Annotated in this window: 49 protein-coding genes (2 of these 49 only partly in view); 30 read left to right on the top strand and 19 right to left on the bottom strand. The window is 72.1% G+C overall.

Annotated features, from left to right (window positions below):
* Positions 1-96 carry the end of a M20 family metallopeptidase gene (locus HQN59_RS01990; protein WP_176065536.1) on the top strand. The gene continues 1380 nt to the left of window position 1, outside the view, so 96 of the gene's 1476 nt are visible here — the last part of the coding sequence; its start codon lies beyond the left edge, outside the window; its stop codon occupies positions 94-96.
* 114 nt (positions 97-210) lie between these two features.
* The gene (locus HQN59_RS01985; RefSeq protein ID WP_176065534.1) at positions 211-684 is read left to right on the top strand and encodes a hypothetical protein; all 474 of its coding nucleotides are present in this window, start codon (positions 211-213) and stop codon (positions 682-684) included.
* Positions 685-766: 82 nt separating this feature from the next.
* On the opposite strand, the gene HQN59_RS01980 is transcribed toward HQN59_RS01985, so the two are convergent.
* A complete protein-coding gene (locus HQN59_RS01980) occupies positions 767-2281 on the bottom strand; it encodes a tripartite tricarboxylate transporter permease (protein WP_176065533.1) in 1515 nt (504 codons plus the stop codon).
* 28 nt (positions 2282-2309) lie between these two features.
* The gene (locus HQN59_RS01975) at positions 2310-2771 is read right to left on the bottom strand and encodes a tripartite tricarboxylate transporter TctB family protein (RefSeq protein ID WP_176065531.1); all 462 of its coding nucleotides are present in this window, start codon (positions 2769-2771) and stop codon (positions 2310-2312) included.
* Positions 2772-2880: 109 nt separating this feature from the next.
* Here HQN59_RS01975 and HQN59_RS01970 point away from each other — a divergent pair, with 109 nt between their 5' ends.
* Together HQN59_RS01970 and HQN59_RS01965 are read left to right on the top strand one after the other, a co-directional pair.
* Entirely contained in the window at positions 2881-3570 is a 690-nt protein-coding gene (locus HQN59_RS01970; RefSeq protein ID WP_176065529.1) for a response regulator, read from the top strand.
* The gene (locus tag HQN59_RS01965) at positions 3567-4958 is read left to right on the top strand and encodes a sensor histidine kinase (protein ID WP_176065527.1); all 1392 of its coding nucleotides are present in this window, start codon (positions 3567-3569) and stop codon (positions 4956-4958) included. The genes HQN59_RS01970 and HQN59_RS01965 overlap by 4 nt, the downstream gene beginning before the upstream one ends.
* A 166-nt stretch (positions 4959-5124) precedes the next feature.
* On the opposite strand, the gene HQN59_RS25910 is transcribed toward HQN59_RS01965, so the two are convergent.
* Positions 5125-7038, bottom strand: a complete 1914-nt coding sequence (locus tag HQN59_RS25910; RefSeq protein WP_246294628.1) for an NAD(P)/FAD-dependent oxidoreductase — start codon at positions 7036-7038, stop codon at positions 5125-5127.
* Positions 7039-7081: 43 nt separating this feature from the next.
* Positions 7082-8137: an aminoglycoside phosphotransferase family protein gene (locus tag HQN59_RS01950; RefSeq protein WP_425342680.1), complete on the bottom strand. Its 1056-nt coding sequence runs from the start codon at positions 8135-8137 to the stop codon at positions 7082-7084.
* Between the two features lie 310 nt (positions 8138-8447).
* Between HQN59_RS01950 and HQN59_RS01945 the strand changes: the two genes are divergently transcribed.
* The 3 genes from HQN59_RS01945 to rsmA are packed head-to-tail and all read left to right on the top strand — an operon-like array spanning position 8448 to position 13040.
* Positions 8448-10859: an LPS-assembly protein LptD gene (locus HQN59_RS01945; protein ID WP_176065524.1), complete on the top strand. Its 2412-nt coding sequence runs from the start codon at positions 8448-8450 to the stop codon at positions 10857-10859.
* Positions 10852-12180 carry a peptidylprolyl isomerase gene (locus tag HQN59_RS01940; RefSeq protein WP_176065522.1) on the top strand — a complete coding sequence of 443 codons (1329 nt, stop codon included), beginning with the start codon at positions 10852-10854 and terminating at the stop codon, positions 12178-12180. The genes HQN59_RS01945 and HQN59_RS01940 overlap by 8 nt, the downstream gene beginning before the upstream one ends.
* A 14-nt stretch (positions 12181-12194) precedes the next feature.
* Positions 12195-13040 carry a 16S rRNA (adenine(1518)-N(6)/adenine(1519)-N(6))-dimethyltransferase RsmA gene (rsmA, locus tag HQN59_RS01935; RefSeq protein WP_176065520.1) on the top strand — a complete coding sequence of 282 codons (846 nt, stop codon included), beginning with the start codon at positions 12195-12197 and terminating at the stop codon, positions 13038-13040.
* A gap of 87 nt (positions 13041-13127) precedes the next feature.
* Here rsmA and HQN59_RS01930 read toward each other — a convergent pair whose 3' ends face one another.
* The 4 genes from HQN59_RS01930 to HQN59_RS01915 all read right to left on the bottom strand — a co-directional run bounded on the left by HQN59_RS01930 (position 13128) and on the right by HQN59_RS01915 (position 14498).
* A complete protein-coding gene (locus HQN59_RS01930) occupies positions 13128-13316 on the bottom strand; it encodes a hypothetical protein (protein ID WP_176065518.1) in 189 nt (62 codons plus the stop codon).
* Positions 13295-13690 carry a barstar family protein gene (locus tag HQN59_RS01925; RefSeq protein ID WP_176065516.1) on the bottom strand — a complete coding sequence of 132 codons (396 nt, stop codon included), beginning with the start codon at positions 13688-13690 and terminating at the stop codon, positions 13295-13297. Before HQN59_RS01925 ends, HQN59_RS01930 begins: the two co-directional genes overlap by 22 nt.
* Before the next feature lie 42 nt (positions 13691-13732).
* The gene (locus HQN59_RS01920) at positions 13733-14068 is read right to left on the bottom strand and encodes a guanyl-specific ribonuclease (RefSeq protein WP_176066249.1); all 336 of its coding nucleotides are present in this window, start codon (positions 14066-14068) and stop codon (positions 13733-13735) included.
* A gap of 232 nt (positions 14069-14300) precedes the next feature.
* Entirely contained in the window at positions 14301-14498 is a 198-nt protein-coding gene (locus HQN59_RS01915; protein WP_176065514.1) for a hypothetical protein, read from the bottom strand.
* Positions 14499-14918: 420 nt separating this feature from the next.
* On the opposite strand from HQN59_RS01915, the gene HQN59_RS01910 reads away from it, so the two are divergent.
* From HQN59_RS01910 to HQN59_RS01895, 4 genes are all read left to right on the top strand, one after another.
* Positions 14919-15866 (top strand): hypothetical protein, encoded by a 948-nt coding sequence (locus HQN59_RS01910; RefSeq protein ID WP_176065512.1) that lies wholly within the window; start codon positions 14919-14921, stop codon positions 15864-15866.
* A gap of 166 nt (positions 15867-16032) precedes the next feature.
* The gene (locus HQN59_RS01905) at positions 16033-16410 is read left to right on the top strand and encodes a COG4315 family predicted lipoprotein (protein WP_176065511.1); all 378 of its coding nucleotides are present in this window, start codon (positions 16033-16035) and stop codon (positions 16408-16410) included.
* A 19-nt stretch (positions 16411-16429) separates the two neighbouring features.
* Complete coding sequence (locus HQN59_RS01900; RefSeq protein WP_176065508.1) at positions 16430-16945, top strand: RNA polymerase sigma factor; 516 nt, start codon at positions 16430-16432, stop codon at positions 16943-16945.
* Entirely contained in the window at positions 16942-17751 is an 810-nt protein-coding gene (locus HQN59_RS01895) for an anti-sigma factor family protein (RefSeq protein WP_176065507.1), read from the top strand. The genes HQN59_RS01900 and HQN59_RS01895 overlap by 4 nt, the downstream gene beginning before the upstream one ends.
* Before the next feature lie 91 nt (positions 17752-17842).
* Here HQN59_RS01895 and HQN59_RS01890 read toward each other — a convergent pair whose 3' ends face one another.
* On the bottom strand, positions 17843-18295 hold the full coding sequence (locus HQN59_RS01890; RefSeq protein WP_176065505.1) for a hypothetical protein: 453 nt from the start codon (positions 18293-18295) through the stop codon (positions 17843-17845).
* Positions 18296-18475: 180 nt separating this feature from the next.
* Here HQN59_RS01890 and HQN59_RS01885 point away from each other — a divergent pair, with 180 nt between their 5' ends.
* From HQN59_RS01885 to HQN59_RS01865, 5 genes are all read left to right on the top strand, one after another.
* Positions 18476-19072: a hemerythrin domain-containing protein gene (locus HQN59_RS01885; protein ID WP_176065503.1), complete on the top strand. Its 597-nt coding sequence runs from the start codon at positions 18476-18478 to the stop codon at positions 19070-19072.
* Positions 19073-19092: 20 nt separating this feature from the next.
* The gene (locus HQN59_RS25760; RefSeq protein ID WP_217703801.1) at positions 19093-19539 is read left to right on the top strand and encodes a DUF3072 domain-containing protein; all 447 of its coding nucleotides are present in this window, start codon (positions 19093-19095) and stop codon (positions 19537-19539) included.
* A gap of 60 nt (positions 19540-19599) precedes the next feature.
* On the top strand, positions 19600-20103 hold the full coding sequence (gene lysM / locus HQN59_RS01875) for a peptidoglycan-binding protein LysM (protein ID WP_176065501.1): 504 nt from the start codon (positions 19600-19602) through the stop codon (positions 20101-20103).
* Between the two features lie 217 nt (positions 20104-20320).
* Positions 20321-21496: a polysialyltransferase family glycosyltransferase gene (locus HQN59_RS01870; protein ID WP_176065499.1), complete on the top strand. Its 1176-nt coding sequence runs from the start codon at positions 20321-20323 to the stop codon at positions 21494-21496.
* Positions 21493-22329, top strand: coding sequence for a glycosyltransferase (locus HQN59_RS01865; RefSeq protein ID WP_176065498.1), 837 nt, complete (start codon positions 21493-21495; stop codon positions 22327-22329). The genes HQN59_RS01870 and HQN59_RS01865 overlap by 4 nt, the downstream gene beginning before the upstream one ends.
* Positions 22330-22460: 131 nt before the next feature.
* Here HQN59_RS01865 and HQN59_RS01860 read toward each other — a convergent pair whose 3' ends face one another.
* Positions 22461-22925: a hypothetical protein gene (locus HQN59_RS01860; protein WP_176065496.1), complete on the bottom strand. Its 465-nt coding sequence runs from the start codon at positions 22923-22925 to the stop codon at positions 22461-22463.
* A 216-nt stretch (positions 22926-23141) separates the two neighbouring features.
* Between HQN59_RS01860 and HQN59_RS01855 the strand changes: the two genes are divergently transcribed.
* The 8 genes from HQN59_RS01855 to HQN59_RS01820 all read left to right on the top strand — a co-directional run bounded on the left by HQN59_RS01855 (position 23142) and on the right by HQN59_RS01820 (position 37322).
* Entirely contained in the window at positions 23142-24776 is a 1635-nt protein-coding gene (locus HQN59_RS01855) for an efflux RND transporter periplasmic adaptor subunit (RefSeq protein WP_176065494.1), read from the top strand.
* Positions 24777-24828: 52 nt separating this feature from the next.
* On the top strand, positions 24829-28206 hold the full coding sequence (locus tag HQN59_RS01850; RefSeq protein WP_176065492.1) for an efflux RND transporter permease subunit: 3378 nt from the start codon (positions 24829-24831) through the stop codon (positions 28204-28206).
* A 346-nt stretch (positions 28207-28552) separates the two neighbouring features.
* Complete coding sequence (locus HQN59_RS01845; protein ID WP_176065490.1) at positions 28553-31912, top strand: efflux RND transporter permease subunit; 3360 nt, start codon at positions 28553-28555, stop codon at positions 31910-31912.
* 17 nt (positions 31913-31929) lie between these two features.
* Complete coding sequence (locus tag HQN59_RS01840; protein WP_176065488.1) at positions 31930-33381, top strand: efflux transporter outer membrane subunit; 1452 nt, start codon at positions 31930-31932, stop codon at positions 33379-33381.
* Between the two features lie 95 nt (positions 33382-33476).
* Positions 33477-35159 carry a long-chain-fatty-acid--CoA ligase gene (locus HQN59_RS01835; RefSeq protein ID WP_176065486.1) on the top strand — a complete coding sequence of 561 codons (1683 nt, stop codon included), beginning with the start codon at positions 33477-33479 and terminating at the stop codon, positions 35157-35159.
* A gap of 25 nt (positions 35160-35184) precedes the next feature.
* Positions 35185-35766 (top strand): hypothetical protein, encoded by a 582-nt coding sequence (locus tag HQN59_RS01830; RefSeq protein WP_176065485.1) that lies wholly within the window; start codon positions 35185-35187, stop codon positions 35764-35766.
* Positions 35767-35779: 13 nt separating this feature from the next.
* Positions 35780-36289 carry a hypothetical protein gene (locus HQN59_RS01825; RefSeq protein ID WP_176065483.1) on the top strand — a complete coding sequence of 170 codons (510 nt, stop codon included), beginning with the start codon at positions 35780-35782 and terminating at the stop codon, positions 36287-36289.
* 43 nt (positions 36290-36332) lie between these two features.
* Positions 36333-37322, top strand: a complete 990-nt coding sequence (locus HQN59_RS01820) for a Bug family tripartite tricarboxylate transporter substrate binding protein (RefSeq protein WP_176065481.1) — start codon at positions 36333-36335, stop codon at positions 37320-37322.
* 25 nt (positions 37323-37347) lie between these two features.
* On the opposite strand, the gene bktB is transcribed toward HQN59_RS01820, so the two are convergent.
* The 4 genes from bktB to HQN59_RS01800 all read right to left on the bottom strand — a co-directional run bounded on the left by bktB (position 37348) and on the right by HQN59_RS01800 (position 41554).
* A complete protein-coding gene (gene bktB, locus HQN59_RS01815) occupies positions 37348-38532 on the bottom strand; it encodes a beta-ketothiolase BktB (protein ID WP_176065479.1) in 1185 nt (394 codons plus the stop codon).
* Between the two features lie 13 nt (positions 38533-38545).
* Positions 38546-39970, bottom strand: coding sequence for an NAD(P)(+) transhydrogenase (Re/Si-specific) subunit beta (locus HQN59_RS01810; RefSeq protein ID WP_176065477.1), 1425 nt, complete (start codon positions 39968-39970; stop codon positions 38546-38548).
* Positions 39971-40049: 79 nt separating this feature from the next.
* On the bottom strand, positions 40050-40373 hold the full coding sequence (locus HQN59_RS01805) for an NAD(P) transhydrogenase subunit alpha part 2 (RefSeq protein WP_176065475.1): 324 nt from the start codon (positions 40371-40373) through the stop codon (positions 40050-40052).
* A 50-nt stretch (positions 40374-40423) separates the two neighbouring features.
* The gene (locus tag HQN59_RS01800; protein WP_176065473.1) at positions 40424-41554 is read right to left on the bottom strand and encodes a Re/Si-specific NAD(P)(+) transhydrogenase subunit alpha; all 1131 of its coding nucleotides are present in this window, start codon (positions 41552-41554) and stop codon (positions 40424-40426) included.
* A gap of 149 nt (positions 41555-41703) precedes the next feature.
* Between HQN59_RS01800 and HQN59_RS01795 the strand changes: the two genes are divergently transcribed.
* Positions 41704-42192 carry an NUDIX domain-containing protein gene (locus HQN59_RS01795; RefSeq protein ID WP_176065471.1) on the top strand — a complete coding sequence of 163 codons (489 nt, stop codon included), beginning with the start codon at positions 41704-41706 and terminating at the stop codon, positions 42190-42192.
* An 84-nt stretch (positions 42193-42276) separates the two neighbouring features.
* Here HQN59_RS01795 and HQN59_RS01790 read toward each other — a convergent pair whose 3' ends face one another.
* Positions 42277-43725, bottom strand: a complete 1449-nt coding sequence (locus tag HQN59_RS01790) for an MFS transporter (RefSeq protein ID WP_176065469.1) — start codon at positions 43723-43725, stop codon at positions 42277-42279.
* Between the two features lie 152 nt (positions 43726-43877).
* Between HQN59_RS01790 and mnmA the strand changes: the two genes are divergently transcribed.
* The 4 genes from mnmA to HQN59_RS01770 all read left to right on the top strand — a co-directional run bounded on the left by mnmA (position 43878) and on the right by HQN59_RS01770 (position 47985).
* Positions 43878-45071 (top strand): tRNA 2-thiouridine(34) synthase MnmA, encoded by a 1194-nt coding sequence (mnmA, locus tag HQN59_RS01785; protein WP_176065467.1) that lies wholly within the window; start codon positions 43878-43880, stop codon positions 45069-45071.
* 93 nt (positions 45072-45164) lie between these two features.
* Positions 45165-45809, top strand: a complete 645-nt coding sequence (locus HQN59_RS01780) for an FMN-binding negative transcriptional regulator (RefSeq protein WP_176065465.1) — start codon at positions 45165-45167, stop codon at positions 45807-45809.
* Positions 45806-46690, top strand: coding sequence for a c-type cytochrome (locus tag HQN59_RS01775; RefSeq protein ID WP_176065463.1), 885 nt, complete (start codon positions 45806-45808; stop codon positions 46688-46690). Before HQN59_RS01780 ends, HQN59_RS01775 begins: the two co-directional genes overlap by 4 nt.
* A gap of 11 nt (positions 46691-46701) precedes the next feature.
* The gene (locus HQN59_RS01770) at positions 46702-47985 is read left to right on the top strand and encodes a cytochrome c (RefSeq protein ID WP_425342677.1); all 1284 of its coding nucleotides are present in this window, start codon (positions 46702-46704) and stop codon (positions 47983-47985) included.
* A 101-nt stretch (positions 47986-48086) separates the two neighbouring features.
* Here the strand turns inward: HQN59_RS01770 and ssb are convergent, their stop codons facing one another.
* Positions 48087-48572 (bottom strand): single-stranded DNA-binding protein, encoded by a 486-nt coding sequence (gene ssb / locus HQN59_RS01765; protein WP_176065461.1) that lies wholly within the window; start codon positions 48570-48572, stop codon positions 48087-48089.
* Positions 48573-48728: 156 nt separating this feature from the next.
* Here ssb and recQ point away from each other — a divergent pair, with 156 nt between their 5' ends.
* Positions 48729-50660, top strand: a complete 1932-nt coding sequence (gene recQ / locus HQN59_RS01760; RefSeq protein ID WP_176066245.1) for a DNA helicase RecQ — start codon at positions 48729-48731, stop codon at positions 50658-50660.
* Here the strand turns inward: recQ and HQN59_RS01755 are convergent.
* The 3 genes in view from HQN59_RS01755 to grrM are tightly spaced (at most 3 nt apart) and all read right to left on the bottom strand, a layout consistent with a single transcriptional unit that may run on beyond the window.
* Positions 50551-54408: an nSTAND1 domain-containing NTPase gene (locus tag HQN59_RS01755; RefSeq protein ID WP_176065459.1), complete on the bottom strand. Its 3858-nt coding sequence runs from the start codon at positions 54406-54408 to the stop codon at positions 50551-50553. The genes recQ and HQN59_RS01755 overlap by 110 nt on opposite strands.
* Before the next feature lie 3 nt (positions 54409-54411).
* On the bottom strand, positions 54412-56019 hold the full coding sequence (locus tag HQN59_RS01750; RefSeq protein ID WP_176065457.1) for a toll/interleukin-1 receptor domain-containing protein: 1608 nt from the start codon (positions 56017-56019) through the stop codon (positions 54412-54414).
* Positions 56016-56318, bottom strand: the 3' end of a protein-coding gene (gene grrM, locus HQN59_RS01745; RefSeq protein ID WP_176065455.1) for a cyclophane-forming radical SAM/SPASM peptide maturase GrrM/OscB. Its footprint extends 945 nt past the window's final position; the window shows 303 of its 1248 coding nt (coding positions 946-1248); the start codon falls outside the window, past its right edge; it ends in the stop codon at positions 56016-56018. Before grrM ends, HQN59_RS01750 begins: the two co-directional genes overlap by 4 nt.

Here is a 56318-nt window from a genome sequence, read left to right as displayed (position 1 = left end):
AAGAGCAACGCGCACGGCCCGAACGAGTTCCTGCACGTGCCGTATGGCAAGAAGCTCACCGCGGCGGTCGCACAGGTAATGGCGGCGTGCCCCTGACGCGCCGCGACGCCACCGTCCGCCGCGCCTGACTTGGCTTCGGGCAAGTCGATTGCCGGACCAGGTTCGACCTCGCGCGCTCCCTGCGCGGGGCCGCACCTGTATCTCGACACGATGAACAGCCCGAGACTTCTCTCTTCGATCCTCATCGGCGCGGTCGCGAGCGCACGCTCGATGACGCCGATGGCGACCATCGCCGCGGCGCGCGTCATCGGCCGTCGCACCCCAGGTCGGCTCTTCCTGCTCGATCGCCCGCTGTTCAGGTTCGGCGCGCTCGCGATGGGCGTGGGCGAGCTGCTCGGCGACAAGATGAAGACCGCTCCCGACCGGACGGTGTTCCTCGGCCTGCTCGCGCGGGTGATGAGCAGCGGCATCGCCGGTGCGGCGCTGGCGCCGCACGGCCGCGAGCGGTCCGGCGCAGCGGCGGCGGTCGTGACCGCGGTGCCGCTCGCGTATCTCACGCTCGCGGGTCGCAAGCGCGCGATGGCGCGCATCGGTCAGACCCGGAGCGGGCTCATCGAGGACGCGCTGATCGTCGCCGCCGCCGCGGCCATCGTTGCGCTGAGCGTGCGCGCATCGCGCGAGTAGCCGGCCGCCCGGCCGTCAGGCGGCAAGCACGCGCGCCGGCTGGCGGCGACGCGCCGCGAGGCGCAGCGCAGCGGAGCAGCGGTCAGTCGGCGTCCTGGAACGCGACCTCGCGCTTCTTCTTGATCGACGGCAGCATCACGATCACGACCATGGCCAGCGCCGCGAGCAGCAGGCCGGCGGAGAGACCGCGCGTCACGAAGGTGGTCCAGTCGCCGCGCGACAGCAGCAGCGCACGGCGCAGGTTCTCTTCCATCATCGGGCCGAGGATGAAGCCGAGCAGCAGCGGCGCCGGCTCGCAGCTCAGCTTGAAGAAGATGTAGCCGAGCACCGCGCAACCGGCAGTCATGAACACGTCGAAGCTGTTGTTGTTGAGCGTGTAGGTGCCGATGCAGCAGAACAGCGTGATGGCCGGGAACAGGAACTTGTAGGGCACCATCAGCAGCTTGATCCAGATGCCGATCAGCGGCAGGTTCAGGATCACCAGCATCGCGTTGCCGATCCACATCGACGCGATCAGGCCCCAGAACAGCTCGGGATTGCCGGTCATCACCTGCGGACCCGGCTGGATGCCCTTGATCGTCATCGCGCCGACCATCAGCGCCATCACGGCGTTGGGCGGAATGCCGAGCGTGAGCATCGGGATGAACGAGGTCTGCGCGCCGGCGTTGTTGGCCGATTCGGGGCCGGCGACGCCCTGGATCGCGCCCTTGCCGAACTCCTTGCGCGGGTTGCGCGTGAGCTTCTTCTCCATCGTGTACGACGCGAAGGAGGCGAGCAGCGCACCGCCTCCCGGCAGCACGCCGAGGATCGAGCCGAGCGCGGTGCCGCGCAGCACCGAGGGCCAGGCCTCGCGGAAGTCCTGCATCGTCGGCCAGAGGCCCTTGACCTCCTTGGTGAACACCTCGCGGTTCTCGGCCGGCTGGCCGAGGTTGGCGATGATCTCGCCGAAGCCGAAGATGCCCATCGCGATCGCGACGAAGTTGATGCCGTCGGTGAGCTCCGGAATGCCGAAGCTGTAGCGTGCCGTACCCGAGATCACGTCGGTGTTGATCTGCGCGAGCAGCAAGCCGAAGATGATCATCGCAATCGCCTTCAGCAGCGAGCCCGACGCGAGCACCACCGCGCCGATGAGGCCGAGCACCATCAGCGAGAAGTATTCGGCCGGCCCGAACTTGAATGCGAGCTCGGTGAGCGGCGGCGCGAACGCCGCGATGATCACGGTGCCCACGCAACCGGCGAAGAACGAGCCGAGTCCGGCCGCGGCGAGGGCGGCGCCGGCACGGCCCTGGCGTGCCATCTGGTAGCCGTCGATCGCGGTCACGACCGACGACGATTCGCCCGGCACGTTGATCAGGATCGCGGTGGTCGAGCCGCCGTATTGCGCCCCGTAGTAGATGCCGGCCAGCATGATGAGCGCCGGCGTGGCGTCGAGGCCGTAGATCGACGGCAGCAGCATCGCGATGGTCGCGACCGGGCCGATGCCGGGAAGCACGCCGATCAGCGTGCCGATGAGGCAGCCGAAGAAGGCGTAGAGCAGGTTCTGCACCGTGAAGGCGACGCCGAACCCGAGGGCGAGATTGCTGATCATGTCCTGCATGGCGAGTCTCTTGTCGTGTTCTGCGCCGTCACTGCATGAAGTTCGGCAGCGTCGGGATGATCAGCTTGAGGCCGAGCACGAAGATCGCCCACGCGCCGATGGTCAGGACGATCGCGTTGGTGATCACGCCGCGCCACCTGAACTCGTCGCTCGCGAAGCTGACGATCACGACCAGCAGCGGAAAAGTGATGAAGAGGCCCAGGCGATCGAGCGCGACGCCGAAGAAGACGATCGAACCGATGATGACGAGCAGCGGCCGCCATGCGACCGCGCCGATGCGTTCGCCGTCCTCGCTGTCGACCACCAGCGACTGAAGCACCAGCACCAGCCCCATCAGCGCGAGGATGAGGCCCAGACCGAGCGGAAAATAGCCGGCACCGGGGCGTGCCGACGTTCCCATCGAGTAGTTGAGCGCGCCGATCGCGAAGCCGCCGCCGACCGCGGTGAACATCAGCCCCGACCACAGGTCGCGTTGACTCTTGATTCTCATGAAGCTCCCGGATGAATAGAGTGACGAAGCAGCGGGCGTGTTTATCGCCGTCGCCGCCTGACCTCCACCTGACCACGCCGCCCTGGCGAGCCCCGGAAAAACCCGACCCATGCGCATCCTGGTCGTCGAGGACGACGTCGTTCTGCAAGGCGTGATGCAGCGCAGCCTCGCCGAGGCCGGGCACCGCGTCGACGCCGTGTCCCGCGCCGAGGAGGCGAACCACCTGTGGCGCGTGCAGCCCTACGACACGGTGCTGCTCGACCTCAACCTGCCCGACGGCAACGGCGTCGACGTGCTGCGCGAGGCGCGGGCGCGCGGCGACCGCACGCCGGTGCTGGTGCTGACCTCGCGCAATCGCACCGACGAGCGGATCGCCGGGCTCGACGCGGGCGCCGACGACTACCTCGGAAAGCCCTTCGACCTGGGCGAGGTCGAGGCGCGCCTGCGCGCGCTGGTGCGGCGGCGCCACGACACCGGCGATCGTTGCGAGGTCGGCGCGCTGGTGCTCGACCGCCGCGCAGGGCGCTTCTTTCGCGTCAGTGGCGAGACTCGCGAGCCTTTCGAGCTGCCGGCGCGCGAGCAGGCGGTGCTCACCGAGCTGATGACGCCGCCCGGCCGCGTCGTCAACAAGCGGATGCTGTCGGACAAGCTCTCCGATTTCGAGGACGCGCTCGGCGACAACGCCCTCGAGGCGTTCATCTCGCGGCTGCGCAAGAAGCTCGCCGGCACCGGTGCGTCGATCCGTACCCTTCGCGGTCTCGGCTACCTGATCGAGGCCAGCAGCGAGGACGCCGCATGACCGTGCGGCCGCTGCGCACGCTGCGCGCGCGCCTGCGCGAGCGCGTGCTGGTGCCACTCGCGCTGGTCACGCTGGCCAGCGGGGCCGCGGTGCTGACCGTCGCGTGGGAATCGACCAGCCAGGCGCTCGACCGCTCGCTGCTCGACGACGCGTACGCCATCGCCGCGCACGTGAGCGCGGACGACGGCGAACTGCACCTCGACCTCACCGAGCGCGAGCTCGGCACGGCGCTGTTCGACCACCGCGAGCGCCTCTTCTTCAGCGTGTTCGATCACCGCGGCCGGCTGATCGCCGGCAACGCCCACCTCGCGCGCACCGAACCCGCGACCGGCAGCTGGGCCTTCGCGCACCAGGAGCTCGACGGCGAGCCGCTGCGCACCGTCACGCTGCGGCGCGGCGCCGGGCTCGAGGTGTTCACGGTCACGATCGCGCAGACCACGTTCGAGCGCCGCCAGTGGCTGGGGCGCCTCGCGGCATCGGCGCTGCTGCCGCAACTGGTCCTGCTGCCCATCCTCGGCTGGTGGTTCGGCCGCATCATCACCGAGGAGGTGACGCCGCTCGACCGCCTGCAGCGTGCGGTCGACCAGCGCGACTCCAACGACCTCTCGCCGGTCGACGACGCGGCGCCGTCGCGCGAGGTCACGAGCCTCGCACGCGCGCTGAACCGGCTGATGGGCCGCGTGGCCGACGGCGTGGCGGCGCAGCGCGAGTTCGCCGGCAACGTCGCCCACGAATTGCGAACGCCGCTCGCCGGCATCCGCGCCCTTGCCGCGTACGGCCTTTCGCATCACGACCCGGAGGTCTGGCGCCGCCAGCTCGAGGCGATCGCGAGCAGCGAGGCGCGGGCGAGCCGCCTCGTCGAGCAGCTGCTCGCGCTGGCCTATGCCGACGAGGTGCAGGCGGCGGTGGCGCTCGAGCCGCTCGCGATCGACGAGCTGGTGCGCGACGCGCTGCTGCGCTACCTGCCGCTCGCCGACCGCGAGGGCGTCGAGCTCGGCGCGTCGGGTCTCGATCAGCCGGTGCGCGCGCTCGGCAGCCTCGCCCTCGTCGAAGGGGCGCTCGGCAACCTGATCCACAACGCACTGCGCCACGGACGCCCCGACGACGGGCGGCCTGCGACGCTGACGGTCGAGGTCGCGCGCGACGCCGACGGCGTGCGCATCGCGGTCGCCGACAACGGCCGCGGCATCGAGCCCGGCGAGCGCGCGCGCCTGCTGCAGCGCTGGTCGCGCACCGCCGAAGGCGGCGGCAGCGGCCTCGGCCTCGCGATCGCCGCGCGCTACGCCGAGCTGATGGGCGGCCGCCTCACGCTCGACGCCGCACCGGGCGGCGGGCTGGTGGCCGAGCTGCGGTTGCAGGCGGTCGCGGAGGCGGTCACGGCGGCATGATCCCCGCGCGGGCACGGCAACGGTCGCGGCCCGTCGCGCCGCCAAAGGTCCGACCATTGCGGAGCAGCGCGACAGCAGGCGGTGGCGCTCGTACGCGCCCCGCGCAACCCGCTGACGGGCGGATGCCGGACCGCCCGCACGCTCGCTCGGCGCTGAAGGGCGCGAATCAGGCGCCGAGCGTGGTCGCGAGGATCGCCCGGGCGACCGCCTCGGCGGTCTCGATGCCGTCGACCGCCGCCGACATGATCCCGCCGGCGTAGCCGGCGCCCTCGCCGGCCGGGTAGAGGCCGATCACGTTGAGGCTCTGCCGCGTCGTCGCGTCGCGCGTGATGCGGATCGGCGACGAGGTCCGCGTCTCGACGCCGGTGAGCACCGCGTCGGCGAGCGCGAAGCCCTTGATCGGGCGCTCGAAGGCGGGCAAGGCTTCGCGGATCGCGTCGATCGCGTAGCGCGGCAGCGCGGTGTCGAGCGAGGTCGGCCGCACCCCCGGCTGGTACGAGGGCTCGACGCTGCCGAGCGCGGTCGAGGCACGCCGCGCGAGGAAGTCGCCGACGCGCTGACCCGGCGCCACGTAGCCGCCGCCACCGAGCTCGAACGCGCGCGACTCCCAGAAGCGCTGGAACGCGATGCCGGCGAGCGGGCTCGCGGCGGTCGACGGGTCGGCACCCGGAACTACGCAATCGGCCGGCGACAGCGCGACGACGATGCCGGCGTTGGCATTGCGCTCGTTGCGCGAGTACTGGCTCATGCCGTTGGTGACCACGCGGTCGGGCTCCGACGTGGCCGCGACCACCGTGCCGCCCGGGCACATGCAGAAGCTGTACACCGAGCGCCCGTTCTTCGCGTGGTGCACGAGCTTGTAGTCGGCCGCGCCGAGCAGCGGATGGCCGGCGCTCGGCCCGAAGCGCGCACGGTCGATCAGCGACTGCGGGTGCTCGATCCGAAAGCCGATCGAGAACGGCTTGGCGTCGATGTGGACGCCGCGCGCGTGCAGCATCTCGAAGGTGTCGCGCGCGCTGTGACCGGGCGCGAGGACGACGTGGTCGGCGGCGAGCGTGAGGCGCACGCGCCCGGCGGCGGCGGCGGGTGCGGTGAGCGCTGACGCCGAAACGGTCGGTCCATTCGTCGGCCCCGCGTCCGCCCGGTCCTCCGGCGCCGGTACAACGTCCGTGTCATTGCCGGCAAGTCGATCGTTCGGTCCATTCGGAAGGGCGGCAGGCTGCGCCGGCGCCTCGACGACCACGCCGCGCATCCGGCCGCCCTCGATCAGCACGTCGACCACGCGCTGGCCGAAGCGGATCTCGCCGCCGAGGCGCACGATCTCGGCGCGCATCTTCTCCACCACGCCCACGAGGCGGAAGGTGCCGATGTGGGGCTTGCCGACATAGAGGATCTCGTCGGGCGCGCCGGCCTTGACGAACTCGTCGAGCACCTTGCGCATCAGGTGACGCGGATCGCTGATCTGGCTCCACAGCTTGCCGTCGGAGAACGTCCCCGCGCCGCCTTCGCCGAACTGCACGTTCGACTCCGGCGTGAGCACGCCCTTGCGCCAGAGCCGCCAGGTGTCCTTGGTGCGCTCGCGCACGGCCTTGCCACGTTCGAGAACGATGGGCTTGAGCCCCATCTGCGCGAGCAGCAGCGCGGCGAAGATGCCGCACGGCCCGAACCCGACGACCAGCGGACGCGGCGTGGCGCCGGTGCCGAAGTCGGCGGGCACGTGCCCGACGAAGCGGTAGCGCATGTCCGGCGCGGGCCGCACGTGCGGGTCGCCGGCGAGGCGCGCGAGCAGCGTGACGTCGGCGGCGCTGGCCATCACGGCGCGCGGGTCGGCCGGCGCGGCGGCCGATCCCGCGTCGCCGCCGGCGCCGCGGCCCGGCTCGCCCGCAGCCAGGCCGTCGACCGCCACGTCGATCGTGTAGATGAACACCGGCGCCCGCTTGTTGCGCACGTCGTAGCTGCGCTTGACGACGTCGACCCGCACCAGGGCGGCGGTCTCCACGCCGAGCCTCGCGGCGATCGCGGCAGGCAGCGCGTCGGCCGGGTGGTCGAGCGGGAGCCGGAGATCGGTCAGGCGCAGCATGGGGCAAGGCTCACGGCGTCCGACCGGCGGCCGTAACGCTGCGTCAATAGAAGACGTCGAGACGCGCCGCGCCCATCAGCGGCTCGAGCAGGCGCGACAGCGGCCGCAGCGCGTTGTAGCGCGCCGAGACCTTGTGGGCGTACGCGAAGAAGCGCGGCAGGTCCTCGCTGTAGTGCGGCTTGGCGTCGCGGTACTTGAGGCGGCTGAAGATGCCGAGCACCTTGAGGTGCCGCTGCAGCCCCATCCACTCGAGCTGACGCCAGAACTCGCCGAAATCGGCGTCGACCGGGAGCCCGGCCTTGCGCGCCGCCTCCCAGTAGCGGATGCCCCAGTCGAGCTCGCGCTCCTCGTCCCAGCTGAGAAAGGCGTCGCGCAGCAGCGAGGCGACGTCGTAGCTGATCGCGCCGACGGCGGCGTCCTGGAAGTCGAGGATCCCGGGGGCGGGCTCGGTGACCATCAGGTTGCGCGGCATGTAGTCGCGGTGCACGGCGACGCGCGGCTGGCCGAGCGCGTTGCGCACCAGCAGGTCGCACGCGGCGTCCCAGTCGCGCTGCTCGTCGGCGTTCCACGTCACGCCGCAATGGCGCGCCACGCACCACTCGGGGAAGAGGCCGAGTTCGCGGCGCAGCATCGCGTCGTCGTAGTCGGGCAAGCCTGTCGTGGCGACGCCGCGCTGCCACTGCACCAGCGCGCCGATCGCGCTGCGCATCAGGCGGTCGGCGGTCGCCGGATCGCCGTCGCGCTCGGCCTCCTGCAGCGCATGCAGGTAGAGGTGCGATCCCATGTCCGGCAGCAGCAGGAAGCCGTGCGCGACGTCGCTCGCGAGGATGCGCGGAGCGTTGAGGCCGGCCTGCTCGATCAGCCCGGCGACGTGGATGAACGGCCGCACGTCCTCCTGCGGCGGCGGCGCGTCCATCACGATCAGGCTGCCGCCGCCCTCGACGTCGGCGCGCAAGTAGCGCCGGAAGCTGGCGTCGCTCGACGCCGCACGCAAGGTGGCCGGATCGATGCGGTGCGCGTCGGCGAGCGGCGCGAACCAGGCCTCGAATGCGGCGCGGCGGGCCGGATCGGCCCAGGCGACGGGCGGAGCGGGACGCAGGTCGCCGACGCGCGGCTCGGCGGAGTCGGCAGGTTGCACGGGCAGCGTGGGGGAAGACGGGAGGGAGGGCTCGGCAGGAGGCCCCGCGAAGGAGGCCTCATGGATAATCGATTCTACAAAGCCGCGCCCCGGCGCCCGGGACGCGACCCGCCCGCCGCAACCGCTCGCAAGCGGCCCGCGGCCGACAAGGCGCCGCCGGCGAACGAACGAAGACCCTGCCGCAACCGCCTCGCCCTCGTCCGTCGCCTTGCCCCTGCTCCCGCCCACGCCCCCTTCGACGTCACCTCCGCGCCGGCCGCGTGCGGCGCGGATGCGGCCTGCGCTGACCACGCTGGCCGCCGCGCTCGGCGCCGCAGGCGCTCTGGCGCAGACGGCACCTGACGCCGCCGGTACGGCGCCGGCGGCTGCCGCGCCCGGCCTTGCCGCGTCCGGTCCCGCCGCCGCGGCCTCGGCGGCGTCGGCCCCCGCCGTTGCGGCGAGCGGCATCGAGCTGCGCACCGCCCCCTCGCTGCAGGCGCCGCCGCGCGGCGCGGCGGGGCGCCAGCTCCCGATCATCGTGCGGGCGCGCGAGCTCTCGGGGCGGCCCGACATCGACGCGGTCGCCGAGGGCGACGTCGAGTTCCGCCGCGGCACCACGGTGATCCACGCCGACCGCCTGACCTATGACCGCAAGGACGACCTCGCGCGGGCGACCGGCAACGTGCGCATCAGCCAGGACGGCAACCTGTTCCAGGGACCCGAGCTGCAGCTGCACGTCGAGCGCTTCGAGGGCTTCTTCCAGTCGCCGACCTACCGATTCGGGGCGACCGGCGCCGGCGGCACCGCCGGGCGCATCGACTTCCTCGAGCAGACCCGGGCCGTTGCGACCGACGCGACCTATACCAGCTGCCCGGCCGACGGCTCGGGCGACCCGCCGTGGCTGCTGTCGGCCGAGCGCATCGCGATCGACACCGACAAGAACGAGGGCGTCGCGCGCAACGCGGTGCTGCGCTTCTACGGCGTTCCGATCCTCGGCGCGCCGGTGCTGAGCTTCCCGCTGAACGACGAGCGCAAGTCCGGCTGGCTGCCGCCCAACCTCGGCATCGACAGCCGCAGCGGCGTGCAGGCATCGATCCCGTACTACTGGAACATCGCGCCCAACCGCGACGCGACGTTCACGCCGTCGCTGAGCAGCAAGCGCGGCTTCGGCCTCGACACCGAATTCCGCTACCTGGAGCCGAGCCACGCCGGCGAGACCGCGCTCAAGCTGATGCCGTACGACCGGCTGACCGGCGACTCGCGCTACGCGCTGCGCACGCGTCACGAGAGCCTGTTCGCTGGCGACACCCTGCTCCAGCTGCGGGTGCGCCGCGTGTCCGACGACGACTACTGGAAGGACTTCCCGGACGAGATCGACAGCCTGACCCGGCGCCTGCTGGGCTCGAGCCTCTCGCTCAGCAAGCCGTTCGGCGACTGGTCGACCTACGCGCGGGTGCAGCGCTGGCAGGTGCTGCAGACCGAAGACCCGACGACCCGCATCGAGTCGCCGTACGAACGGCGGCCGCAGATCGGCGCGCGCTACCAGCACAACTGGAACGGCGGCTTCGACGTCTCGTTCGAGACCGAATACAACCGCTTCGCCAACCCCGACGACCGCTATCTCGTGAACCGGCACACCGGCGAGCGCGTGCACGCGCTCGGCAGCATCGCACGGCCGTTCGGGTCGCAGGGCTGGGTGGTGACGCCGAAGCTGTCGTTCAACGCGGCGTCGTACTCGCTCGATTCGACGCCGACCGGCGGCCGCCGCAGCGCATCGCGCTTCATTCCGACGCTCAGCGTCGACAGCTCGTGGACCCTCGAGCGCGAAGCCACCCTCTTCGGCCGCACGCTCACGCAGACGCTCGAGCCGCGCCTGCTGTACGTGAACACGCCGTACCGGCGCCAGGACGACCTGCCGAACTTCGACGCGTACCCGAAGGACTTCAACGTCGAGTCGATCTTCACCGAGAACGTGTTCTCGGGCGTCGACCGCGTGTCCGACGAGCACCAGCTCACCGCGGGCGTGACCTCGCGCTTCCTCGACCCGGCGACCGGCGCCGAGACGCTGCGGGTCGGCATCGCCCAGCGCTATCTGTTCCGCGACCAGCGCATCACGCCCGACGGCGAGCCGCTGACGCGGCGCTTCTCGAACCTGCTGCTGTTCGGGTCGGGAGCGATCACGTCGCGCTGGAACGTCGATGCGCTGGTGACCTACGACCCCGAGAACGGCCGCATCGAGCGCTCGGTCGCCGGCGTGCGCTACTCGCCAGGGCCCTATCGCACCATCGGCGCGACGTACCGGCTGACGCGAGGCCTGCTCGAGCAGGTCGAGCTCGGCTGGCAGTGGCCGGTCTACGGCGCCGACCGGCGCCAGCCGAACGGCACGCTCGCGGGCGCGGCCGGGTCCTGCCAGGGCGCGCTCTACAGCGTCGGCCGGGTCAACTACAGCACGCGCGACAGCCGCATCATCGATTCGCTGGTCGGCCTCGAGTACGACGCCGGCTGCTGGATCGGCCGCGTCGTGGCCGAACGCCGCTCGACCGGCCGCAGCGAAGCCAACACCCGGCTCATGATGCAGCTCGAGCTGGTCGGGCTCTCGCGGATCGGCTCGAACCCTCTCGGAACGCTGAAGGACAATATCCCCGGCTACCGCATGCTGCGCGACGAGAAGCGCACGCCCTCACCATTCACACCGTATGACTGAATTTCCGCTGAACTGGCGGCGCGCCCTCTTCGCGCTCGCGCTCGCGCTCGGCATCGTGAACGCGTGGGCGCAGGGCCCGCGGCCGGCTGCACCGGCGGCAGCGCGCGGCGGCGACTACATCGTCGCGGTCGTCAACCAGGAGCTCGTCACCGCCGCCGAGCTGCAGGGCCGCATCGTGCGCATTCGCGACGAAGCCACCCGCGCGGGCATGCAGCTGCCGCCGCCGGGCGCGCTGCGCCAGCAGGCGCTCGAGTCGCTGATCGACGAGCGCGTGCTGATCACGGCGGCGCGCGACAGCGGCATCCGCATCGACGACAGCGAGATCGACCGCGCGGTGCAGGCGGTCGCGCGACAGAACCAGCTGACGCTGCCGCAACTGCAGGAGCGGCTGCGCCAGGACGGCCTCGACATGGCGCGCTTTCGCACCAACCTGCGCGACCAGCTGCTGGTCGAGCGCATGCGCGAGCGCGAGGTCGTGAGCCGCATCAAGGTGACCGACGCCGAGATCGACGCCGTGCTTGCGGCGCGGCGTGCCGCGAGCGGGGCGAGCGGCGAGGTCAACATCGCGCAGATCCTGGTGACGGTGCCCGAGGGCGCGAGCGACGCGGTGATCGCCGAGCGGCGCGCGCGTGCCGAAGCCGCCCTGGCGCGCGTGAAGGGCGGCGAGGATTTCGCCGCGGTCGCGCGCGACATCTCGGAGGACGCGAACCGCGCCAACGGCGGCGAGATCGGCCTGCGGCCGACGGACCGCCTGCCCGACGTCTTCGTGCAGACGGTGCAGCCGCTCGCCCCCGGGCAGGTGGCGCCGCAGCTGCTGCGCAGCGGCGCCGGGTTCCACGTGCTCAAGCTCGTCGAGCGCCGCAGTGCGGGCCTCACCATGCAGCAGACGCACGCCCGCCACATCCTGCTGCGGCCGTCGGCCGAGCTCACGCCCGAAGCGGCGGCGACGCGCCTCGCGCAGCTCAAGCGAACGATTGCCGACGGCGGCTCGTTCGAGCAGGCGGCGCGTGCCAACTCGCAGGACGCATCGGCCACGGCCGGCGGCGACCTGGGCTGGACCTCGCCGGGGCAGCTCGTCGGCGAGTTCGAGGAGGCGATGAACGCGCTCCCGATCGGCGGCATCTCCGACCCGGTGACGACGCGGTTCGGCGTGCACCTGATCCAGGTCGTCGAGCGGCGCAGCGTGCCGGTCGATCCGCGCCAGCTGCGCGAGCAGGCGCGCAACATCGTGCGCGAACAGAAGTTCGAGGACGCGTACATGGAGTGGATCCGCGACCTGCGCGGCCGCGCGTACATCGAGCTGCGCGACGCGCCGCAGTAGCGGCCGACCACGCCATGGTTGCCTCGACCGCCCGGGCGCCGCGCGCCGGCTCCGCGCGGCCGGCGCACCAGGCGCGCAAGCGCTTCGGCCAGCACTTCCTGGTCGATGCCGCGGTCATCGACGCGATCGTCGACGCGATCGACCCCCGACCCGGCGAGACGCTGGTCGAGATCGGCCCCGGCCTCGGCGCGATGACCGAGCCGCTGGTCGAGCGCGCGGGGCGCCTTACCGTGATCGAGCTCGACCGCGACCTGGCGGCGCGCCTGCGCAAGAACGCGGCGCTCGAGGTGGTCGAGGCCGACGTGCTGCGCGTCGACTTCGGTGCGCTCGCCGCAGCGGCGAGGCAGAAGCTCCGCGTCGTCGGCAACCTGCCCTACAACATCTCGACGCCGATCCTGTTCCACCTGCTCGATGCGGTCGAGCACGTCGTCGATCAGCACTTCATGCTGCAGAAGGAGGTGGTCGACCGCATGGCAGCTGCCCCCGGCAGCAAGGACTACGGGCGTCTCACGGTGATGCTGCAGTGGCGCTACGCGATCGAGTCGGTGCTCGACATCGGCCCCGACGCGTTCGACCCGCCGCCCAGGGTCGATTCGGCGATCGTCCGCATGACGCCGATCGCCGCGCCGGCAGGCGTCGACGCCGATCGGCTGCGCGAAGTGGTGACGGTCGCGTTCTCGCAGCGCAGAAAGCTGCTGCGCCACACGCTCGGGCGCTGGCTCGACGCGCACGGCTTTTCGGGCCGCTTCGATCTGCAGCGGCGCGCCGAGGAAGTGCCGGTCGGCGAGTACCTGGCGCTCGCGGCTGCGCCCGATGGCGCCGTGCCGCCGGGCGAGGCCCAAACGCCGACGAGCCCCTGAGGGCTCGTCGAACGTGCGGCAGGCGCCGCGACCGATCTGATTCGCCCGAGCCAGGCAATCGCGCGCCGGCTCAGGCCGCGCCGCGGATCAGGCCGCGGTCAGCCACATCGCCGTGTCGAACGCGCTGCTCATCATCGGCATGTTGGTGCCGAAACTGCTGTTTGCGGCGGTCTTGGAGGCCTTGACCGGCTTGTCGCCGGCGGCTGCGCTTGTTTCGGTAGCCCGCTCCCAGGACGCGGGGTCCTGTGAGCGGGCTACTGAAAAGAATAGAAGCACCTGAAAGGAATCTTCCTTTCAGCCCAGAAGTCGGCGGCGTCGCGGAACACGTCGAGCAGCTGCTCGCGGGCCTCGCGATCGAAGCGGGCGTTGTCGGGAATCTGCTCGAGCACGACCACGAAGCCCGGCTGCGGACCGGCCTTGTGCACGAGGTCGGTCATGCAGTCGTACAACGCATCGAGGTTCTTGCCGAAGTGCGTCGGAAAGGTGAAAGCCTCCGCGATGCCTTCGAGCACGTCCTGCTTGGACTGCGCCGCCGTCAGGTTGGCGTACAGGAAATGCTGGTCGGCGTCGCGCGCAGCCGCCATCAGGTCGTCGACACGGTAGGCCCGTATCGACTGCACGATGTTTGGACGGACTGTCTGCAAGAGCATGTCGCGTTCCTCCTAGGGGTCGAAAGAAAAAGTTCCCGCCGCTCAATGCGCGATGCGACGGAAGCTGGCGTAGTGATCCGCGGTGTAGAAGCAGGCGTCGGGTACCGGCGGACGATGGCCGCCGCACACAATGCGGCGCGGCCCGCGATCACGCGCGCGCGGCGTCGGAACCGTGTATTCGCGGTAGTAGCCGCGCTCGCGCGCGGGCAGCAGCCGCTCGCGATTGCCGAACACCGAGCCGTCCTTCTCGTAAGGGAACGGGCCACCGGCACGGATCGCGCGGTGGACGGCTTGCGCCTCGGCGGGGAGTTCGGTGAGTGCGATCGTTGCGAGCGGTGGCGCGGCGTCTCTCGCATACGCCGCCCCGGCAACGAACATCGAGCTGGCAAGGCCGAGCCTCAAGACCCAACTGAGCAGCGGCTGCTGCGGCTGCAGCCAGCCGAATGACAACACGGAAGTTCCCGAAAGATGAAACCAATATCCTATAGAAACGAGCGAAAAAGCTCAAGCGATTGCCACAAAATGGTGCAGCCGTTCAGGGAGATTGCAGCCCGCGGACGACGTACGGCAGGGGTCGCCGGAGCGCCGCGACCAGGGCGGCGCTCGTTCCTCAGTGCAGGGTGTCGCGCTTGCGATCGGGCAGCCGCGTCGGCGGCGTCGACGCGCCCGGCGCATGGGCCGCATTGCGGCGAGCACGATTGATCACGTCGGCAGCCATGCGCTCGGCGCGGCGCGCAGCGCGCCGGCCGAGCCACGACGAGCGCCAGCGCCGCCAGCGCAGCTCCGCGCGCGTTGCCCAGCGTCGCATGGCGTGGCGCGATCGGTAGGTGATGTTCGCGACGGCCGCGTCGAATCGCGCTCGGCGCCGCCCGAGGCTGAGGCGAACCAGGAGCACCGCACACGCGGCAACGACGACAGCGGCGAACACCTTCTCGATCACAAGAGCCTCCGCTCGGGCGATCACGCGAGGACCGCACGAGGCGCCGCGGTGCGGCACCATGCGCTCGTCGCATGCAAGGGTCGATCGTAGCGACTGCGCCGTGAAGCTGCGCGCGGGTGGGGCGCCGCCGATGCCGCTGGGGACCCGAGCTGGCGAGCGGCGGCTGTTTCTCCTTGGCCGGGCCGTAGCGACCGACCGCGAGACGCTCGCGGCGACCGATCGCACCGACTGCGGGCACGGACGCTGCTGGCAAGCTCCGTCCAGCCACGGAGCGGAACGCTCGCACACATGGTCACGCGCACCATCGGTCCCCCGGACACGTCTCAGCCCCCTGCAACTGCCGATCCCGCGCCACGCCGCAGCAGCGGTGCGCTCGAAGGCGTGCTCCCGGGCGCAGGGCTGCCGCTGATCGTGACCGGGCATCCGCGCACGCCCACGCTGCCGCACGCCGCACCGAGCCATCACGACGTCGTGCAGATGCATCGCCGCAAGCGCGAGCTGCTGCAGGAGATCTTCGACCGCTTCGAACGCCGGCACCGCAATGACGCGAGGGCGCCGGAGATCGCGGTGCGCCGCCGCATCCTCGAGGAGATCGACCAGCGCTGGCAGCGCATCGCGGCCGAAGGCTCGACCGCCGACGCGCTCGCGTTCGTGCAGGCCCTGCTCGGCGCCTTCAATCGCCGCGGCGCCCGGCTCCGTGCCGCAGCGCCGGACACCGATGCGGCCCGGCCCGTGGCGCCACCCGCAAGCAGCGGCGCCGATGGCGCCCGCCGCGCGAGCGACGATGCGGCGCGACCGGATGGCGCCGGCGACACCCCTGCCGCAACCGCGGCCGAGCCGCGCTTCGCGTACGCGAACATGTTCGAGGTGGTGTTTCACGGCCGTGCCCGCGCGCGGGGCCCGCACGAGCGTCTGAGCGTGAGCTACGCGTACATGGACCCGCTGCTCGACCTCGCCTCGCGGGCGAGGCGACCGGGTGCCGACGACAAGGTCCCGCGCCTCGCGCGCGAGTGGCTCGACGGCGACGGCTGGACCCAGACGCACGGCCCCGCGCCCGTTGCCGCAGCCGATGCACGCGAACTCGCGATGGCCCTCGCTGCCGTCGCGCGCAGCGACTTCGACGCGAGCTTCCCCGCCGACTACGTCGACGACTGCCTGCGCTGCGCTGCCGCGATCGGCGAGTTCATCGCACGCCAGCTCGCCGCGGGACGCGACCTGCAGATCCAGAACGTCTGATCGGGTGGGAAGGCAAGGCCGCGCGTGGCGCGCGCGTCGACGGCCCGGCCCGGGCGGCTCGGCGGCGAGCACTCACGAATGCACGCGCCGATGGAATAACCGACGCCGTCGACCCGTCCACTCCTCGCAAGCCCCATCCGGGTGGCTCGTCACTCCAGGAGATTCGATGTTCAAGCTGTCGTTCCTTGCGGCGCCCGTGGCCGGGCTCGGTCTCGTCGCCTGTGCCAGCACGAGCGCGCAGGCGCCCGCGCGCATGAGCAATGGCGTCCTCGTCGGCGCCAACGGCATGACGCTCTACACCTTCGACAACGACAAGGCAGCCGGCAAGAGCGCCTGCAACGGGCCCTGCGCGACGCTCTGGCCACCGCTCGCCGCCGGCGCGTCGGACCAGCCGCAAGGCAGCTGGTCGGTGATCACGCGCGACGACGGCTCCCGGCAGTGGGCTTACAAGGGCAAGCCGGTCTACTTCTATCAGGCCGACAAGGCGCCCGGCGACAAGGCCGGCGACAACTTCCGCGGCGTCTGGCACATCATCAACGAGTGACCCACCCTCGCGCGAGCGCATGAGCGGCGCCGACGGCGAACGCCTGCTGGTATGGCTGCCGCGGCTGCGGCGCTACGCGCGCGCGCTGGCCGGCCGGCGTGAGGATGCCGACGACCTGGTGCAGGACACGCTCGAGCGCGCGTGGGCGCAGCCGCACCTGTGGCGCGCCGTGGCCGACATGCGCGCCTGGCTGTTCGGGATCATGCATAACGCGCACGTCGACGGCGTGCGGCGGCGCCGCGTCGCGACCGTTCCGCTCGACGCCGACGACGGGCCGGAGCCGCAAGCCCCGGCCGCGCCGCACGACCGGCTGCTGCTGCTCGATCTGCAGTCGGCGCTCGCCGCGCTGCCGATCGAGCAACGGGAGGTGCTGCTGCTGGTCGGTCTCGAGGACATGAGCTACGCCGATGCGGCACGCACGCTCGGCGTGCCCATCGGCACCGTGATGTCGCGCCTCTCGCGCGGGCGCGAGCGCCTGCGGGCGCTGATGGAAGGCCGCGCGGAGCCGGTCCGTCTCAAGGTCGTGAGCAAATGAACCGCCCGGAACCCGTGACCGAAGCCGACCTGCACGCCTGGGTCGACGGCCAGCTCAGCGCCGAGCGTGCGCGCGAGATCGACGTCTATCTCTCGACACGGCCCGACGAGGCCGAGCGACTCGCGGCATACCGGGCGCAAGGCCGCGAGCTGCACGCGCTGTTCGACCCCGTCCTCGACGAGCCGGTGCCGAGGCCCGTGCTTGCGGCGGCGCGCCGGCCGCAACGGGCTGCGCGGCACGCGATCGCGGCCGCCGTCGTCGCGGCGCTGCTCGGCGGCGCCGGCGGCTGGGTGCTGCGCGGCAGCCTGGCGCCGGCGGTGTCGCCATCGGTCGCGAGCGGCGTCGCGTTCGCGCAGCGGGCTGCGGTCGCGCACGCGGTCTACAGCCCTGACGTGCGGCGCCCGGTCGAGGTGAGCGCGGCGCAAGAGGACCAGCTCGTCACCTGGCTGTCGCGGCGCATGGGCACGCCGATGAAGCCGCCGCACCTGCAGGAGCTCGGCTACGCGCTCGAAGGCGGTCGCCTGCTGCCCGGCGGCCGCGGACCCGTCGCGCAGTTCATGTACCACGACGCCAGCGGCGCCAGGCTCACCCTGTACGTCTCGAACGACGTCGCCGTAGCAGGTCACGCGGGCAGCGCCACCACGCCGGCCGAGCCGGCGTTCCGCTTCAGCCAGGAAAGCGGCGGCGTCAACGTCTTCTACTGGGTCGAGGGCCGCTTCGGCTACGCCCTTTCGGCGAGCCTGCCGCGCGCCGAACTCGCACGCGTGGCGGCGGTGGTGTATCGCGACTGGCGCACGGGCCGCTGAGAGCGCGGCGCTCAAGAGCTCGACCCGGGCAGACCCCGGCTAGCGCGCGCCGGGAGCGCGCTTGAGGCTCACGGGCTGGGCGTGCCGCCTGCTACCGCACCGTGTAGCCGCGGCCTTGAAGGCAGTCGAGGCTCATGCGGTGGAACTCGCGCGCGTCGGCGAGCGCGGCCGGCTGCGTCGCTGCCCAGCGGTTGCACGCGCGCCGATCGCCTTCGGTTTCGGCCGGGCTCTGGCCGCGGCGCGGCTCGACCACCGGTTCGGGCGGCGATGGCCGCACCGGCCGCCGCGCGCGTTCCTCGATCACCAGCGGCCCGGGTACCACCGTGTAGCCGGGCGCCCAGCCGGGCCCGCCGTAAGGCCAGCCGAAGCCGTCGCCGTACCACCCGCCGAGGCCGATCCCGATGCCCACGCCGCCGACGAACGCGCTGCGGCCGTGGCCATGATGGACGTGACGACCGTGGCGCTGCGCCTCGGCCGGCGTCGCCGACAACGCCATCGACGCGACCGCGGCCGCGCACAGGCTCGCCTTCAGCAACCTTCTCATGCGCTCTCCCTGGCGCGGCAACCGAGGCATGCCGCGCGATGCCGCCATTGTTCGAGTACGGCAAAACCGTTGCCGCGAGTGCGGCTTGGCGGCGCGGCGGCAGGCGGCGGGCCGGCGCGTCGGGCACGTTCGTTGCCGCTCGAGCCCGGACGGCCTCCCGCCGCCGACCGAGGAGACGCGATGAATTCGATGCTGACCAAGCTCTCGCCGACGATCACCAACATGATCCGCGCGGACCACACCCACGTGCTGGCGACCTTTCACCAGTTCGAGGCCGACACGTCGCCCGGAACCAAGCAGGCGCTCGTCAACACCGCGTGCCTTGCGCTCGAGGTGCACGCGCAGCTCGAGGAAGAAATCTTCTACCCCGCGATGCGGGAGGCCGGCGCCCCGGTCGATACCGACCTGGTCGGCAAGAGCGTTCCCGAGCACGACGAGATGCGCCAGCTGATCGCGCGCTTGCGCATGCTCGAGCCCACCGATCCGGCGTACGACGACACCTTCTACGAGCTGATGCGCACGGTGATCCACCACGTGGCGGACGAGGAAACCATCCTGCTGCCGGATGCCGAGCGCATCCTCGGCGACCGCCTGAGCGACCTGGGTGCCGCCATGACCAAGCGCCGCCTCGAGCTGGTCAAGCCCAAGGTCGGCGAGATCGCGTGGAACACGGTGCGCGCACTGCCGGCGAGCACGATGCTGATGGGAGCCGGCGCGGCCGCGATGGTCGGCCTCCTGCTGATGCGCAACAAGAGCGCCGCGTCGCGGCGCTTCTGAACCACGAGGACACGAGAACCATGACCGACAAGCGGACGCAGGCCGAAAGCGGCCAGAGCAATACCGAGAAGGACCCCGACGACTGGGTCACCGGCGACGAGCCGATGACCGGCGCTCAGCGCTCGTATCTCACCACGCTGGCGCAGGAAGCCAAGGTCGAGGTCGACACCAACCTCACCAAGGCCGAGGCGTCGCGCCGCATCGACGAGCTGCAGCAGATGACCGGCCGCGGCACCAGCGCCTCGCAGGGTGGCGGCGACAGCCAGCGCGGCCATGCCTCGAACGGTGCGAGCAGCGGCTCGGCCAACGAGCGTGGCGGCACGGGTGACGCATCGGGCGCCGGCGGCGGCGGCTCGAAGTCGAGCGACACCGGCAACGCACCGCCGGGCGGTGGCGCCGGCGACGACGCCGGAGCGATGACCGACGAACTCGATTTCGACGGCAACGGCTCGCGCGAGCGCAGCTGAATCGCCGGCCCGGCGGGTGCAGCCCGGGCCCTTGAACACCACCGACCAGACGGAGATCCCATGGGTTTGATCAGCTTTCTGCAAGACGCCGGCGAGAAGTTGTTCCACAGGGGCGCGGCCGCCGCGCCTGCCGCGGCACCCGCAACGGCGGCGCCCGCTGCCAACGTCGACCAGCTGAACACGGCAGCCGCCGAGGCGATCGAGAAATACATCCGCGGCCAGAACCTGAATGCCGACGGCCTCGACGTCGCGTACGACGGTTCGACGCAGACCGTCACGGTGCGCGGCACCGCGCCCGATCAGGCCACGCGCGAGAAGATCGTCCTCTGCTGCGGCAACGTGAACGGCGTCGCCAAGGTCGACGACCAGATGTCGGTGGCCGCCGGCGCCGAACCCGAGTCGACGTACCACACGGTCAAGTCGGGCGACACGCTGTCGAAGATCGCCAAGGAGGCGTACGGCAACGCCAACGCGTACATGAAGATCTTCGAGGCGAACAAGCCGATGCTCACCGACCCGGACAAGATCTACCCGGGGCAGGTGCTGCGCATCCCGCCGGCCTGAGCGGGGGCGCCTCGACCACCGATCGGGTTGGCCTGAGCGCAGGCGCTGGCGATAGCTCGGCACGCGGCGCGAAATCAGCCTCGCGTCGGCGACCGAGCGCCTCCCGCGGCGCAGTCGATCCGGCGGGTTGACCGGCCAGAGACGTCGCCCGGCCGCACGGAGCGGCGCCTGCGCGGAGTCGACCGGCCACGCTCGGCCCACCGCTACAGTGCGGCCGGTGATCCGCGTCTCGTTCGTCCTCGGCACCTGGCAGATCGTCACGCTCGCCGCGGGACTGCGCGAAGCCTCGCGGCAGGCGCCGCCGAGCGCCCGGTTCGAGGATCACCTCGTCCTCTACGAAACCGTCGCGGCGAGCGACGCGCTCAAGGCCGCGATGCACGAACTCGCCGCCGTCGCGTGGCCCTGGCAGCGCGTGATCGACGCGTTCGAATTCTTTCCATGCGTGCGACGGCGGATCCGCCAGCGCGAGTTCGGGCGGCTCGTCGCGGAACTGCGCGCGCGGCTCGGGCTCGAGCGCATCGACGAGGTGTGGCTGTGCTGGACCACGCGCGCGCCCGAGAAGCTCATCCTCGACGCCTACCCGGAAGCCCGGATCGCGGTCTACGAGGACGGGCTCTTCTCGTACCTGCCGCTGCCGCTCACGCCGCCGGAGCCGCCTGGCGCACGCGCCTGGCTGCGGGAGCGGCTCGACGCGTGGCGCCCGGTCCGGCGCTTTCGTCGCTACAAGGACTGGCTCGACCCGCGTCATGCCGCGCGCTTCTCGGGGGCCTGGATGGTGCTCGCCGATCTCGCCCCGGCGCCGGGTGCGCTCTCGCACATGCCGCGGCACGCGATCGGCGATGCCGCCTTGCGTGAGACGCTCGACGCGTGCAGCCGCATCGGCGCCGCCGCGTCGATGCCTCTCGCGCCTTCCGAACGCCCGCGCGTGCTGGTGCTCGGGCAGTCGCTCTCGCGCTGGAACGCGGTGACGCGCGCGGACGAGCTCGCGCTGTACCGCAGCGTCATCGGCCGCGTCCTGGCACGTGGCTACGATGTCTGGTGGAAGGAACATCCGCGCGTGCAGCAGCCGTTTTTCGACGAACTGAATGAAGGCCGCGAGGCGGGACGCGTGCATCGGCTCGACCTGCCGTTCGCGCTGCCGGTCGAGCTCGTCGCCGGGCGCCTCGACCTGGCTGCGTGTGTGGCGGGCATCTCGACCGCGCTCTTCTACCTGCCGCGCCTGTTCGGAACGCCGGCCTACACGTTCGCGGACGAGCTCGCGCCGATGCTGTCGACGGGCTGGGTCGCGTGGCGCGAGCAGAACGATCTGGTGCGCAGCCGCGTGGCGCCGCTCGACGCATTGCCGCCGGCTTCCTCCATCGCGGCGGCGCGCCCGGCGCGCAGCTGTTCATGAGCCAGCCGATCCGCATCTACATCGGCACCGACCGGTCGCAGATGATCGCGGCCAAGCTGTTCGAGTTCTCGGTGCGCCGCCACACCGACGCCGCGGTCGAGTTCGACACCATGCAGGGCGTCACCTGGCCGTTCCCCAAGGACCCGCGCAACCAGCCGCGCACCGATTTCTCGTTCCACCGCTTCGCGATCCCGCGCCTCGCGGGCTTCACGGGTCGCGCGCTGTACGTCGACGCCGACATGCTGGTGTTCCGCGACATCCGCGAGCTGTGGAACATCCCGTTCGACGGCGCGACGGTGCTGCACGCGCCCTCGTCGACCCCGCGCCGGCCCAAGCAGTTCAGCGTGATGCTGCTCGACTGTGCGCGCCTCGACTGGGATGCCACCGACATCGTGCGCGGCCTCGACGAGGGCCGCTACGACTACGACCAGCTGCTCACCGGGTTCTGCATCGAGCCGCCCGAGCAGGTGCAGCCGCGCATCCCGATCGAGTGGAACTCGCTCGACGCCTACGTGCCCGGCCGCACCGGCCTTCTGCACTACACCCACATGGAGACGCAGCCGTGGGTGTATGCGCGCCACCCGCACGGCGACCTCTGGGTCGAGACGCTGCGCGACGCGCTTGACGCCGGCGTCGTCAGCACCGCCGAGGTCGACGACGCGGTCGCGCGCGGCTGGGCGCGGCCGTCGCTGCCGGCGCAGCTGCGCACCGAGCGTGCGCGCTGGCCGGCGTTCAAGTGGCTGGTCGCGCCGGTGCTCGATCGGCGCTTTCGGCCGCACGCGGCACTGCGCGATCGACAGGAGCAGGTGCGCCGCGCCGGCGCGGCGGCGTAGCAGCACCAGCCCGCCTGCGCCGCGGCGGTCATCGCCCGCAGCAGCACGCACGACGACGAACGGGCTGCCGTAGCAGCCCGTCGGGCGCGCGCCGTGGCCGCGCCATGAAGGCCGCGAAACGCGGCCGTGGATCAGCGGCCGGTGCCGGGCGCCGACGCGCCGCTGCCGGTGCCGGTCGCGCCCGGATCGACGGTGCCGGTCCCGCCCGTGGTGCCCATCGAGCCGCTCATGCTGCCCGAGCCGGTGGTGCCGCCACTCGAGCCGCTCATGCTGCCGCTGGTGCCGGCACCGGCGGTGGCACCCATGGAGCCGGTGGCATCGCTCGCGCCGCTCATCGCGCCGCTGGCGGCACCGCCGCTCATGCCGCCACCCATGCTGCCGGTGGTACCGGTGCTGCCGGTCGTGCCGGTGGTACCCGTGGTGCCGCTCGTTCCGGTGCCGGTGGTGCCGCTGCCGGTGGTGCTGGTGCCGGTGGACGAGCTGGTGCCCGTCGTCCCGGATCCGGACGTGCCGGCATCGTTGTTGCGGTTGCAGCCGGCAAGTCCGAGCGTGGCGGCAACGATGGCGGCGAGAGGCCAGGCCAGACGTTTGTTCATGAGATGTTCCTCCAGAGGTGAATTGGCGAGCGATATCGGCATGTGGCGTGCCCGATCCGGGCCTAAGGCTTCGCCCGCTCGTTGGAACGCTGGGCGTCGCAAAGCTTGGCCGCGGGGTAAAGATAGGTTGCGCTCCGACCGGTGGAACCGGAACGGCTTCATCTCGTGGCAACCTCGCGGCGCCGAAGCAGCACGGCACCCGACGACCCACCCTCCATGGCCGACCCGACCCGATCCGACGACCCCGCCTTCCAAGCCACACCGCGTCGTCGCGTGAGCCGCGGCCAGCGCTGGTTCGGCAGCGTCGTCGCGTTGCTCGCGCTGGTCGCGCTCGGCGCGCTCGCGTGGTGGCTCACCCATCGCCCGGCGGTCGCCCCGGCCGGATTCGCCGGTGCCCCCGCCAGCGCAGCGTCAGGCACGCGCCCGGGCGGCGCGCCCGGCGGGCCGGGCGGGCCTGGCGGGCCTGGCGGGCCTGGCGGGCCTGGCGGACGACGCGGTGGTGCGACCACGGTCGGCGTCGCGGTCGCGCGCGAGTCGACCATGCCGGTGACGCTCGAGGCGCTCGGTACCGTCACGCCGGCGGCGACGATCACGGTGCGCCCGCAGGTCTCGGGCGTCCTCACCGACGTGCGCTTCACCGAGGGGCAGATCGTCAGGAAAGGCGAGCTGCTCGCCACGATCGACGCGCGGCCCTTCGAGATCGCCCTGCAGCAGGCGATCGGCGCGCGCCAGCGCGACGAAGCCCAGCTCGAGAACGCACGCCTCACCCTCGAGCGCTACCGCACGCTGCTGAGCCAGGACTCGATCGCGCGCCAGGAGGTCGACACCCAGGCGGCGCTCGTCAAGCAGCTCGAAGGCACGACCACGATCAACCGGGCTGCCGAAGCGACGGCGCGCCTGAACCTCGGCTACACCCGCATCGTCGCGCCGGCCGCCGGGCGGATCGGCTTTCGCAGCGTCGACCCGGGCAACGTCGTGAGCAGCGGGGACGCCAACGGCATCGCGCTGATCACCCAACTCGCGCCGATCGACATCGCGTTCTCGATCCCGCAGGACCGTGTTCCCGACGTGCAGTCGCGCGTCGCCGCGGGTGCGCGCCTGGTCGTGACCGCGTTCGACCGCACCCGCTCGCGCCAGCTCGGCACCGGCACCTTCTCCACGCTCGACAACCAGGTCGACACGCAGACCGGCACGGTGCGCGCGAAGGCGCGCTTCGCGAACGCTGCCAACACGCTGTTCCCGAACCAGTTCGTCAACGTGCAGCTGATGCTCGAACAGGTGCGCACGGTGGTCGTTCCCGTCACCGCGCTGCGCCTCGGGTCGAACGGCGATTTCGTCTACGTGCTGCAGGAAGACCGCACGGTGACGGTGCGACCGGTGATGCGCGGCGACTCCACCGTCGAGGAGGTCGCGATCACTTCGGGGCTCGCCGCCGGCGAGCGGGTCGTCTCCGAGGGCGCCGACCGCCTGCGCGAGGGTGCGCGCGTGCAGCTCGCGTCCGATCGCCCGGCCGATGCGGCGTCGGGTGCCCGCGGCGGACGCGGCCGGCGCGGCGGCGCCGCGTCGGGCGCGAGCGATGTCGGGCGCGGCGCGAACGAGGCGATGGTGCGCGGCCCCGGCGATGCGAGGGGCGCCTCGCCCGAGGCGCCCGGCGGCGGCGCGAGGGGCGACGGCGCCGGTCGGCGCGGCCCCGGCGGCCCGCGCGCCGGCGCGGGCCCCAGCGGCAGCGAGCGTCCGATCGGCGGCTCGGCGGGTGGCGCAGCCGCCAACGGTGCCGCCATGAGCGGCGCGGCTGCGACCGGCTCCGGCAGCACCGCTCCGGCCGCCGTCGGGACGCCGCCCGCCCGATGACTCGCCGCGCCGCCAGCGCGCGCGGCCTCGCCAGCGCGCCGATCCCTCGCCGATGAGCCCGTCCGCCCCGTTCATCGCGCGGCCCGTCGCGACCGCGCTGCTGATGCTGGCGATCGTGCTGAGCGGCCTCGTCGGCTACCGCCTGCTGCCGCTTTCGGCACTGCCGCAGGTCGACTACCCGACGATCCAGGTGCAGACGCTGTACCCCGGCGCGAGCCCCGAGGTGATGAGCCGCACCGTCACCGCGCCGCTCGAACGGCAGTTCGGCCAGATGGCCGGCCTTGCGCGGATGAACTCGACCAGCGCCGCGGGCGCGTCGATCATCACGCTGCAGTTCTCGCTCGGGCAGACGCTCGACGTGGCCGAGCAGGAGGTGCAGGCCGCGATCAACGCCGGTGCGTCGCTGCTGCCGGCGGACCTCCCGGCGCCGCCGGTCTACGCCAAGGTCAACCCGGCCGACGCCCCGGTGCTGACGCTCGCGATCACATCGGACACGATGCCGCTGACCGAGGTGCAGAACCTCGTCAACACGCGTCTCGCGCAGAAGATCAGCCAGGTCGGCGGCGTCGGCCTCGTCAGCCTGGCCGGCGGGCAGCGCCCGGCGATGCGGATCCAGGCCGACACGCAGGCACTGGCGTCGTACGGGCTCGGTCTGGACACGCTGCGCACCGCCATCGCCTCGGCCAACGCGAACAGCGCCAAGGGCAGCTTCGACGGCCCGCGCCGCGCCTACACGATCAACTCGAACGACCAGCTGCTCACGGTCGACGCCTACAAGAACCTCGTCGTCGCGTACCGCAACGAGGCACCGGTCCGCCTAAAGGACGTGGCGCAGGTGGTCGAAGGCGCCGAGAACACGCGCCTGGGCGCATGGGCCGGCATCAACGGCGTGCTCAAGCCCGCGATCATCCTCAACGTGCAGCGCCAGCCGGGCGCCAACGTGATCGCGACCGTCGACGCGATCAAGGCGCAGCTGCCCGAGCTGCAGCGCGGGCTGCCGGCGGCGCTGCAGGTCGACGTGCTCGCCGACCGCACCACCGGCATCCGCGCGTCGGTCGAGCACGTGCAGATCGAGCTCGTGCTCGCGGTCGTGCTGGTGGTGCTGGTGATCTTCGCGTTCCTCGGCAGCCTGCGCGCCACGGTGATCGCGAGCCTCGCGGTGCCGATCTCGCTGATCGGCAGCTGCGGCGTCATGTACCTGCTGGGCTACAGCCTCAACAACCTGAGCCTGATGGCGCTCACGATCGCGACCGGGTTCGTGGTCGACGACGCGATCGTGATGATCGAGAACATTTCTCGCCATCTGGAGATGGCGCGAGATGTTTCGTCGGAGGCTGACTTCGGCGCAGCCGAAGTCGTGGGCGCAGATGCGCAGAGCCCGAGACATGACGTCTCCGGCGGAGCCACAATGGCGCGCAATGGTCAGACCAGCGCTGCAGCGGTCGCCCCGTCCGGGCCGGCCGGAGCAGCGCCGGCTGCGTCACCCGCCCGCTCCACCTTCGACATCGCCTACCGCGCCGCGCTCGCCGGCGCGTCGGAGATCGGCTTCACGATCATCTCGCTGACGGTGTCGCTGATCGCCGTGCTGATTCCGCTGCTCTTCATGGGCGACGTGGTCGGGCGCCTGTTCCGCGAGTTCGCGGTGACGCTCGCGATCACGATCCTGATCTCGGCCGTCGTGTCGCTGACGCTGGTGCCGATGATGTCGGCGCGCTGGCTCCAGGTGCACGAGAAGACGGCGCGCCCGGGCAGTCTCGGCGCGCGCCTGCAGCGCCTGTTCGACGGCGTGATGACGCGCTACGACCGCAGCCTCACGTGGGTCATCGATCACCGCGGCCTCACGCTGCTCGTGGCGCTGGCGACGCTGGTACTCACGGTGCTGCTCTACCTCGTGATCCCGAAGGGGCTGTTCCCGACCCAGGACACCGGGCAGCTGCAGGCGCGCGTACAGGCCGCCGAGGACGTTTCGTACGAGCGCATGGCCGACCTGCAGCAGGCCGCGGCGCGCGCGATCCTGCGCGACCCCGACGTCGCGAGCGTCGCGTCGTTCATCGGCGTCGACGCCACCAACAACACCATGCTGCACACCGGCCGCATGCTGATCAACCTGAAGGCCGAGCGCGCCGCCCCGCACGTGGTGATGGATCGCCTGCGCGAACGCGTGCGCGGCGTCGCCGGCGTGACGCTCTATCTGCAACCGACGCAGGACCTCACGATCGACGCCGAGTCGGGACCGACCGAGTACCGCTTCGCGCTCGAAGGCGCCGATACCGCCACGGTGACCGAGTGGACCCGCAAGCTGGCGGCCGAGCTGCAGCGCTCGTCGAGGGTCCGCAACGTCGTCAGCGATGCCGGCGCCGAGGGCCTGGCGGCCTTCATCGACATCGACCGCGACACCGCGGCGCGCCTCGGCGTCACCGCGAGCGCGGTCGACGATGCGCTCTACAGCGCGTTCGGCCAGCGCATCGTCTCGACCATCTTCACCGAGACCAACCAGTACCGCGTCATCCTCGAAGCGCGGCCCGGCCTGCTGACGAATGCCGAGTCGCTGGGCAAGCTCAACCTCAAGACGGCCTCCGGCGAGACCACGCCGCTCGCCGCGTTCGCGCGCATCAGCGAGCGGCCGGCACCGCTGCAGATCACGCACGTCGCCCAGTTCCCGGCAACGACCGTCGGCTTCGACACCGCGCCCGGCGTCGCGCTCGGCGACGCGGTCGACGCGATCCGCGCCGCGGCCAAGGCGATCGCGCTGCCCGCCAGCGTGCAGCTCACGTTCCTCGGCGCATCGGGCGCCTACGAGAACTCGCTCTCGAACCAGCTCTGGCTGATCCTCGCCGCGGTGATCTGCGTCTACATCGTGCTGGGCGTGCTCTACGAGAGCTATGTTCACCCGCTGACGATCCTGTCGACCTTGCCCTCGGCCGGCGTCGGCGCGCTGCTCGCGCTCTGGCTTTCGGGCAACGGCCTGGGCGTGATCGGGATCATCGGGATCATCCTGCTGATCGGCATCGTCAAGAAGAACGCGATCATGATGATCGACTTCGCGATCGAGGCCGAACGCGGCGGCCTGCCGCCCGGCACCGTCGGCGCCCGCGGCGAAGGCCAGGGCACCGATCCCCGCCAAGACCCCGAGCTGCGCACCGGCCTTTCGCCGCGCGAGGCGATCCACCAGGCTGCGCTGCTGCGCTTCCGACCGATCCTGATGACCACGCTCGCGGCCCTGTTTGCCGCGCTGCCGCTGATGCTCGGCTGGGGCGAAGGCGCCGAGCTGCGCCGCCCGCTCGGCCTCGCGATCTTCGGTGGCCTCATCGTCAGCCAGCTGCTGACGCTGTTCACCACGCCGGTGATCTATCTGGCGTTCGATGATCTGGGACGGCGCATTCGCAAGCGCCCGGCGCGGCTTGCAAACGTCCAGGGGGGTGCTGCATGACAGCGGATCGGTGCGCAACGTGTCGCGTGCACCGGCTCGCTAGCCATGCGCCGGGCGCAAGCGCTGCACCGGACTCCTTGCGTCTGCGCCCGCCCGGACGAAGCGCCGGCGCGCCCGACCATTCCTCCTTGGCCTCGCTGCACCACACGCCTCATCCCCCCACCTTTGCAGCGTTGCGGCATGCGGGCGAGTCGCCGCACCGCCGGCGGTGTGGGGTGGCCGACGCAGCGAAGTTAAGGAGGAGGCGGCGCCCGAAGGGCGACGCCGGGGGACATGAGCGGAGTCGGCTACCCCGCGCCGCCGGCGCGCGAGCCTCGAAGTACGCACCGGCTCCAGCAACGCTGCCATGAATCTCTCCGGCCCCTTCGTCCGCCGCCCGATCGCGACCGTCCTGCTGACGATCGGCGTGGCGCTGGCCGGGATCGCCGCGTTCTTCGCGCTGCCGGTGTCGCCGCTGCCGCAGGTCGACTACCCGACGATCTCGGTGTCGGCGAGCCTGCCCGGGGCGAGCCCCGACACGATGGCCTCGAGCGTCGCGACGCCGCTCGAACGACGGCTCGGCACGATCTCGGGCGTCAACGAGATGACGTCCTCCAGCGGCACCGGCTCGACGCGCGTGAGCCTGCAGTTCGCGCTCAACCGCAGCATCGATGCGGCGGCGCGCGAGGTGCAGGCGGCGATCAACGCGGCGCGCGCCGACCTGCCGGCGACGCTGCGCAGCAACCCGACCTATCGCAAGGCCAACCCGTCGGACGCGCCGGTGATCATCCTGGCGCTGACGTCGCCGACCAAGACGCCGGGCGAGCTCTACGACGAGGTCTCCAACGTCGTCACGCAGCGCCTGGCGCAGGTCGAGGGCGTCGGTGACGTCGAGATCGGCGGCAGCACGCTGCCGGCGGTGCGTGTCGAGCTCAACCCGTTCGCGCTCAACCAGTACGGCATCAGCGCCGACGACGTGCGCGCGGCGATCCAGTCGAGCAACGCCAATCGGCCCAAGGGGCAGATCGAAGGCGCCGGGCAGCGCCTGCAGATCTACACCACGACGCCGGGCAAGCGCGCGGCCGAGTACGCGCCAATGGTCGTCGCCTGGCGCAACGGCGCGGCGGTGCGATTGCGCGACGTCGCGCGCGTGATCGACGGCGTCGAGAACACGCGCACGCTCGGCCTCTTCAAGGGTCGGCCCGCAATCATCGTGCTCGTCACGCGGCAGCCGGGTGCCAACGTGATCGAGACCGTGGACGGGGTGCGCGCGCTGATCCCCGAGCTGCAGGCTCAGCTGCCGAGCGACGTCAAGCTCGAGGTCGCGAGCGACAGCACCAATTCGATCCGCGCCTCGCTGCACGAGATCGAGTTCACGCTGCTGATCTCGATCGCGCTCGTCGTCATCGTGGTCGGCGCGTTCCTGCGCAATGCGCGCGCCACGTTCATCCCGGCGGTCGCGACCGTGGTGTCGCTGCTCGGCACCTTCGGCGTGATGCTGCTGCTCGGCTTCTCGCTGAACAACCTCAGCCTGATGGCGCTCACCGTCGCGACCGGCTTCGTGGTCGACGACGCGATCGTGGTGCTCGAGAACACCGCGCGCCACATCGAAGCCGGCATGGGGCGTATGGAGGCTGCCCTGCGCGGCTCCCGGGAGGTCGGCTTCACGGTGCTCTCGATCAGCGTGTCGCTGGTCGCGGTGTTCATCCCGCTGCTCTTCATGGAAGGCCAGGTCGGCCGCCTGTTCCGCGAGTTCGCGGTCACGCTGTCGGCGGCGGTGATGATCTCGCTCGTCATCTCGCTGACCACCACGCCGATGATGTGCGCGTGGCTGCTGCGGCCGATCGATACGGCCCAGCGCCCACCCGGCCGCATCGCGCGCGTGTTCGAACGCGGCTACCAGCGCGTGCTCGGCTGGTACGCGAAGAGCCTCGACTGGGCGCTGGCGAGCCAGGGCCTCGTGCTGTTCATCCTGGTTGCGGTGATCGGCCTCAACGTGTACCTGTTCAGCGCGGCGCCCAAGGGCTTCTTTCCGCAGCAGGACACCGGCCAGCTCAACGGCGGCCTGCGTGCCGACCAGAGCATCTCGACGCAGGCCATGGGCGACAAGCTGCGCCAGGTGATCGGCATCATCCAGGCCGACCCGGCGGTCGACACCACGGTCGGCTTCACCGGCGGCGGCCGCTCGGGCGGCGGCTTCATGTTCGTCAACCTGAAGCCGCTCGGCGAGCGCACCGAGAGTGGTCAGCAGGTGATCGCCCGCCTGCGCCCGCAGCTCGCGCAGGTGACCGGCCTCACGGTGTTCCTCAACACCGTGCAGGACGTGCGGATGGGCGGCCGGCAGAGCAACTCCACCTACCAGTACACGCTCAAGAGCGACAACCTCGCCGATCTGCGGCTCTGGGCCACGCGCCTGGCCGAACGCATGAAGACGCTCGCCGAGCTCGCCGACGTCGACACCGACCAGTCCGACAACGGCGTCGAGACGCGGGTCGAGGTCGACCGCGACAGCGCGGCACGTCTTGGCGTGACGTCGGCGGCGGTGAACACCGCGCTCTACAACGCGTTCGGCCAGCGCTCGGCGGCGACGATCTACGACGAGCTCAACCAGTACCGCGTGATCCTCGAGTGGGACCCGCGCTACACGCAGAGCCCGAACGCGCTCGCCGACGTCTACGTGCCGGCGCGCGCGAGCGCCGGCACCGCGCCCGCGGGCACCAGCGCCGCGAGCGCGACGGGGGCGCTCACGGCAGGCGGCACCGGGGCGGCGTCGGTCGGCAACGGTCTGGGTTCGACCGCGAGCGGCACCGGCTCGACGGTCGGCACCGGCTCGACCGGCAGCGCGGGCAGCGGCGCCACCGCGACGGTGTCGGTCAACCCGGCGGCGCGCGACGCGTCGACCGGCAACCCGCTCAGCAACACGGCGACGCCCCTGGTGCCGCTCGCCGCGATCGCGCGCTTCGCCGAGGCGCCGACGCCGACCTCGGTGAACCACCAGGACGGCGAGCTCGCGACGACGATCTCGTTCAACCTCGCCGACGGCCGCACGCTCGACGACGCCGACGCGGCGATCCGCCAGGCCGAGGCCGACATCGCGATGCCGACCAACGTGCGCGGAAGCTTCCAAGGCACCGCGCTCGCCGCGCGGCAGTCGCAGGGTCAGCAGACGATGCTGATCATCGCCGCGCTGGTGGTGATCTACCTCGTGCTCGGCATCCTCTACGAAAGCCTGGTGCACCCGCTCACGGTGCTCTCGACGCTGCCGTCGGCGGGCGTCGGCGCGGTGCTCGCGCTGCTGCTGTTCCGGATGGAGTTCTCGATCATCGCGTTGATCGGCGTGTTCCTGCTGATCGGCATCGTCAAGAAGAACGCGATCCTGATCATCGACTTCGCGCTCGAGGCCGAGCGCTCGCGCGGCCTCGACGCGGTCGAGGCGGTGCGCGAGGCGTGCCTGCTGCGCTTCCGGCCCATCCTGATGACGACGCTCGCCGCCGCACTCGGCGCGTTGCCGCTCGCGATCGGCTTCGGCGAGGGCTCGGAGCTGCGCCGCCCGCTCGGCGTGTCGATCATCGGCGGGCTGATCGCGAGCCAGCTGCTGACGCTGCTGACCACTCCGGTCGTCTACGTGCTGCTCGACAAGCTGCGCATGCGGCGCGCCCGCCGGCGCGGCACTCCGCCGGAGCCGCCGCGCGCGCACCCGCCCACGGCCGCCGGCGCGGCCGCATGACCTCTGCCCCGCTTCGCATGACCTGCCTGCCCCTCGATCCGCCACCTGCATCGGCGTGCCGCACCGGCGCCCTGCGCCTGATCGCGCTGGCGACCAGCCTCGCGCTCACGGGCTGCGCCGTCGGCCCCGTCTACGAGCGGCCCAGCGTCGAGGTGCCGGCCGCGTATCGGCAGGCGCCGGTCGAAGCCGGCGCGACCTGGCTGCCGGCGGGCGCGCCGGACGCGCTCGAGCGCGGCGCGTGGTGGCGGCTGTTCGACGATCCGGTGCTCACGGAGCTCATCGAGCAGGTCGAGGTCTCGAACCAGAACGTCGCGGCCGCCGCAGCCGCCGTCGAACAGGCCCGTGCCATCGTCGGCGAGCAGCGCGCGCAGCTGTTTCCCTCGATCGGCGCGGACGCCAACCTGCGGCGCTCCGGCAGCCGCGGCTCGGGCGCCAGCAGCACCCGCAGCGTCGACCTCGGCGTGTCGGCGAGCTGGGCGCCCGACCTCTGGGGGCGCATCGGCAGCGGCATCACGGCGGCCGAGGCCAACGCGACGGCGACACTCGCCGACCTCGGCGCGGCGCGTCTCGCGGCGCAGGGCGACGTCGCCCTCAACTACGTGGCGCTGCGCGAGGCCGACGCCGACGCGGCGCTGCTGCGGCGCTCGATCGAGGCGCTCGAGCGCACGCTGCAGATCGTGCGCAACCGCTACGCCGCCGGCGTGGTCGCGCGCACCGACGTGCTGCAGGCCGAGACCCAGCTCGCGACGACGCGCGCCGAGCTGGCGTCGGTGATCGCGCAGCGCGAGCGCCTCGAGCATGCGATCGCGGTGGTGGTCGGACGCGCGCCCGGCAACTTCGCAATCGCCTCGGGCGACTGGGTGGCGAGCGCCCCGGCGGTGCCGCTCGGCGTGCCGTCGCGGCTCCTCGAGCGCCGCCCCGACATCGCCGCCGCCGAACGCAGCGTCGCCGCGGCGAACGCTCAGATCGGCGTCGCGCGCTCGGCGTACTTCCCGAGCCTGTCGCTCGGCGCCGATCTCGGCCGCTCCGCGAGCCGCATCGGCGACCTGTTCGCGGCGTCGGCGACGCTGTGGTCGCTCGGCGTCTCGGCCGCCCAGGTGGTGTTCGACGCCGGCGCCACCCGCGCGCGCGTCGCCGGCGCCGAGGCCGCGCGCGAGGCGGCGGTGGCGCGCTACCGCCAGACCGTGCTGGTCGCGTTCCAGTCGGTCGAGGACCAGCTCTCGGCGCTGCGCACGCTGGCGGCGCAGGAGCGCCTGCGCCGCGAGGCGGCGGCCGCCGCCGAGCTGATCGAGACCCAGATCCGCAACCGCTACGACGCCGGGCAGGTGAGCTACACCGAGGTCGTGACCGCGCAGGCGGCGGCGCTCAACGCGCGGCGTGCGCTGCTGCAGCTCGAGGCCGACCGCCAATCGGCGACCATCGCGCTGATCCAGGCGCTCGGCGGCGGCTGGCAGGTCGCGCCGGGCTGACGCGGACGCCCGGAGGGGTGCCGGGCCGGGCTGGAAACACCTGACGCGGCGCCGCAGGGGCGCCGGCAGAATCCGGGCTCCCGACGGAGACCGCGATGGAAAAGACCTGGCTCAAGAACTACCCCGAAGGCGTGCCGGCCGAGATCGACATCGGCCGCTACCCGTCGCTGGTGGCGCTGCTCGACGAGGGCCTGCGCAAGCACGCGAGCCGCACCGCGTACACCTTCATGGGCAAGCCGATGACGTTCGCCCAGCTCGACCAGCAGTCGGCGGCGCTGGCCGGCTATCTGCAGAGTCTCGGCCTCGTGCCCGGCGACCGGGTCGCCATCATGCTGCCCAACGTGCCGCAGTACCCGGTCGCCGTGGCGGCGATCCTGCGCGCCGGCTACGTGGTCGTGAACGTGAACCCGCTCTACACGCCGCGCGAGCTCGAGCACCAGCTCAAGGACTCGGGCGCCAAGGCGATCGTGATCCTCGAGAACTTCGCGACCACGCTGGGCAAGGTGCTGGCGAACGTCCCGACCCGGCACGTGATCCTCGCCGCGATGGGCGACCTGCTCGGCTTTCCGAAGGGCGCGATCGTCAACTACGTCGTGCGCAAGGTGAAGAAGATGGTGCCGGCGTACGACCTCGGCAGCAGCGCGGTGCGCTTCAACGACGCCCTCGCGCGCGGCCGCGCCAAGCCGTTCACGCCGGCGCGCGTGGGCCCGGACGACATCGCGGTGCTGCAGTACACCGGCGGCACCACCGGCGTCAGCAAGGGCGCGGTGCTGCTGCACCGCAACCTGGTCGCCAACATCCTGCAATCCGAGGCGTGGTACCAGCCCGCGCTGAAAAAGATCCCGGGCAACGAGCAGATCGTCACGGTCTGCGCGCTGCCGCTCTATCACATTTTCGGATTCACGACGAACATGATGCTTTCGATGCACATGGGCGGCGCCAACATCCTGATCGTGAATCCGCGCGACCTGCCGGCGATGTTCAAGGACATCCGGCGCGAGAAGTTCCACAGCTTTCCGGCCGTGAACACGCTGTTCAACGCCATGGTGAATCACCCCGACTTCGCGAGCGTCGACTGGTCGAGCCTCGTGATCTCGGTCGGCGGCGGCATGGCGGTGCAGAGCGCGACCGCCAAGCAGTGGCTCGAGAAGACCGGCTGCCCGATCGTCGAGGGCTACGGCCTCTCGGAGACGTCGCCGTCGGTGACCTGCAACCCGGTCGACAGCACCAGCTTCAGCGGCAACATCGGCCTGCCGCTGCCGAGCACCGAGATCAAGATGCTCGACGACGCCGGCGACGAGCTGCCGGTCGGCACGCCGGGCGAGATCGCGGTGCGCGGCCCGCAGGTCATGGCAGGCTACTGGCAGCGCCCCGACGAGACGGCAAAGGTGATGACGCCCGACGGCTTCTTCCGCACCGGAGACATCGGCATCCTCGACGACCGCGGCTTCACGCGCATCGTCGACCGCAAGAAGGACATGATCCTGGTCAGCGGGTTCAACGTGTACCCGAACGAGGTCGAGGACGTCGTCACGCAGATGCCGGGCGTTCTCGAATGCGCGGCCATCGGCGTCGCCGACCCGAAGGCGGGCGAGGTGGTCAAGCTCGTGATCGTGCGCAAGGACCCCTCGATCACCGAAGCGGCGGTCCGCACGTACTGCGAGGCCAACCTCACCGGCTACAAGCGGCCGCGCGTCATCGAATTCCGCAACGAGCTGCCGAAGACGCCGGTCGGCAAGATCCTGCGTCGCGAGCTGCGCGACAAGATCGCCGCCTGAGGCGGCGCCGCGCCGCATCGAACCCGTGATCTGGTCCAAGACCGAAGCCGGCCGGCGCGAGATCCAGTCGCGCGAGCGCGTCCAGGCGCGCGCGCAACGGACGCTGCTGCTGCTGATCGACGGCGTCAGGACCGACGCCACGCTGCTCGCCAGCGTCGCCGGCGTCACGCCGGCCGACTTCGACACGCTGCACGGCCTTGGGCTGATTGCACCCGCGGCGAACGGCTCGGCCGGGCGCGCCGACGCGCAGGCGTCGTCGTCAGGGGAGGCAGTGGCGCGCCTCGGAGACGGGTGGGCGGTCACCCACCCGGGCGACGCCGGCGCCGGGACCGCCGGTCCGGCCGACGGTTCGGCGCCGGTGCCGGACCCGAGCAGCGTCGCGCCGGCCTCGACCCAGGCGGCCGACCGGCGCGCACTCGCCGCCGCGCTCACCCAGCTGATCCCCACCCACCTGGGGGTACGCGGCTTCACGCTGACCCTGGCGGTCGAGCGGGCGAGCTCGCTCGACGAGTTGCGCAGCGTCGCCGAGCGCGCCATCGAGGCGATCGCGCGTCGCCGCGGCGACGCGGTGGCGGCGGACGCACGGCGCACGCTGTTCGGCCGCTGAACCGGGCGCGCCGATGAGCGCGTGGTCGGGCGCGCGCCGCGCCGTGCGCGCGGCGCTGCTCGGCATCGCCGCGTTCGTCGTCCTCGTCGAGGAGTGGGGCTCGCGGCCGCTCGCCCGCGCCGCGGCGTGGATCGCGCGCTGGCCGCCGCTCGCGCACCTGGAGGCGCTGATCCGGCGCAGCGGGCCGCGGGCCGCGCTCGCGCTCTTCCTGGGACCGGCGCTGCTGCTCTTCCCGCTCAAGCTGGCCGCGCTCGCGCTGATCGGTGCCGGTCACGTCGCGCTCGGCGTCGGCGTGATCGTCGCCGCCAAGCTGGTCGGTACCGCCTTCGTCGGGCGCCTGTTCGTGCTGCTCGAGCCGCAGCTGATGCAGTTCGCCTGGTTCGCGCGTGCGCTCGCGTGGTGGCAGTCGGTGAAGGCGCGCCTCGTCGGCGCCATCCATCGTTCGGCCGCGTGGCGCGCCGCACGGCGCGTGCGACGGCGCGTGGGCGCCTGGCTGCTGCGCCTGCCGCGCGGGATGCGCTAGCCTCCGCAGCGCGCCGCCACGAGCGCCTGATGGAGACATCACGATGAAAAGGCCCGACCCTTCGCGGCGTCAGATGCTCGGCGCGGCCCTCGGCACCCTTGCGCCCGCTGTCTGGCCGACACTCGCGCGCGCCCAGACGTGGCCGAGCAAGCCGATCCGCTTCATCGTGCCGTTCGCACCCGGCGGCAGCTCCGAGATCGTCGCCCGCGCGACCGCCGGCGAGATGACGAAGCTCATCGGCCAGAGCGTGTTCGTCGACAACAAGCCCGGCGGCGCCGGCAACGTCGCGATGGGCGAGGCGGCGCGCGCCGACGACCAGCACACGGTGATCCTCGGCCACATCGGCACGCTCGCGGTCAACCCCTACATCTTCGAAAAGCTCCCGTACGACCCGAACAAGGACTTCCGGCCCATCTCGCTGCTCGCCAAGGTGCCGAGCCTCTACGTGGTGCGGCCCGACGTGCCGGCGAAGAACCTGAAGGAGTTCATCGCGCTCGCCCGCGCCAAGCCGGGCGCGCTGAACTACGGCTCGGCCGGCAACGGCAGCGCCGGCCATCTGGCGATGGAATACCTCAAGATGGTGAGCAACACGTTCGTGCTGCACGTGCCGTACCGCGGCACCGGCCCGCAGCTCACCGATCTGATGGGCGGCCGCCTCGACGCGGCGGCGGTCGGCGCGCCGGCGGTGCTGCAGTTCATCAAGGCGGGCAAGCTGCGCTGCATCGCCACCGGCTCGGCGCAGCGGCTGGCGCAACTGCCGGACGTCGGGACGGTCGCCGAGCAGGGCTTCCCCGGCTTCGAGATGACGCAGTGGTACGGCCTCCTCGCGCCGTCGTCGCTCGCCGCGCCCAACGCCGAGCGGCTCGCGAGCGTCGCCGCACGCGCGGTGCGCGAGCCCGCGGCGGCGAAGGCGCTCGAGACCGATGCCGCCATCGCGATCGGCAGCAGCGCGGCCGAGTTCGCCGCGTTCATCGCCCAGGAGCAGAAGCGCTGGAAACCGGTGATCGCACGGGCGAAGATCAAGCCCGACTGACGCCCGGAGGCGCCGGGCCGCGCGCCTAGGCGCGCTCGAAGATGGCTGCGATGCCCTGGCCGCCGCCGATGCACATGGTGACCAGCGCGTAGCGCCCGCCGATGCGCTGCAGCTCGTGCAGCGCCTTGGTCGCGATCACCGCACCCGACGCGCCGATCGGGTGGCCGAGCGCGATCGCGCCGCCGTTGACGTTGGTGCGGGCCGGGTCGAGGTCGAGGCCGCGTGCGACGGCGAGCGCCTGCGCCGCAAACGCCTCGTTGCTCTCGACCACGTCGATGCGATCGAGCGTGAGACCGGCCTTCTTGAGCGCGAGCCGGCTGGCGGGGATAGGGCCCTCGCCCATGATCTCGTTCGGCACGCCGGCGACCGCGTACGAGACGAGGCGGGCGAGCGGCCGGTGGCCGCCGCTCGACGCGACCGCTGCGTCGGCGAGCACGACGAACGACGCGCCGTCGTTGATGCCCGACGCGTTGCCGGCGGTCACCGAGCCGTCCTTCTTGAACGCCGGCTTGAGCTTGGCGAGCGACTCGACCGTGGTGCCGGCCTTCACGTGCTCGTCGGTGTCGAACACGACCTCGCCCTTTCGGGTCTGCTTGACGATCGGCACGATCTGCGAGGCGAAGCGGCCCTCGGCGATCGCCGCGGCGGCGCGCCGGTGCGATTCGGCGGCGAGCGCGTCCTGCTCCTCGCGCGTGAGGCCCCACTTGGCAACCAGGTTCTCGGCGGTGATGCCCATGTGGCCGACCCCGAACGGGTCGCTCAGCGTCGCGACCATCATGTCGGTGAGCTGGGTGTCGCCCATGCGCGCGCCGCTGCGCATCGCGGTCGACAGGTACCCGGAGCGGCTCATCACCTCGACGCCGCCGCCGATGCCGATGTCGCAGTCGCCGAGCAGGATGTTCTGCGCGGTCGTCACGATCGCCTGCAGCCCCGACGAGCAGAGCCGATTCACCGACATCGCGACCGACTCCATCGGCAGCCCGGCCTGGATCGACGCGACGCGCGCGACGTAGGCGAAGCGCTTCTCGGTCGGAATGGTGTTGCCGACGGTCACGTAGTTGATCGCCTGCGGGTCGACGCCCGAGCGCGCGACCGCCTCCTTCATCACCGTGCCGGCCAGCTCCGCGGGCTCGATGTCGGCGAGCGCGCCACCGAAGGTTCCGACCGCCGAGCGCACCGCGCTCAGCACCATGACGTCACGCTTGCTCATCGCGAGCCTCCTGCTATTCGATGGCCTTGGCCATGTCCTCGACGACCTTCTTGGCGTCGCCGAAGACCATCATCGTCTTGTCCATGTAGAAGAGCTCGTTGTCGAGACCGGCGTAGCCGGCCGCCATCGAGCGCTTGTTGACGATCACCGTCTTGGCCTTGTACGCCTCGAGGATCGGCATGCCGTAGATGGGGCTGCCCTTGGTGTGCGCGGCCGGGTTCACCACGTCGTTGGCGCCCAGGATGATCGCGACGTCGGCCTGCCCGAACTCGCTGTTGATGTCCTCCATCTCGAACACCTGGTCGTACGGCACCTCGGCCTCGGCGAGCAGCACGTTCATGTGGCCGGGCATGCGGCCGGCGACCGGGTGGATCGCGTACTTCACGGTCACGCCCTTCTCGGTGAGCTTGAGCGCGAGCTCCTTGACCGCGTGCTGGGCGCGCGCGACCGCGAGGCCGTAGCCCGGAACGATGATCACCGTCTCGGCGTTGCCGAGGATGAACGCGGCGTCGTCGGCGCTCCCGCTCTTGACGGCGCGCTGCGCCGCCGCCGGCCCGGCCGCTGCGCTCGCTTCCCCGCCGAACCCGCCCAGGATCACGTTGAAGAACGAGCGGTTCATCGCCTTGCACATGATGTAGCTCAGGATCGCGCCCGAGCTGCCGACCAGCGAGCCGGCGATGATCAGCATGCTGTTGTTGAGCGAGAAGCCGATGCCCGCGGCGGCCCAGCCCGAATAGCTGTTGAGCATCGAGACCACGACCGGCATGTCGGCGCCGCCGATCGGGATGATGATCAGGACACCCAGCACGAAGCTGAGCGCGAGCATCGCGAAGAACGCGCTCCAGTTGCCGGTGAACGTGAAGACGAGGCCGAGGCCGATCGTCGCGAGGCCGAGCACCAGGTTGAGCAGGTGCTGGCCGCCGAAGGTGACCGGCGCGCCCTGGAACAGGCGGAACTTGTACTTGCCCGAGAGCTTGCCGAACGCGATCACCGAGCCCGAGAACGTGATCGCGCCGATCGCCGCACCCAGGAACAGCTCGAGGCGGTTGCCGGTGGGGATCGGATCGCCGCGCGCGGCGATCCCGAACGCGTTCGGCTCGGCGACCGCGGCCACCGCAATGAACACCGCCGCGAGGCCGATCATGCTGTGGAAGAACGCGACGAGCTCGGGCATCTGCGTCATCTCGACCGTGCGCGCGCGGTACGCGCCGTAGGCACCGCCGACGACGAGCCCGAGCAGCACCCAGCCCATGCCGAGCAGGTTGCCGCCGGAAATGCGCAGGATCAGCGCCGCGGTGGTGAAGACGGCGATCGCCATCCCGACCATGCCGAACAGGTTGCCGCGGATCGACGTGGTCGGGTGCGACAGGCCCTTGAGCGCCTGGATGAAGCAGACGCTCGCGATCAGGTAGAGCAGGGTGACGAGGTTGAGGCTCATGCCGCCTCCGCCACGACGTGGCTGCCGGTCGATCGAGGCGCCATGGAGCGGCTGGGCTCAGGTCTCACGAGACCCGCGCTCACGGCTGCTTCTCCGCGGGCGGCAGCGCCTTCTTCTCCTTCTTCTTGAACATCTCGAGCATGCGCCGCGTCACGAGAAAGCCGCCGAACACGTTGACTGCGGCGAGCGCGACCGCGAGCACGCCCATCGTCTTGCCGAGGCCGGTCTCGGTGAGCGCCGCGGCCAGCATCGCGCCGACGATGACGATCGCCGAGATCGCGTTGGTGACGGCCATCAGCGGCGTGTGCAGCGCGGGCGTGACGGTCCACACCACGTGGTAGCCGACGTAGATGGCGAGCACGAAGATGATCAGGTTGACGAGAGTGGGCGAAACGACGTCCATGCGGTCCTCGGGGCGTTGATCGGGTGGCGAGCGCGGCTCGGATGCGGGCGCTACTTGCGCCGCACCTCGCCGCTCTGGGCGACGAGGCAGGCGGCGACGATGTCGTCGTCCATCGGCACCGTGAAGGCGCCGTCCTTGGGCAGCACGAGCTTGAGGAAGTCGAGCACGTTGCGCGCGTAGAGCGCCGACGCGTCGGCGGCGACGAGCGCCGGCAGGTTGGTCTCGCCGACCAGCGTGACGCCGTGCTTGACCACGGTACGGTCGGCCTCGGTGAGCGGGCAGTTGCCGCCGACGCCATCGGCACCCTTGCCGGCGGCGAGGTCGACGATCACCGAGCCCGGCTTCATCGACCGCACCATCTCCTCGGTGATCAGCACCGGTGCGGCGCGGCCGGGGATCAGCGCAGTCGAGATGACCACGTCGGCCTGCGCGACCCGCTTGGCGACCTCGACCTTCTGGCGCTCGAGCCAGCTCGGCGGCATCGGCCGCGCATAGCCGCCGACGCCTTCGGCCGCTTCCTTCTCCTCGGCGGTCTCGTACGGGACGTCGATGAACTTGGCGCCGAGGGACTCGACCTGCTCCTTCACCGACGGGCGCACGTCCGACGCCTCGATCACCGCGCCGAGGCGCTTGGCGGTCGCGATCGCCTGCAAGCCCGCCACGCCGACGCCGAGCACGACGACGCGCGCCGCCTTCACGGTCCCGGCCGCCGTCATCAGCATCGGAAAGAAGCGCTGGTAGCGGTCGGCGGCGACGATCACGGCCTTGTAGCCGGCGATGTTGGCCTGGCTCGACAGCACGTCCATGCTCTGCGCGCGCGTCGTGCGCGGCGCGGCTTCGAGCGCGAACGCGGTCACGCCGGCTGCGGCGATCGCGGCGAGGCCCGCGGCGTCGAACGGGTTGAGCATGCCGACCAGGAAGGTGCCCGGCTTCATCAGCGCGAGCTCGTTCGCGTCGGGCGAGCGCACCTTCAGCACGAGCTCGGCGCCGAACGCGCCGGCCTTGTCGGTGATCTCGCAACCGGCCGCGGTGTACGCGGCGTCCGTCGCGCTCGCCGCGACGCCGGCGCCCGTTTCGACTTGCAGCCGATGACCCTGCCCGACCAGCTTCTTCGCGGTCTCCGGCGTCACCGCGACCCGCGTCTCACCGCGACTCGTCTCGAGCGGTACCCCAATCAACATCCAATGTCTCCTCGGCGGCGCGTTGCGCTCTCCAGCGGCTCGGGCGCGACGCCGGAGCTTACAAGAAAGAACGTGCGCGCCCGCCCGCGGCCGGGCGCTGCCTGCGCGAGCGGCGAAGCGCTGTTGGCGCCGACGCCTACCATCGCCGCATGAGCGAACGCTGGAAGCCGAACGTCACCGTCGCCGCGGTGATCGAGCGCTCGATCGCCGGCGAGCGCGAGTTCCTGCTGGTCGAGGAACACACGCCCGAGGGCCTGCGCCTCAACAACCCGGCGGGCCACCTCGAGCGCGGCGAGACGCCCGAGCAGGCGGTGGTGCGCGAGGCGCTCGAGGAGACCGCGCGTGTGTTCACGCCGCGCCACCTGATCGGCGTCTACCTCTCGCGCGTGCAGAGGCCGCGCGGCGACGTCACGTACCTGCGCTTCGCGTACGCGGGCGAGGTCGGCGACGCCGACCCGGGCCGGCGCCTCGACACCGGCATCGTGCGCACCGCATGGTTCAGCCTTGCCGAGGTGCGGGCGAGCCGCGCGCGCCACCGCAGCGATCTCGTGCTGCGCTGCATCGCGGACCACTGCGCCGGGCGCGCGCTGCCGCTCGACAGCGTCTACGCGAGTCCGACGATCTTCGAGCGGCGCTGAGCGGCCGCGCGAAGGCGCCGCCCGGCGCCTTGGCGCCAGGTCCGCATCGACAGCAGCCACGCACCGGCGCGACCCGAGTCGGCGCTAGAAGCGCGACGAAGGCACCATGCCGACCGGCACCGCATCGGGTGCGCGGCGCCGGATCGTCCACGTGAAGAACGCCGCCGCCAGGCCCGCCAGCCCTGCGAGCAGCAGCACCATCGCCGTCGGCCCGAGCGCGGCGGCGAGCAGCAGCGAGCCGACCAGCGGCCCGGCGGCCTTCGAGATCAGCACCGGCGCCGACAGCGCGCCATTGATCGCGCCGTAGGCGGCGCGGCCGTACAGCTCGGCCGGGATCGCGCCGCGCACGATCGTCATCACGCCGTTGCCCGACCCGTAGAGCAGCGCGAAGACGCCGATCCACACCATCGATCCCCCGAGCAGCGCGAGCAGCACCAGCGAGACCGGCAGCAGCCACATCGCGATCACGCCGACCTTCGACGCCGACCAGTCCGGCAGCCAGCGGTACTCGGCGATGCGGCCGAGGACCTGCATCGGTCCGACCAATGCGCCGATCCACGCCGCCTCGGCGAGCGACCAGCCCTTGGCGTGCAGCACCGGGATCAGGTGCACCGTCATGCCCGAGAAGACCAGCGCGTTGCCGGTGAATGCGACCGCGAGGCGCAGGAAGGCCGGGTCGCGCACCGCGGCGCGCCAGTCGTCGATCGACCCGGCAGGGCGGGCGACGTCGGCCGCAGCGGATGCCGCCCTGCCCGGCGCGTGCCGAGGATCGGCCGGCGCCGCAGTGGACCCATGCCCGCCTGCCACGTCGGGCGCGCGTGGCGCCGACGAGGGCGCGCCGCCGGACCCGGCCGCAGGCGCCGAGGTGGCCGCCGCCGGCCGCGACGCGACGTCGTCCGCCGCCGGCGACGCCGACGCCTGCGTCGAGGCGCGCCGCGACGGCAGCACCAGCGCATGCAGCGGCAGCGCGACCAGCCCGTTGATGGCACCGAGCACCAGCAGCGCCGTCTGCCAGCCGAACGCCTGCACCAGCGCCTGCGTGAGCGGCCAGAACACGGTGCTTGCAAAGCCGCCGAACAGCGTGACCGCGGTGATCGCACGGCGCTGGCCGGCGCCGAACGCCTGGCCGAGCACCGCGAACGCCGGGTCGTAGAGCGTGGCGGCCATGGTCACGCCGAGCGCCGCCCACACGAGGTAGAGCTCGAGGACGCTGCTCACGTGGCCGAGCAGCGGCAAGAGCAGCGCCGCGGCGAGCGACCCGGCGCTCATCACCCATCGCCCGCCGTGGCGGTCGATCAACGCGCCGAACGGCGCCGACGCGAGGCCGGTGATCAGCAGCGCGACCGAGTAGGCGCCGACGACGACCGCCGGCCGCGCATCGACCGCGGCGGCGAGCTTGTCGACGATCAGCGCGAACGCGTAGTAGAGCGAGCCCCACGAGACGATCTGCGCGATGCCGAGCGCGACCACCAGGCGCGCGCCCGCCGGCGGCGCGGCGCCGCGGTCGGCCGGCGGAAGGGGCGGCGCACGCATCCGGCGATCATCGGCGAAGTCCGCGCCCCGCCGCGCGCCGCCCGGCGCGGCCGTTTGGGCCGCTCCGGCACGGTTGTTCGGCCCGCAGCCGTCGGCTGGCGCCGACAACCCCGCCCCCGCGCCCCGACCGCGCTTCACGGGACAATGGCCGCATGACGGAACGAACCCCTCTCCAGCGCGTCGTCGTCGGCCTGTCGGGCGGGGTCGATTCGGCCGTCGGCGCCTGGCTGCTCAAGCGCGCCGGCCACGAGGTGATCGGCGTGTTCATGCAGAACTGGACCGACGACGACCGCCCGGGCAGCGACGGCGAGGACGCCTACTGCTCGTCGCGCCAGGACTTCATCGACGCGGCGAGCGTCGCGGACCGCATCGGCATCGAGATCGAGCACGTCAACTTCGCCGCCGAGTACAAGGACCGCGTGTTCGCCGAGTTCCTGCGCGAGTACCGGGCCGGGCGGACGCCGAACCCCGACGTGCTGTGCAACGCCGAGATCAAGTTCAAGGCCTTCCTCGACCACGCGGTGCGGCTCGGCGCCGAGCGCATCGCGACCGGCCACTACGCACGGGTGCGGCAGGCGGCGGGTGGCAGCTTCGAGCTGCTCAAGGGTCTCGATCCGCTCAAGGACCAGAGCTATTTCCTGCACCGCCTGAACCAGGCGCAGCTCGCGCGCACGCTGTTCCCGGTGGGCGAGCTGCCCAAGACCGAGGTGCGCCGCATCGCCGCCGAGATCGACCTGCCGGTCGCGACCAAGCGCGACTCGACCGGCATCTGCTTCATCGGCGAGCGGCCGTTCCGCGAGTTCCTCAACCGCTACCTGGCGTCGCGGCCGGGGCCGATCGAGGACGACCGCGGCCGCGTGGTCGGCGAGCACGTGGGCCTGTCGTTCTACACGCTCGGCCAGAGGAAGGGCATCGGCCTCGGTGGCGTGAAGACGCGCGGCGCCCGGCGCGGCGGCAGCGAGCACGCGCCGTGGTTCGTCGCCCGCAAGGACCTCGAGCGCAACGTCCTCGTCGTGGTGCAGGGGCACGAGCACCCGTGGCTGCTGTCGCGCGCGCTGCGCGCCGACGACGCGAGCTGGATCGCCGGTCGCCCTCCGGCGGGCGAGCGCGTCGGCGCCAAGACGCGCTACCGGCAGGCCGACGCCGCCTGCCGCATCGACGCGGAGGCGGCGTCGCTGACCGCCCGCTTCGACGCGCCGCAGTGGGCGGTGACGCCGGGCCAGTCGGTGGTCGTCTACGACGGCGAGGTCTGCCTCGGCGGCGCGGTGATCGCCGATGCCGAGCCGTGGCGCGACTCCCCAGACGCGCGCAGCGCGCGCCGCCACGCGGTGCCGCTCGACGCCTGAATCGTCCCGGGCCGCAGGCGCTCGATCTGCCGCGCGCCTCGGGTCGCCGCAGGCCGCGAACGCGCGGGCATACTCGGCCGTCCGCCCACGCCGATGTACCGACCTGCCCACTTCGACGAGCCGCGCCCCGAGGTGCTGCGGCGCCTCGTCCACGACCACCCGCTCGGCCTCCTGATCACGCCCCGGGCCGACGGCGGCATCGGCGCCGACCCGATCCCGTTCCTGCTCGACGACGACAGCGCCGGCGGCCCCGGCGTGCTGCGCGGCCACGTGGCACGCGCCAACCCGCTGTGGCGCGAGACGCCCGCCGGTGCCGAGGCGCTGGTCGTGTTCGGCGGACCCGAAGGCTACGTGTCGCCGGCCTGGTACCCGAGCAAGGCCGAGCACGGCAAGGTCGTGCCGACCTGGAACTACGTGATGGTGCAGGCGCGCGGCCCGCTGCGCGTGATCGACGACCCTGCGTGGCTGCGCCGGCTGGTGACCCGGCTGACCGAGCGCCACGAGGGCACGCGCGCCGCGCCCTGGGCTGTCGACGACGCGCCGGCCGACTATGTCGATGCGCTGCTGCGCGCGATCGTCGGCATCGAGATCCCGCTCACCTCGCTGGTCGGCAAGTGGAAGGTGAGCCAGAACCGGCCGGCGGCCGACCGGGCCGGTGTCGCGGCCGGCTTGCGCGCGGAGGCGAACGACACGGCCCTTGCCGCCGAGGTCGAGCGGCCGGGCGGGGGCTTGGCATGAGCCTTCTCCCCGACGTTCGCCCGCGTGCGGTTTCGGCCCGTGGCGCTTCCCGCAGGGTCGCTCTTGCATTCGCCGCGCTCGCCGCTGTCGGCGCGTCCATCGCGCCCCCGGCGACCGCCGCCGGCGCGCCCGCATTCGAGGACACCATCGCGCAGCGCGTGCGCGCGTGCACCGGCTGCCACGGCCTGCAGGGCCGCGCCACCAGCGACGGCTACGTGCCGCGGATCGCCGGCAAGCCGTCCGGCTATCTCTACCATCAGCTCCTCAACTTCCGCGACGGGCGGCGTCACTACGAGCCGATGAACCATCTGCTCAGGCCGCTCACCGACCGCTACCTGCGCGAGATCGCCGACTACTTCGCCGGGCTGCAGGTGCCGTATCCGGCGCCGCAGCCGGCGCCGCCCGACGCCGTGGCGGCGCGCGGCCGCGAGCTCGTGACGCGCGGCGACCCGGCCCTGCAGGTGCCCGCGTGCGCGAGCTGCCACGGCGAATCGCTGATGGGCATCGAGCCGGCGAGTCCCGGTCTGGTCGGACTGCCGCGCGACTACATCAATGCGCAGCTGGGCGCCTGGCGCAGCGGCAAGCGCAAGGCGGTCGCGCCCGACTGCATGTCGCTGGTCGCGCAGCGCCTGCCCCTCGAGGACATCGGCGCGGTCTCATCCTGGCTCGCGGCGCAGCCGGTCGGCGCCGGCGCGAAGCCGGTGCGCGCCGCCGACGCCCAGCCGATGCCGCTGCCGTGCGGCAGCGTGCTCGCCGAAGCGCCGACGCAGGCACCCGCCGGCTCCCCGCCGCCGCCGCAGGCGCCGCCCGCGGCGAACGCCGCCGGGCGCCCGGCGATTCCGGCGCCGCCGCCGACGCTGCGCGCGCCGGCGAGCCGCTGAGCATGGCTGCGATGCGAACCATGACCCGCGGCTGGGGCCGCACGCTGGCGGCGATCGCGCTCGTCGCGATCGTGCTGGTCGCCGCGCTCGCGTTCCTGAACCGGCTCGACGAAAGCGCGGTCGGCGCCAATGCCGCGGCACCGCCGAGCGACGCCGCCAGCGTCGAGCGCGGCCGCTACCTCGCCGCCGCCGGCAACTGCGTCTCGTGCCACACCGTCAGCGGCGGCGCGCCGCTCGCGGGCGGACGCGCCATCGAGACGCCGTTCGGCGCGGTCTACGCGCCCAACCTCACGCCCGACCCCGACAGCGGACTCGGGCGCTGGAGCGCCGGCGAGTTCTGGCGCGCCATGCACAACGGCCGCTCGCGCGACGGGCGCCTGCTCTACCCGGCGTTCCCGTACCCGAACTACACGCGCGTGACGCGTGCCGACTCGGACGCGATCTACGCCTACCTGATGAGCCTGCCGCCGACGCGGTCGGCGACGCCGACCAACGAGCTGCGCTTCCCGTTCAACCTGCAGGCGTCGCTCGCCGTCTGGCGCGCGCTCTACTTCCGGCCTGGCACCTTCAGCGCCGACACCACGAAATCCGCCGAGTGGAACCGCGGCGCCTACCTGGTCGAAGGGCTGGCGCACTGCGGCGCCTGCCACGCACCGCGGAACGCGCTCGGCGCCACGCGCCGCTCGGTCGGGCTCGCCGGCGGGCTGATCCCGGTGCAGAACTGGTACGCGCCATCGCTGACCTCGAACGCCGAGGCGGGCGTCGGCGACTGGAGCATTGCGGAGATCGTGAACCTGCTGCAGCACGGCCTGTCGGCGCGCGGCATCGTCACCGGCCCGATGGCCGAGGTAGTGCAGAACAGCACGCAGTACCTCGGCAGCGCCGACCTGGGCGCGGTCGCGACCTACCTGAAGTCGATCGCACCCGCGGCGCCCGCGCCGCAGGGTGCCGCGTCGGCCGGACCGGTGAACCCGCGCGGCGCCCAGCTCTACGCGCAGCACTGCGAGGAATGCCACGGCACCGACGGCCGCGGCGTGCCGAACGCCTATCCGCCGCTCGCCGGCAACCGCGCGGTCACGATGGACCCGCCGGCCAACCTGGTGCACATCGTCCTGCAGGGCGGCTATGCGCCCGCGACTGCCGGCAACCCGCGCCCGTTCGGGATGCCGCCGTACGCCGGCGTGCTGAGCGACGACGACATCGCCGATCTGCTGACGCACCTGCGCGGCGCATGGGGCAACCGCGGCGGCACCGTCTCGACGCTCGACGTGCGGCGCTACCGCACCGGCAGCTGAGCGGGCAGCGCCCCGCTCGACTCCGTCCCGACGCGAGACGAAGAAAAGGCCCGCAGTTTCGAGGCTGCGGGCCTTTCGTCGACCAACCGCTGCGCGGCGGCTCAGAACGGGATGTCGTCGTCCATGTTGTCGAAGCCGGTCGACGACTTCGGGGCCGGGCGCGACGCGGCCGGCCGAGAAGCCGGCGCCGAGCGCCCGCCGCCCTCGCCGTAGCCGCCGCGGTCTTCGTCGGCGGTCGGCGCGCCCGTGCCTTCGCGGCCGCCGAGCATCTGCATCTCGCTCGCGATGACCTCGGTCGTGTACTTCTCGGCGCCGTCCTTGTCCTGCCACTTGCGGGTCTGCAGGCGCCCTTCGACGTACACCGAGCGGCCCTTCTTCAGGTATTCGCCGGCGATCTCGGCGAGGCGGTCGAAGAAGACGACGCGGTGCCATTCCGTCTCTTCCGAGCGCTCGCCGGAGTCCTTGTTCTTGCGCTGGCGCGAGGTGGCGATCGTGACGTTGCAGATCGCGCCGCCATTCGGCGAATAGCGCACCTCGGGATCGCGCCCCAGGTTGCCGACGAGGATGACTTTGTTGACCGACGCCATGGCGCGCTCCCGGAAAATGCAAGAAAACTGCCGGGGATTATGGAGCGGGCGGGCCGCCGCGGCCTCGCCTTTCGGAAGGCACCCGCACGGCCGGCATCCCTTCGCCCGGGCGTGCCGGAGCGGCTCCCGTACCATCGCCGGTTGCCCTTCGCGCCGATGCTCGCCCAGACCGCCCCGTCCGCTACCGACCCGCTCCGGATCCTCGCCGACGTCTTCGGCTACGCCGCCTTCCGCGGCGCGCAGGCCGAGATCGTCGACCACGTCATCGGCGGTGGCGACGCGCTGGTGCTGATGCCGACGGGCGGCGGCAAGAGCCTGTGCTACCAGGTGCCGGCGATCGCGCGGCACCGCGCCGGCGCCGGCGTCGCGCTCGTCGTGAGTCCGCTGATCGCGCTGATGCACGACCAGGTCGGCGCTCTCGAGGAAGCCGGCGTCCACGCCGCGTTCCTGAACTCGTCGCTCGACGGCCGCGATGCCGAGCGGGTCGAGCGCGAGCTGACGAGCGGCCGGCTGGTGCTGCTCTACGCCGCACCGGAGCGCATCGCGTCGCCGCGCTTCCTGGCCCAGCTCGATTCGCTGCACGCGCGCGGCCTGCTCAGCCTGTTCGCGATCGACGAGGCGCACTGCGTGAGCCAGTGGGGCCACGATTTCCGCGAGGACTACCTGAACCTCGACGTGCTGCACACGCGCTACCCCGGCGTGCCGCGGGTCGCCCTGACGGCGACCGCCGACGCGCTGACGCGCGCCGACATCGTGGAGCGTCTGCAGCTCGAAGACGCGCGCGTCTTCATCAGCAGCTTCGACCGGCCGAACATCCGCTATGCCGTCGTCGAGAAGGACAACGCGCGGGCCCAGCTGCTGCGTTTCATCGGCGACGAGCACGAGGGCGACGCCGGCATCGTGTATTGCCAGTCGCGCAAGAAGGTCGACGAGACCGCCGCCTGGCTCAACGCCGAGGGCATTCCGGCGCTCGCGTACCACGCGGGGCTCGACGCCGACGTGCGGCGCCGCCACCAGGACCGGTTCCTCCGCGAGGAAGGCATCGTGATGGTCGCGACCATCGCGTTCGGCATGGGCATCGACAAGCCCGACGTGCGCTTCGTCGCCCACCTCGACCTGCCGAAGAACATCGAGGCGTACTACCAGGAGACCGGGCGCGCCGGGCGCGACGGCCTCGCGGCCGATGCGTGGATGGCGTACGGCCTCGCCGACGTGGTCAACCAGCGCCGGATGATCGACGAGAGCCCGGCGGGCGAGGAGTTCAAGCGCGGCCAGCGCGCCAAGCTCGACGCCCTGCTCGCCCTCGCCGAAGCGCACGACTGCCGGCGCGTGCGCCTGCTCGCCTACTTCGGCGAGCCGAGCACGCCCTGCAAGCCGCACCAGAACGCCTGCGACAACTGCCTGCAGCCGCCGGCGACCTGGGATGCCACCGAGGCGGCGCGCATGGCGCTCTCGGGCGTCTACCGCTTCCACCAGCACTCGGGCAAGCGCTTCGGCGCCGGCCACCTGATCGACGTGCTGCGCGGCAAGGCGACCGAGAAGGTGAGCCAGAACGGCCACCAGGGGCTCAGCACGTTCGGCATCGGCGCCGGCATCGCCGAGCCCGAGTGGCGCGCGGTGCTGCGCCAGCTGATCGCGCTCGGCCACCTGCGCGCCGAGGGCGAATACAACACGCTCGAGCTGACCGAGACCTCGCGCGAGGTGCTGCGCGGCGGCGTGCCGATCCTGCTGCGCCGGCCGAGCGCCACCGCCGGCCGCGGGTCGCGCGGCGTGCGCCGCAGCGGGTCGGGGCGTGGGGGCGACAAGCCGCCGCCGCGCGAGCTCGACGCCGACGCGCTGGCCCGCTTCGCGGCGCTCAAGGCGTGGCGCGCCGAGGTCGCGCGCGAGCACAACCTGCCGGCCTACGTGGTGTTCCACGACGCGACGCTCGCCGACATGGCGGCGGCGGCGCCGGCGTCGCTCGACGCACTCGGCCAGATCAGCGGGGTGGGGACGAAGAAGCTGGAGGCGTACGGCCCGGAGATCCTGCGGGTGCTGGAAGGGCGCGCGGGTCGTACAGCGCATGAACCTCCCGACCAATTCGCCTGAGCGCGTCGGTGCTCCAGGGCGCGCCCGAGTAGCGCGCCTCGACGTCGCCGACCGGGCGCCGTAGCGCGATCCAGCCGGCGAACGGTCCGGCGACGCCGACGACCCATTCGCCCGGTCCGCGCGCAAGGCGTCCGAACGCGGTGAGGCTCGCGATCGAGGTCGGGCGATTGCCCTGCATGGCTTCGGCCGCGCTCGCGCCGCTGCCGCGCGACTTCGCCTCGAGCTGGTCGAGCACCTCGGGGCGAGGCTCGTCGTAGACGACGATCACCACCTGCTCGCGCACGCGTTCGGCCGGGGCAGCGGGCGGGGCGAGAGCGCTGCCGGACGAGGGGGCGGGCTTGTCCGGAGCGCCCGCCGCAGCGACGGCGGCGCTCGCAGGCGTCGCTGTCGCAGCCGTGGCGACCCCCGCTGCGGTCGTCGCGCTCGTCGCGCTGTTCTCGGTCGTGGCGCTTGCCGCGTAGGTCGTGCCGGTCGTGCCCGCGTCCGCCGCCCCGCCGTCGGGGCCGCGCGGCCTCGGCGCCGCACTGGGCGGCGGGTTGCCGCGCTGGATCTCGAAGCAGTGCGTGCCGTGCTGCAGGGTTTCGGAGCGGAAGCCTGGCTGCGCCTCCTTGCGCAGCGCCTCGCCGAGCCGCCCGCAGGGCGAGCCGGACGGCGGAGCCGCCAGCGTCTGCCACTGCCCCGGCGAGCCGGCGTCGCGGATCGGCTGAACCTCCTCGGTGAGGATTCGCCACGCGATGTCGGCGACCGCCACACCGATGCCGCCGGGCTCGCGCCATGTCTGCACGCTCTTCACCTCCGGCACCTGGAGTGCCGCGTCCGAGGGTTTCCTGATCTCGGCACGCACCAGTTCGGCCGCACCGGGGTCGGTGACGACCGAACGCTGGCGCATCTGCGTCGCCCCGAGACCTTCGCCGTCGTCGCGCCCCCAGTCGACCGCGTAGAGCGTCAGCGAACCCTCGCCGGGCGCGGGCGATGCCGCGAGCGCGAGGAAGCGCACCCGCGCGTCGAGCAGCACCGCGGGTTGCAGGTAGCGCGGCACCGACCAGACCGAGTGCTCGCCGCTGCAACCGGTCGCTGCAGCGTGGCGCGCCGGATAGAACTCGATCTCGGCGATGCCCGCGCGGCGCGCCGGCACGAACAGCCCGCGGCTGCGCCGCTCGTCGAGAAACAGGCTCCCGGGCAGGCGCTCGCGGCCGTTGGCGGTCGTTACCGAGCACTCGACTTCGTGACGAACGGCCTTGAACTGCAGGTCGCCCGGGACGGCCCTGAAATCGGTGCGGCTGCGCCAGAGCGCCGTCGTGAGCAGCGCCCGCAGGCTGCCGTTGACGCCGGGCTCGGAGGTCGCGAGCGCCGCCACGCGCTTGGCGTCGGCGACGGGCTTCAGCCAACCTTCGAACCCGCGCATCGTGCGGTTGCCGAGGAACGCGATCTTCGCCTTCGCCTTCTCGACCAGGTCGGCGGCTTCGAGCAGCACGCCGAGCTCGGCGCCGGCCGCACCGGGCAAGGGGTCGCTCTCGGAGCGCAGGCGGCGCTCGACGAGCCCGCGCGCGGTCGCGAACTGCTCGAAGCTCTCGAGCACCGGCGCTTGAACGAAGACCGCGAACACGGCGTACGGCAGCAGCAGGAAGCCGACGAGGATGGCGCTCAGGCCAAGCCAGAAGTTGCGCTTGCTCACCGCCTCGGCGCGCCGCGTCTCGGCCTCGGCCCGATGCGTCTCGGCTTCGGCCCGATCGCGTTCGGCCTGGCTGCGCAGGCGGTCGGCGTCGGCCTGCCTGGCCAGCGCCTCGGCGCGCTCGAACTCGGCGGCGATGCGCAGCCGGTCGGCCTCGACGCGTGCACGCTCGGCCTCGAATTCCCGCATCTGCGCAGCGCGCTGGCGCTCGGCCTCGCGTTCGCGCTCGCCGGCGAGCCGCGCCCGCTCCTGCAGCTCGAGCTCGCGCGCGACCGCCTCCTGGCGTGCGCGCTCCTCGGCGTCGCGCGCGGCCTGCGAACGCTCGATGAAGGCGTCGATGTCCGATTCGAGCGGCGCCAGGCGCGGGCCGTCGCGGTCGAGGCGCAGCACCTTGAACCACGCCGCACGCTCGGCGGGCTCGACCAGCAGTGCGGCGAGGCCCTGGTCGCGGAAGTGGTCGAGGTCGGCCGACTCGAGCAGCAGGCGCTCGGGCCGGCCGGCGGCGAGCCAGCGGCCACAGCGCCGCAGCACGTCGACGAAGGCCTCGAAGCGTTCGGCCTCGCGGTCGACGAGGCCGCGAAAGCGCGACCAGCCGCGGATGAACGACTCGTGCGACACCTTGAGCGTGACGCGCTGCGGGTTGTCGTCGTCCCAGTAAAGGTAGTCGACCGAGCCGACGAACCCGAACGCGCCGGAGCGGCCGCCCTCCGGGTCTTCGATCAGCGCGCGCAGCGCGGCGCGCGTGCTCGGCTCGGGATCGGCGTCGAACAGGCGCGGGTCGTCGACGTCGATGCGCTGCTGCGTGTACATGCCCGTGTTCGGGTCCTTGAACGCGAGCCGGCGCAGCAGCGACTCGATGCGGGCGCGATCGCGCGGGCTGCGGCGCTGGAAGATCGCCTCGGCCCAGTTCTCGAGGCAGGCGCGCAGCACGTTCACCGCGTCGGGAACGCTGCCGTCGATGCCGACCACGCGCTCGCGCACGCCGCCTTCGGGCGGCTCCGACGGCTCGGGCAGCTCGCCGGGCTCGCGCTCCGCGCGCGCGTCGAGCGCCGCCACCGCCATCGTCAGGTCGACCGGCAGGATCGCAGCAGGCACGCCGCGCGGATCGACGTGCTCGCGCCGGCACGCCATCTCCCACATGCGCGCGAGCAGGTGCTGCAGGAGCGGAAGGTGGTCCGGATCGTGGGTGATCGCCTGCACGTCGCGCAGCAGACGCGCCAGCACCGCCTCGTCGAACAGCACTTCGGCTGGCAGCGTCGCCGGATCCACCGAGCGCTGGCGCTGCACGAGGCGCAGGAAGCGCTGCGCCGGCAGCGTGATCGCGTCGCGCAGCTCGGCCGTGTCGAGCCGGCGCACCAGGTACGACGCGCGGTTGATCGCGTCGGGCAGCTCGAGATAGCTCGCGCAGTCCGAGAGGTGCTCGCTGCGCATCGTCAGCACCACGTAACAGCGCTCGTGCGGACCGAAGAAGTGGTCGATCACGCGCTCGACGAGGTGGCGCGCGTCGTCGCTGTCCTTGTTGGTGAAGTGGAACAGCTCCTCGAACTGGTCGATCACGAACAGCAGGCGCGCCTCGTGCGGGTCGGGTCCCGGCCCGACGTCGAGGTCGCCCGAGTAGGTGTCGACGAGGCGCGAGAAGCCGGCATCCAGGCGCAGCAGCGCCGCGATCTCCTCGACGCGTGCGCGTTCCGCATCGGGCGAGTCGAGCCGCCGCAGCAGCTTGGCGAACTTCGACGCCATGCGGGTGACCGGCGACACCGGCAATTCGCCCGGGCGCGCCGGGGCCGCGTTGGTGCCGGGCACCGAGACCATCGGCACCCAGAAGTCGCCCGCTCCCGGAATGCCGAAGCTGCGCAGCTCGGGCACCACGCCGGCGTGGATGAGCGACGACTTGCCCGACCCGGAACCGCCGATCACCGCGACGAAGTGCGTCTCGCGCAGGTGCTCGATCACCTCGCGGACCTGCCGCCCGCGCCCGAACAGCAGCGACGCCTCGTGGTCGAGGAACGGCCGAAGGCCCGGGTACGGCTCGAGCGGGAGCCGGAACGCGGGCGCAGCCGCGGTGACCGCGTCCATCGCTCAGGCCGCCGCGATGGCGGCGCGCTGTGATGCCGCGAGTCGCTTCTTGTCGGCGCGATCGAGGATGCGCTGCAGGAACGCCTCGAGCTCGGAGGTGTCGTCGGCGACGACGTCGATGTCCTCCTCGCGCTCGGCCTGGAACCGCAGCACGTCCCACGACCAGGCGACGATCGGCGCCTTGGGGTCGGGTTGCGGCGGCATCAGGTACGCGACGATGCATGGCGCGACGTCGCGCCCGTGCAGCCGGTCCTCGACCTTGTTGATCTGCGAGAGCAGCGAGCGCGGCTCCTTCTTGCCCCAGAGCAGCACCACGCCGTCGGCGTCGTCGAGCGGCGGGTGGTGCTCGATCTCGTCGATCGGCAGGCCGCGCGGCCGAATGAAGAGCGGCGGCGCGATCTTCTTGCCCTCGACGAGCTTGTCCCACTTGCGCTTGATCTGCTCGCCGAGCGGCTTCCAGAGCAGACGCTCGTTGCGGTTGCTCTCGATGTAGATGCGCACCGCCGCCGCCTCGCCCGCGTCGACGGGCGCGGCCGGCTGCTCGCCGATCAGCCGCGTCATCAGCCCCGCGGGTTCGAGCGCCTGTGCCGCGACCGCGGCGATGAACTCGGACTGGCCCGGACGCGCGATCTGCGGAGCCGGCACGCTGCGCAGGTCGACCCAGACCAGCGACTCGGCCGGCCTGCCGAGGCGCAGCCACGCGTCACGCTGCAGCGCGAGGTGACCGCCGGGGGCGAACGGCAGCAGCGGCTGCGCCTCGTTGAACGGCAGCGCGAGCAGGTCGGCGCGCTCGAACTCGGCGAACTCGCCGAACAGCGCATCGCGCCCGAGCGCGTCGACGTGCACGCCGACGCTCAGCAGCGACGTGCGCAGGCTCGCCACCGCTTCGGCGAGCTCGGGCGTGGTGACACCGAGCAGCACGTGAGTCGCGTTGGCACCGGAGGGCGCGGCAGGTACCAGATCGGTCCGACCAAGCAGCGGCTGCGCGCGCGAGAGCGGCGGCAGCGGCCGCGACACCTCGACCTTCGGTGCCACGCTCGCGCTGCGCGCGATCTTCGCCGAGAGGTCGCGGATCAGGCTCTCGAAGCGATCCTGGAACGCCTCGGACGGGATGCCGCGACCGTCGTCGAGGCGCTGGTAGATCGGCACCGGCGTGTCGCGGTCGGCGAGCTCGTAGAAGCGCAGCCACGCCTGGTCTTCGTTCGGGACCAGGCGCTTCCAGCTCGCGGTCGCCTGCACGTTGCGGATCGCGTTCTCGGACATCGCGACGATGTAGAGCCGCTCGCGCCGGCCTTCCTCGCCGAACAGCGCCTGGAAGTACTCGAGCTCCTGCAGGCACCAATCGGAGCTCGCGTAGTTCTCGTGCACGACGATGATCATCGCGAACGACTCGGCGACGGTGGCCTTGAGCTGGTCGCTGAGGCGGCCCGACGCGATCGGCGTCTCGCTGCCGAAGAACGGCGGCGGAATGCCGCCCTTGACGCGCGCGCGGCTCGGCAGCACCGCCCGCAACTGGTCGGCGAACTTCGTGATCCAGCCGTAGTAGCCGTCGTTGTCGCCGTTGGCGTAGCTGATGAACGCGCTGTACCTGCAGTCGCGGATCTCTTTCATGGCCGAACCTCCGGAGCTTCGCGAGCGCCTTCCAGGCGCGACAGCACCGCATCGAACGGACGCTTGAACATGGTCCGGCAATACAGCGTTTCGGCGCTCGCGAAGTCGCTGTTCTCGTAGAACTTGTTGGCCGGCGCGCCGCCGCCGCAGAAGCCGAAGTGCGCGCACGCCGCCTCGCACGCGCGGGTGCCGTGCACGATCGCGCTCCACAGGCGCTCGAAGCACGCGCTGCGCGCGCTCGCCAGATAGCCGTCGGTCCGGACGTTGCCGAGCACGAAGTCGCCGAACTCGGCGGCGCG

Source organism: Rhizobacter koreensis (genome assembly GCF_013366375.1).
In the GTDB taxonomy this organism is placed as follows: Bacteria; Pseudomonadota; Gammaproteobacteria; order Burkholderiales; family Burkholderiaceae_C; genus Schlegelella_A; species Schlegelella_A koreensis.
The sequence above is the reverse complement of the archived record's forward strand: the minus strand, read 5'-3'. Positions and strand labels throughout refer to the sequence as shown.

Coding starts and splice junctions, on each gene's coding strand:
- HQN59_RS01985 (WP_176065534.1), top strand. CDS start 211: ATGAACAGCCCGAGACTTCTCTCTTCGATCCTCATCGGCGCGGTCGCG.
- HQN59_RS01980 (WP_176065533.1), bottom strand. CDS start 2,281: ATGCAGGACATGATCAGCAATCTCGCCCTCGGGTTCGGCGTCGCCTTC.
- HQN59_RS01975 (WP_176065531.1), bottom strand. CDS start 2,771: ATGAGAATCAAGAGTCAACGCGACCTGTGGTCGGGGCTGATGTTCACC.
- HQN59_RS01970 (WP_176065529.1), top strand. CDS start 2,881: ATGCGCATCCTGGTCGTCGAGGACGACGTCGTTCTGCAAGGCGTGATG.
- HQN59_RS01965 (WP_176065527.1), top strand. CDS start 3,567: ATGACCGTGCGGCCGCTGCGCACGCTGCGCGCGCGCCTGCGCGAGCGC.
- HQN59_RS25910 (WP_246294628.1), bottom strand. CDS start 7,038: ATGCTGCGCCTGACCGATCTCCGGCTCCCGCTCGACCACCCGGCCGAC.
- HQN59_RS01945 (WP_176065524.1), top strand. CDS start 8,448: ATGCGGCCTGCGCTGACCACGCTGGCCGCCGCGCTCGGCGCCGCAGGC.
- HQN59_RS01940 (WP_176065522.1), top strand. CDS start 10,852: ATGACTGAATTTCCGCTGAACTGGCGGCGCGCCCTCTTCGCGCTCGCG.
- rsmA (WP_176065520.1), top strand. CDS start 12,195: ATGGTTGCCTCGACCGCCCGGGCGCCGCGCGCCGGCTCCGCGCGGCCG.
- HQN59_RS01925 (WP_176065516.1), bottom strand. CDS start 13,690: ATGCTCTTGCAGACAGTCCGTCCAAACATCGTGCAGTCGATACGGGCC.
- HQN59_RS01920 (WP_176066249.1), bottom strand. CDS start 14,068: ATGTTCGTTGCCGGGGCGGCGTATGCGAGAGACGCCGCGCCACCGCTC.
- HQN59_RS01915 (WP_176065514.1), bottom strand. CDS start 14,498: ATGCGACGCTGGGCAACGCGCGCGGAGCTGCGCTGGCGGCGCTGGCGC.
- HQN59_RS01910 (WP_176065512.1), top strand. CDS start 14,919: ATGGTCACGCGCACCATCGGTCCCCCGGACACGTCTCAGCCCCCTGCA.
- HQN59_RS01905 (WP_176065511.1), top strand. CDS start 16,033: ATGTTCAAGCTGTCGTTCCTTGCGGCGCCCGTGGCCGGGCTCGGTCTC.
- HQN59_RS01900 (WP_176065508.1), top strand. CDS start 16,430: ATGAGCGGCGCCGACGGCGAACGCCTGCTGGTATGGCTGCCGCGGCTG.
- HQN59_RS01895 (WP_176065507.1), top strand. CDS start 16,942: ATGAACCGCCCGGAACCCGTGACCGAAGCCGACCTGCACGCCTGGGTC.
- HQN59_RS01890 (WP_176065505.1), bottom strand. CDS start 18,295: ATGAGAAGGTTGCTGAAGGCGAGCCTGTGCGCGGCCGCGGTCGCGTCG.
- HQN59_RS01885 (WP_176065503.1), top strand. CDS start 18,476: ATGAATTCGATGCTGACCAAGCTCTCGCCGACGATCACCAACATGATC.
- HQN59_RS25760 (WP_217703801.1), top strand. CDS start 19,093: ATGACCGACAAGCGGACGCAGGCCGAAAGCGGCCAGAGCAATACCGAG.
- lysM (WP_176065501.1), top strand. CDS start 19,600: ATGGGTTTGATCAGCTTTCTGCAAGACGCCGGCGAGAAGTTGTTCCAC.
- HQN59_RS01865 (WP_176065498.1), top strand. CDS start 21,493: ATGAGCCAGCCGATCCGCATCTACATCGGCACCGACCGGTCGCAGATG.
- HQN59_RS01860 (WP_176065496.1), bottom strand. CDS start 22,925: ATGAACAAACGTCTGGCCTGGCCTCTCGCCGCCATCGTTGCCGCCACG.
- HQN59_RS01855 (WP_176065494.1), top strand. CDS start 23,142: ATGGCCGACCCGACCCGATCCGACGACCCCGCCTTCCAAGCCACACCG.
- HQN59_RS01850 (WP_176065492.1), top strand. CDS start 24,829: ATGAGCCCGTCCGCCCCGTTCATCGCGCGGCCCGTCGCGACCGCGCTG.
- HQN59_RS01845 (WP_176065490.1), top strand. CDS start 28,553: ATGAATCTCTCCGGCCCCTTCGTCCGCCGCCCGATCGCGACCGTCCTG.
- HQN59_RS01840 (WP_176065488.1), top strand. CDS start 31,930: ATGACCTGCCTGCCCCTCGATCCGCCACCTGCATCGGCGTGCCGCACC.
- HQN59_RS01835 (WP_176065486.1), top strand. CDS start 33,477: ATGGAAAAGACCTGGCTCAAGAACTACCCCGAAGGCGTGCCGGCCGAG.
- HQN59_RS01825 (WP_176065483.1), top strand. CDS start 35,780: ATGAGCGCGTGGTCGGGCGCGCGCCGCGCCGTGCGCGCGGCGCTGCTC.
- HQN59_RS01820 (WP_176065481.1), top strand. CDS start 36,333: ATGAAAAGGCCCGACCCTTCGCGGCGTCAGATGCTCGGCGCGGCCCTC.
- bktB (WP_176065479.1), bottom strand. CDS start 38,532: ATGAGCAAGCGTGACGTCATGGTGCTGAGCGCGGTGCGCTCGGCGGTC.
- HQN59_RS01810 (WP_176065477.1), bottom strand. CDS start 39,970: ATGAGCCTCAACCTCGTCACCCTGCTCTACCTGATCGCGAGCGTCTGC.
- HQN59_RS01805 (WP_176065475.1), bottom strand. CDS start 40,373: ATGGACGTCGTTTCGCCCACTCTCGTCAACCTGATCATCTTCGTGCTC.
- HQN59_RS01800 (WP_176065473.1), bottom strand. CDS start 41,554: ATGTTGATTGGGGTACCGCTCGAGACGAGTCGCGGTGAGACGCGGGTC.
- HQN59_RS01795 (WP_176065471.1), top strand. CDS start 41,704: ATGAGCGAACGCTGGAAGCCGAACGTCACCGTCGCCGCGGTGATCGAG.
- HQN59_RS01790 (WP_176065469.1), bottom strand. CDS start 43,725: ATGCGTGCGCCGCCCCTTCCGCCGGCCGACCGCGGCGCCGCGCCGCCG.
- mnmA (WP_176065467.1), top strand. CDS start 43,878: ATGACGGAACGAACCCCTCTCCAGCGCGTCGTCGTCGGCCTGTCGGGC.
- HQN59_RS01780 (WP_176065465.1), top strand. CDS start 45,165: ATGTACCGACCTGCCCACTTCGACGAGCCGCGCCCCGAGGTGCTGCGG.
- HQN59_RS01775 (WP_176065463.1), top strand. CDS start 45,806: ATGAGCCTTCTCCCCGACGTTCGCCCGCGTGCGGTTTCGGCCCGTGGC.
- HQN59_RS01770 (WP_425342677.1), top strand. CDS start 46,702: ATGCGAACCATGACCCGCGGCTGGGGCCGCACGCTGGCGGCGATCGCG.
- ssb (WP_176065461.1), bottom strand. CDS start 48,572: ATGGCGTCGGTCAACAAAGTCATCCTCGTCGGCAACCTGGGGCGCGAT.
- recQ (WP_176066245.1), top strand. CDS start 48,729: ATGCTCGCCCAGACCGCCCCGTCCGCTACCGACCCGCTCCGGATCCTC.
- HQN59_RS01755 (WP_176065459.1), bottom strand. CDS start 54,408: ATGGACGCGGTCACCGCGGCTGCGCCCGCGTTCCGGCTCCCGCTCGAG.
- HQN59_RS01750 (WP_176065457.1), bottom strand. CDS start 56,019: ATGAAAGAGATCCGCGACTGCAGGTACAGCGCGTTCATCAGCTACGCC.